Annotated in this window: 46 protein-coding genes; 27 read left to right on the forward strand and 19 right to left on the reverse strand. The window is 56.4% G+C overall.

The annotated features are described in order from the left end of the window. The 3 genes from PG888_RS15020 to PG888_RS15030 all read right to left on the reverse strand — a co-directional run. Positions 1–299: DeoR family transcriptional regulator (locus PG888_RS15020; protein ID WP_270693716.1), on the reverse strand; the 299-nt coding region annotated here is incomplete at its 3' end. Positions 300–572: 273 nt separating this feature from the next. Further along, positions 573–1,073: a methylated-DNA--[protein]-cysteine S-methyltransferase gene (locus PG888_RS15025; RefSeq protein WP_182938991.1), complete on the reverse strand. Its 501-nt coding sequence runs from the start codon at positions 1,071–1,073 to the stop codon at positions 573–575. Then, on the reverse strand, positions 1,070–2,614 hold the full coding sequence (locus tag PG888_RS15030) for a DNA-3-methyladenine glycosylase 2 (protein ID WP_182938992.1): 1,545 nt from the start codon (positions 2,612–2,614) through the stop codon (positions 1,070–1,072). The genes PG888_RS15025 and PG888_RS15030 overlap by 4 nt, the downstream gene beginning before the upstream one ends. 349 nt (positions 2,615–2,963) lie before the next feature. On the opposite strand from PG888_RS15030, the gene PG888_RS15035 reads away from it, so the two are divergent. The 6 genes from PG888_RS15035 to PG888_RS15060 all read left to right on the forward strand — a co-directional run bounded on the left by PG888_RS15035 (position 2,964) and on the right by PG888_RS15060 (position 6,829). After that, complete coding sequence (locus PG888_RS15035) at positions 2,964–3,353, forward strand: type IV pilin protein (RefSeq protein ID WP_182938993.1); 390 nt, start codon at positions 2,964–2,966, stop codon at positions 3,351–3,353. Between the two features lies 1 nt (position 3,354). After that, on the forward strand, positions 3,355–3,774 hold the full coding sequence (locus tag PG888_RS15040) for a GspH/FimT family pseudopilin (RefSeq protein ID WP_182938994.1): 420 nt from the start codon (positions 3,355–3,357) through the stop codon (positions 3,772–3,774). Next, positions 3,771–4,163 (forward strand): type IV pilus modification PilV family protein, encoded by a 393-nt coding sequence (locus PG888_RS15045; protein ID WP_182938995.1) that lies wholly within the window; start codon positions 3,771–3,773, stop codon positions 4,161–4,163. Before PG888_RS15040 ends, PG888_RS15045 begins: the two co-directional genes overlap by 4 nt. Then, positions 4,157–4,717: a PilW family protein gene (locus PG888_RS15050; protein ID WP_182938996.1), complete on the forward strand. Its 561-nt coding sequence runs from the start codon at positions 4,157–4,159 to the stop codon at positions 4,715–4,717. The genes PG888_RS15045 and PG888_RS15050 overlap by 7 nt, the downstream gene beginning before the upstream one ends. After that, positions 4,714–6,333 carry a DUF7305 domain-containing protein gene (locus tag PG888_RS15055; RefSeq protein WP_182938997.1) on the forward strand — a complete coding sequence of 540 codons (1,620 nt, stop codon included), beginning with the start codon at positions 4,714–4,716 and terminating at the stop codon, positions 6,331–6,333. The genes PG888_RS15050 and PG888_RS15055 overlap by 4 nt, the downstream gene beginning before the upstream one ends. Positions 6,334–6,427: 94 nt before the next feature. Further along, positions 6,428–6,829, forward strand: a complete 402-nt coding sequence (locus PG888_RS15060) for a VOC family protein (RefSeq protein ID WP_182938998.1) — start codon at positions 6,428–6,430, stop codon at positions 6,827–6,829. A gap of 132 nt (positions 6,830–6,961) precedes the next feature. Here the strand turns inward: PG888_RS15060 and PG888_RS15065 are convergent, their stop codons facing one another. The 4 genes from PG888_RS15065 to PG888_RS15080 all read right to left on the reverse strand — a co-directional run bounded on the left by PG888_RS15065 (position 6,962) and on the right by PG888_RS15080 (position 10,550). Further along, the gene (locus PG888_RS15065) at positions 6,962–8,440 is read right to left on the reverse strand and encodes a carboxypeptidase M32 (RefSeq protein WP_182938999.1); all 1,479 of its coding nucleotides are present in this window, start codon (positions 8,438–8,440) and stop codon (positions 6,962–6,964) included. 138 nt (positions 8,441–8,578) lie between these two features. Then, positions 8,579–9,160: a DNA endonuclease SmrA gene (gene smrA / locus PG888_RS15070; RefSeq protein WP_005338734.1), complete on the reverse strand. Its 582-nt coding sequence runs from the start codon at positions 9,158–9,160 to the stop codon at positions 8,579–8,581. 186 nt (positions 9,161–9,346) lie between these two features. Next, the gene (locus tag PG888_RS15075; protein WP_182939000.1) at positions 9,347–9,526 is read right to left on the reverse strand and encodes a DUF3149 domain-containing protein; all 180 of its coding nucleotides are present in this window, start codon (positions 9,524–9,526) and stop codon (positions 9,347–9,349) included. A 121-nt stretch (positions 9,527–9,647) separates the two neighbouring features. Continuing rightward, the gene (locus tag PG888_RS15080; protein WP_182939001.1) at positions 9,648–10,550 is read right to left on the reverse strand and encodes a TraB/GumN family protein; all 903 of its coding nucleotides are present in this window, start codon (positions 10,548–10,550) and stop codon (positions 9,648–9,650) included. A gap of 88 nt (positions 10,551–10,638) precedes the next feature. Here PG888_RS15080 and PG888_RS15085 point away from each other — a divergent pair, with 88 nt between their 5' ends. Beyond that, on the forward strand, positions 10,639–10,971 hold the full coding sequence (locus PG888_RS15085) for a DUF1904 family protein (protein WP_139407990.1): 333 nt from the start codon (positions 10,639–10,641) through the stop codon (positions 10,969–10,971). Positions 10,972–11,062: 91 nt separating this feature from the next. Here the strand turns inward: PG888_RS15085 and PG888_RS15090 are convergent, their stop codons facing one another. The 4 genes from PG888_RS15090 to PG888_RS15105 form a co-directional block, all read right to left on the reverse strand. Next, entirely contained in the window at positions 11,063–11,890 is an 828-nt protein-coding gene (locus PG888_RS15090) for an SDR family oxidoreductase (protein WP_182939002.1), read from the reverse strand. A gap of 141 nt (positions 11,891–12,031) precedes the next feature. Beyond that, complete coding sequence (locus PG888_RS15095; RefSeq protein ID WP_182939003.1) at positions 12,032–13,459, reverse strand: OprD family outer membrane porin; 1,428 nt, start codon at positions 13,457–13,459, stop codon at positions 12,032–12,034. 505 nt (positions 13,460–13,964) lie between these two features. Further along, positions 13,965–15,902 carry a methyl-accepting chemotaxis protein gene (locus tag PG888_RS15100; RefSeq protein ID WP_182939004.1) on the reverse strand — a complete coding sequence of 646 codons (1,938 nt, stop codon included), beginning with the start codon at positions 15,900–15,902 and terminating at the stop codon, positions 13,965–13,967. Positions 15,903–16,008: 106 nt separating this feature from the next. Further along, positions 16,009–16,893 (reverse strand): DMT family transporter, encoded by an 885-nt coding sequence (locus tag PG888_RS15105; RefSeq protein WP_182939005.1) that lies wholly within the window; start codon positions 16,891–16,893, stop codon positions 16,009–16,011. Positions 16,894–17,283: 390 nt separating this feature from the next. Between PG888_RS15105 and PG888_RS15110 the strand changes: the two genes are divergently transcribed. After that, positions 17,284–18,609, forward strand: a complete 1,326-nt coding sequence (locus PG888_RS15110; RefSeq protein ID WP_182939006.1) for a tyrosine-type recombinase/integrase — start codon at positions 17,284–17,286, stop codon at positions 18,607–18,609. A 9-nt stretch (positions 18,610–18,618) separates the two neighbouring features. Here the strand turns inward: PG888_RS15110 and PG888_RS15115 are convergent, their stop codons facing one another. Next, complete coding sequence (locus tag PG888_RS15115; RefSeq protein ID WP_182939007.1) at positions 18,619–19,557, reverse strand: hypothetical protein; 939 nt, start codon at positions 19,555–19,557, stop codon at positions 18,619–18,621. A gap of 446 nt (positions 19,558–20,003) precedes the next feature. Here PG888_RS15115 and PG888_RS15120 point away from each other — a divergent pair, with 446 nt between their 5' ends. The 4 genes from PG888_RS15120 to PG888_RS15135 all read left to right on the forward strand — a co-directional run bounded on the left by PG888_RS15120 (position 20,004) and on the right by PG888_RS15135 (position 23,991). Next, complete coding sequence (locus PG888_RS15120) at positions 20,004–20,180, forward strand: helix-turn-helix transcriptional regulator (protein ID WP_182939008.1); 177 nt, start codon at positions 20,004–20,006, stop codon at positions 20,178–20,180. A gap of 402 nt (positions 20,181–20,582) precedes the next feature. Continuing rightward, positions 20,583–21,224, forward strand: coding sequence for a YagK/YfjJ domain-containing protein (locus PG888_RS15125; RefSeq protein ID WP_182939009.1), 642 nt, complete (start codon positions 20,583–20,585; stop codon positions 21,222–21,224). Between the two features lie 122 nt (positions 21,225–21,346). Then, on the forward strand, positions 21,347–22,390 hold the full coding sequence (locus PG888_RS15130) for a Fic family protein (RefSeq protein WP_182939010.1): 1,044 nt from the start codon (positions 21,347–21,349) through the stop codon (positions 22,388–22,390). Between the two features lie 185 nt (positions 22,391–22,575). After that, complete coding sequence (locus tag PG888_RS15135) at positions 22,576–23,991, forward strand: DUF6880 family protein (RefSeq protein WP_024945972.1); 1,416 nt, start codon at positions 22,576–22,578, stop codon at positions 23,989–23,991. Positions 23,992–24,028: 37 nt separating this feature from the next. Here PG888_RS15135 and PG888_RS15140 read toward each other — a convergent pair whose 3' ends face one another. Then, positions 24,029–24,943, reverse strand: coding sequence for a WYL domain-containing protein (locus tag PG888_RS15140; RefSeq protein WP_024945971.1), 915 nt, complete (start codon positions 24,941–24,943; stop codon positions 24,029–24,031). 102 nt (positions 24,944–25,045) lie between these two features. On the opposite strand from PG888_RS15140, the gene PG888_RS15145 reads away from it, so the two are divergent. The 12 genes from PG888_RS15145 (at position 25,046) to PG888_RS15200 (ending at position 43,212) form a co-directional block, all read left to right on the forward strand. After that, on the forward strand, positions 25,046–25,267 hold the full coding sequence (locus PG888_RS15145; RefSeq protein WP_182939011.1) for a hypothetical protein: 222 nt from the start codon (positions 25,046–25,048) through the stop codon (positions 25,265–25,267). Between the two features lie 15 nt (positions 25,268–25,282). Continuing rightward, positions 25,283–25,720, forward strand: a complete 438-nt coding sequence (locus PG888_RS15150; protein WP_231556950.1) for an ADP-ribosylglycohydrolase — start codon at positions 25,283–25,285, stop codon at positions 25,718–25,720. 103 nt (positions 25,721–25,823) lie between these two features. Next, on the forward strand, positions 25,824–26,315 hold the full coding sequence (locus tag PG888_RS15155) for a hypothetical protein (RefSeq protein WP_270693718.1): 492 nt from the start codon (positions 25,824–25,826) through the stop codon (positions 26,313–26,315). Between the two features lie 113 nt (positions 26,316–26,428). Then, positions 26,429–27,613 (forward strand): NUDIX domain-containing protein, encoded by a 1,185-nt coding sequence (locus tag PG888_RS15160; RefSeq protein WP_024945968.1) that lies wholly within the window; start codon positions 26,429–26,431, stop codon positions 27,611–27,613. A 67-nt stretch (positions 27,614–27,680) separates the two neighbouring features. Then, on the forward strand, positions 27,681–29,627 hold the full coding sequence (locus PG888_RS15165; RefSeq protein WP_197077964.1) for a GmrSD restriction endonuclease domain-containing protein: 1,947 nt from the start codon (positions 27,681–27,683) through the stop codon (positions 29,625–29,627). Positions 29,628–29,656: 29 nt separating this feature from the next. Beyond that, on the forward strand, positions 29,657–32,947 hold the full coding sequence (locus PG888_RS15170; RefSeq protein WP_270693719.1) for an SNF2-related protein: 3,291 nt from the start codon (positions 29,657–29,659) through the stop codon (positions 32,945–32,947). Then, complete coding sequence (locus PG888_RS15175) at positions 32,947–33,681, forward strand: DUF4391 domain-containing protein (RefSeq protein WP_024945965.1); 735 nt, start codon at positions 32,947–32,949, stop codon at positions 33,679–33,681. The genes PG888_RS15170 and PG888_RS15175 overlap by 1 nt, the downstream gene beginning before the upstream one ends. Then, positions 33,678–36,380 (forward strand): ATP-binding domain-containing protein, encoded by a 2,703-nt coding sequence (locus tag PG888_RS15180; protein WP_024945964.1) that lies wholly within the window; start codon positions 33,678–33,680, stop codon positions 36,378–36,380. The genes PG888_RS15175 and PG888_RS15180 overlap by 4 nt, the downstream gene beginning before the upstream one ends. A gap of 84 nt (positions 36,381–36,464) precedes the next feature. Next, the gene (locus PG888_RS15185) at positions 36,465–38,345 is read left to right on the forward strand and encodes a site-specific DNA-methyltransferase (protein WP_232093650.1); all 1,881 of its coding nucleotides are present in this window, start codon (positions 36,465–36,467) and stop codon (positions 38,343–38,345) included. 10 nt (positions 38,346–38,355) lie between these two features. Continuing rightward, positions 38,356–39,480 (forward strand): AAA family ATPase, encoded by a 1,125-nt coding sequence (locus PG888_RS15190; RefSeq protein WP_024945962.1) that lies wholly within the window; start codon positions 38,356–38,358, stop codon positions 39,478–39,480. Further along, positions 39,473–40,150, forward strand: coding sequence for a DUF4276 family protein (locus PG888_RS15195; protein WP_024945961.1), 678 nt, complete (start codon positions 39,473–39,475; stop codon positions 40,148–40,150). Before PG888_RS15190 ends, PG888_RS15195 begins: the two co-directional genes overlap by 8 nt. 2 nt (positions 40,151–40,152) lie before the next feature. Then, a complete protein-coding gene (locus PG888_RS15200; RefSeq protein ID WP_024945960.1) occupies positions 40,153–43,212 on the forward strand; it encodes a type III restriction-modification system endonuclease in 3,060 nt (1,019 codons plus the stop codon). A 163-nt stretch (positions 43,213–43,375) separates the two neighbouring features. On the opposite strand, the gene PG888_RS15205 is transcribed toward PG888_RS15200, so the two are convergent. The 6 genes from PG888_RS15205 to PG888_RS15230 form a co-directional block, all read right to left on the reverse strand. After that, positions 43,376–43,720 (reverse strand): type IV toxin-antitoxin system YeeU family antitoxin, encoded by a 345-nt coding sequence (locus PG888_RS15205; protein ID WP_024945959.1) that lies wholly within the window; start codon positions 43,718–43,720, stop codon positions 43,376–43,378. Positions 43,721–43,818: 98 nt separating this feature from the next. Continuing rightward, positions 43,819–44,316 carry a RadC family protein gene (radC, locus tag PG888_RS15210; RefSeq protein ID WP_043851126.1) on the reverse strand — a complete coding sequence of 166 codons (498 nt, stop codon included), beginning with the start codon at positions 44,314–44,316 and terminating at the stop codon, positions 43,819–43,821. A gap of 111 nt (positions 44,317–44,427) precedes the next feature. Next, positions 44,428–44,853, reverse strand: a complete 426-nt coding sequence (locus tag PG888_RS15215; RefSeq protein WP_043851125.1) for a DUF2787 domain-containing protein — start codon at positions 44,851–44,853, stop codon at positions 44,428–44,430. Between the two features lie 50 nt (positions 44,854–44,903). Further along, a complete protein-coding gene (locus PG888_RS15220; RefSeq protein WP_052497078.1) occupies positions 44,904–45,482 on the reverse strand; it encodes a lecithin retinol acyltransferase family protein in 579 nt (192 codons plus the stop codon). Positions 45,483–45,567: 85 nt separating this feature from the next. Continuing rightward, positions 45,568–47,892: a hypothetical protein gene (locus tag PG888_RS15225; RefSeq protein ID WP_043851124.1), complete on the reverse strand. Its 2,325-nt coding sequence runs from the start codon at positions 47,890–47,892 to the stop codon at positions 45,568–45,570. 55 nt (positions 47,893–47,947) lie between these two features. Then, on the reverse strand, positions 47,948–48,496 hold the full coding sequence (locus PG888_RS15230) for a recombinase family protein (RefSeq protein ID WP_043851123.1): 549 nt from the start codon (positions 48,494–48,496) through the stop codon (positions 47,948–47,950). Positions 48,497–48,693: 197 nt separating this feature from the next. On the opposite strand from PG888_RS15230, the gene PG888_RS15240 reads away from it, so the two are divergent. Genes PG888_RS15240 through PG888_RS15250 form a run of 3 tightly spaced genes read left to right on the forward strand, consistent with a single transcriptional unit; the run spans position 48,694 to position 52,498 of the window. Beyond that, complete coding sequence (locus PG888_RS15240; RefSeq protein ID WP_043851131.1) at positions 48,694–50,373, forward strand: Mu transposase C-terminal domain-containing protein; 1,680 nt, start codon at positions 48,694–48,696, stop codon at positions 50,371–50,373. 2 nt (positions 50,374–50,375) lie between these two features. Further along, entirely contained in the window at positions 50,376–51,284 is a 909-nt protein-coding gene (locus tag PG888_RS15245; protein WP_043851122.1) for a TniB family NTP-binding protein, read from the forward strand. Then, a complete protein-coding gene (locus PG888_RS15250) occupies positions 51,281–52,498 on the forward strand; it encodes a TniQ family protein (protein WP_043851121.1) in 1,218 nt (405 codons plus the stop codon). Before PG888_RS15245 ends, PG888_RS15250 begins: the two co-directional genes overlap by 4 nt. The last annotated feature ends 101 nt before the right edge of the window (positions 52,499–52,599 follow it).

Genomic DNA, 52,599 nt, shown 5'->3' on the forward strand with positions numbered 1-52,599 from the left:
AATATCTGGAAACGGTACTCAATGCGGGTCTCAAAAAACTGGGTGAAATTTAACAAAATGTTCACGCTCTCACCCTGATTGTTGATGGATGTTGATTCAAAATAGATGTCTTCATCATGTTTGATCAATCTGGCACCGCCATAGAACATTTCGCAAAGATGCTTGTCAGCTAGCGCTTGTAAATCATTGCGGATCGTTCTTTCGGTCACAGAAAAAGTACCGGCCAACGCTTTTACACTGACTTCCTTATCAATTATCAGGCGCGTTTTGATCAGGCGTTGTCGGTCATTTTTATTCATTCAATATGGATTCGCTAACGGTCATTAAAAGTGGTTTGTGGTCAGCATAATACTAATTGAGCAGAGGGTAAAAATGAATGGCAATCACACTTGATAATCTGGAACGGAAAGGAAATTTCCATTTCAATTGTTGTTTTTTCGTTGGGTCATGGTTGTTGAATGTTGCGCCATTACCTTAATGTGAAGGCTATCATACCTGTTTTGTTATTTAACGTTACGCCATGCGCTCTCAATTATCATTTATGACGAGGTATAGCATATAACGTGTGATATTCAGGTAGCGTGGCTTGATGCGGTATTACGAGGGCTATTTTCCAGATCCAGCAGCATCTTTTTGATCTCCAATCCCCCCGCATAGCCGGTCAGGCTGCCGTTTTGGCCGATCACCCTATGGCAGGGAACGATGATCGAGAGTGGATTGCGACCGTTTGCCGCCCCCACTGCCCGTACCGCATCGGGCTTGCCGATGGCTCGGGCAATATCGCTGTAGCTGCGAGTTTCGCCGTAGGGAATATCACACAATGATTGCCACACCGCTTGCTGAAAAGCGGTGCCGCGAGCCGCAAGGGACAGGGAGAAGCGCTGCAAGCGACCGGCAAAATAGGCGTCAAATTCGGCGAGGAAGGGGGCCAGCGCCTCGCGCTCTTGTTGCCAGCCACTCATATCTGGCAGTGCTCGCAGGCCCACCACAAAGTCCACGTGTACCAGACCAGATTCATTGATGGCGACCAGCAGATCGCCACAGCGGGTCGGCAGGATATCGTAGCGGATCATGGGGTTATCTCCTGTTGTTGGTTATCTGGCTGGTTTTCGTTGCTGGTGGCATGGAGCAGCAAATTGGGTGCTTCGCTCATGGCGTGCCACAGCCAGCTGGCCGCATAGCTGCGCCACGGTTGCCACGCTGCGCTTTGCGCCAACACCTCCTTCACCGGCAGCTTGGTGCCGCCCCCGAGCGCCTTTTGCAGCACCAGATCGGAGGCGGGGAAGGCGTCGGTATCCAGCCCGCAGCGCAGCCGCCAGTAAGAAACTGTCCAGGGGCCTATGCCCGGTAGCGCCAGCAACTGCTCGTCATTGGCCGTAGTTAGGGTCAGTTCGCCGCTGGCCAGCGCCTCGGCCACTCCCCGCAGGGTGCGAATGCGGCTGCCGGGCATGCCGATGCCGTCGAGATCGAGTTCGCACAACTGGGCGGGGGTCGGCAGTTGCGCCACTCCGAATTGCGCCCCGGTGCGGGCCACCAGTCGCCCGAGCAGGGTGATGGCCCCCTTGACTGACACCTGCTGGCCGACGATGGCGCGCAGCATCACCTCGTACTCATCCCAGCCGGCGGGCAGCCGCACGCCCGGCCAGCGCGCCTGCAAACGGGCTAGCAGCGGATCCTGACCGAGCCGATCGCCGATCCGCTGCATGTCGGCATCGAGATCCCACATCCGGCGCACCCGATACAGCAGATCAGGCAGCGCCGCGAGCGGCAGATCATGGACGGTGAGCTGCAGGCTATGCCCCTTGCCCTGCGCGATGCGTACCAGCGCAACCTGATCGCCGACCCGGTAGCGCCGCTCATACACCTCACTATCCACCCGCTCCAGCCCCGGGATCGCCCGCAGCCGGTAGAACGCCAACATGGCCGCCACATCATACGGAGGGCGGTAGGGCAGTTGCAGCGTCAGGGTTGCGCCGCGCGGCTCCGAGCCAATGTGTTCTGTCGCGTCATCGTGCTGCTCTTGCTGGCGCAGGGTGCGCGGGGCCAGCCCGTAAGCGTTCAGCCAAGCGTCGTTGAAGCGGCGGATACTCGCAAAGCCTGCCGCAAACGCGATATCTGTGATGGGCAGCCCGGTTTCGGTCAGCAGCCGTTTCGCGAGCAGCAGGCGGCGCGTCTGCTCTACCTGTTTTGGCGAGGCACCGAGGTGCTGCTCGAACTGGCGGCGCAGCGTGCGTTCGCTGATCCTGGCCTCTGCAGCCAGTTCGGCGAGCGTGCCGTCCGCCAGCTCGCCGCGATCGATGCGGGCCAGTATGCGTGCCAGCTCAACAGGCAGATCGCCACGGGCTGCGGGGGCCAGCTCCGGGCGACAGCGCAGACAGGGGCGCAGGCCATACTGCTCGGCGGCAGCGGCGCTTTGGAAGTAGCGCACATTGTGCTCGTGCGGTGGCCGTGCCGGACAGACGGGCCGGCAGTAGATGCCGGTCGAGATCACGCCGGTAAAGAAGCGGCCATCGAAGCGCGCATCGCGGGCGAGCCGCGCGGCGTGGCACTGTTCGCGGCTGAGGGCGTTGATCACATCATCCGGTGATGGGTCTGGGCTTGGCTTCGCATTCATTGCATGGCGCCTTTGCTGGGATATTTTGTTGGAATAGATGGCAAGAGAGTAAGGGGGCGAGGGGGTTGTGACTAGCCAGAAGCGGACAGGGATAGCAAAAATCGGCTACCCCGTCGTTTCACCCCGAGCGACTCGGCAGGGGGATTGGCTCAACTTTATTTGCCTTGCGAGATTAGTGGTGTTGCAAGCTGATTAAAAACTGATAACAGATCACATAATTATCTTTTTGCGATTGAGGGGAACGGTTTTGTGTTGTTCAATCGAGTCAGTTAATTTTTCGTGATTATTAAGTCATGCTCTTTGCGGCCAGCGGCCGACCAATAACAACAACACTTGCCAAGGATGATAAGTGAACGACTGTACGGCATGGCCCCATTGCCGGGGGTTTAGTCTGATCGAATTGCTGATCGCCATGACGGTTGTCAGCATTCTCGCGGCCATCGTGCTGCCAGCGTATCAGGGGTATCTGCAACAGGGGCGTCGTTACGAAGCACAGCAGCAACTGCTGGAGCAGGCGCTCGCCCTCGAACGTATCTATACCCAACAGGGCCGTTATCCCGACACGTTTGTCCCTCCTCCCTGCACGGATTTCTACCAATTCAACTACAGCCAGCAAGACGCTGGCGACTACCTGCTCAAAGCCATTCCGACGACGCGACAACAGGATGAGTGCGGCACTCTGACGCTCGATCACACCGGTTATCGCGCGGCCAACCGTCATGACTGCTGGGGATCATAAGATGAACGTGCGCGGATTTACCCTGATTGAGTTGATGGTCACGGTCGGCATTGCCGCCATCTTGCTGCTGGTTGCGGTGCCCTCCATGAGTCAGCGCCTCGCGGCCGAGCGGCTCGAGCGCTCTGCTACCGAGCTCGCTTCTGCCTACCGTTTTGCCCGTAGCGAGGCGGTCAAGCTGACTCTGCCGGTGGTGCTGCAGGGCACCGAGAGCGGCGGTTGGGAGGTGATGGTCGATAGCAAGTTGCTGCGTCAGGCGGCAGCACCCGCTGGCGGCGTGGTGATCGAGCCGTTTGAGCCGATCCGGATCGCGCCAACCGGCAGCAGCCGCCACACCGAGATCACTCTGGCCAATCGACTCGGTGATCAGCGCGTGCTCTGTGTGGCGCCGAGCGGTCAGCTGCTGCAAGGGAGTTGCTCATGAGACACGCCGCGCCTGCTCGCCAGCAGGGTTTCAATCTGGTGGAGATCATGGTCTCCATGGTGTTGGCGGTGATGGTGTTTCTCGGTCTCGCCAAGGGGCAGGTGGTCTCGTTGCAGCAGGCACACTACAGCCTGCAGAGCACGCTGGCCACCATAGAGGCGAGCAACAGCGTGGAGCAGATCTGGAGCTCGCTGTGCGAAGTGCAGCGCAAGCCGGAGCGGTTCACCCAGGCCGATTTTCTCGCCCGTTTCACCCTGCATGATGGCCACCGGCTGGTGCTGCCGAACCGCTACAGCGATAACTTTGTGGTCGCTATCGAGTGGCAGGACAAGCGGGTCTCCGGTGCCAAGCGGGTGGCGCTGAACGCAGGATTTCCCCCCCTATGCTGAGCGTTCCCTCCCGACAGCGAGGCGTCAGTCTCGTCGAGCTGATGATCTCCATGGTGCTCGGTCTGATGTTGATACTGGCGATTTTTGCCGGGTACGTGCCCATCAAGAGCACGGTCGAGCAGAGCAAGGCGCTGGAGCAGGCAAACGAAGTGCTGCGCTTTGCCACGCTGACCTTTACCAACAGCATCAAGCAGGCGGATCAGCTGATTGCCGTCACCCCTGATCGCCTGACGCTCGCCTTCAAGGTGGAGGGGGGCAGTCAGGTGCTCTCCTGCCTTGGCAACCAGAAAACCGCCGATTTTACCGAGCAGTACCGCTTCACGCCGCCGGTACTCAGTTGCGATGACGGGGACGGCGCGCGCCTGTTGCTGGCGCATCTTCAGGATCTTGAATTCGGCCAGCAGGGGACGCTGGTCAATATCCGTATCTTGCCCGAAGGGCTGCCCGGCTATCTGGAGCCGGGGGTAGAGGTGCAGGTGGCCCGTCGCAAGGCGGTCTGGGCGGCAGCGCTGGCCACATCCGGTGCCAACGCCACAACTGGGGGAGCAGGATGAACAAGGGATTGAAGAGGCAGCGGGGAGCCGTATTGCTGGTAGTGCTGGTAGTGAGCCTGCTGTCGAGTCTGCTGGTGTTTACCAGCATTCAGGAGAACCAGTTGCAGACTCGCCTGAGCGGCAATTTTCACAAGAAGATCAATGCGCAGCTCAGTGCCGAGCAGGGAATGAACGAGAGTTATCGCGCCCTGCGTCAGGCGCTTGGCGCCGAGCCGCGCATCGAGTGGGATCGGCTGGTGCAGAAGGTGCCGGGCAAGGGCGAAGGGGCGATGGCGGGTAGCCGCTTCAGCATCGAGCAGCTGGATACTGAAGCCGACAGCAAGCTGGCGTTGCAGAGCCATGGCCGCTATCTGGAGGGAAATGCCAGCCTCAACGCGCTGTTTGCCCTCAAGCGTGAACCGGGCAATCTGATCTTCCAGGATTCGGTGGTGGCGTGCGAAGGGTTGAGCCTCTCCGGCAGCGGTCTTATCGATAGCTATGACTCGCGTAAGGGCAAATATGGCGGCACCAACATCAACCAGAATGCCAAGGTGGCGACCGTTAGCGACAAGGCCAATATGGTGCTCGCCGGGCACTCCCCCATCTGGGGCGATGTACGGGCGACCGGCTCGGTGACCCTGAACGGATCTTCCCCCATCTCCGGCAACGTGAATGCCGGGAGTGACGTCATTATCTCCCCCTCTTCGGACAAGATTGTCCGGGTCTCCGGTAATGTGAAAGGGGGCGGCAGTTTGACTCTGAAAGGGGGACGCATCGGTGGCCAGGTGGCGGTCAATGGTGACGTTGCTATGGGCTGGAAGACGAGTATTGACAGTGGACAGCTGAGCTATGGCGGGATTGGCAGCTTCAATGACCCTGAAAACCAGAAGTATCTGGATCCCCAGTACCGCACCCACCCCAAGCTGCCACCGGTAGCCGGGCAGGTGTGTGACCCGCTCAATGTGGCCGCGCTGGCCAAATCGTTCCCCCCTGCAACACTGCCCATCAATGGCCCGTTGACGCTCGGGGCCACCCAGCAGATGGTGCTGACCACGGATCCCTCTACCGGCTCGGTCACCAGCAGTAACCAGAACAAGCCTGCCTTGCCGCTGCCCGGCAAGGGGGAGCTGTTTGGCAAGGAGCAGACCGTGTATCAGCTCGATAGCCTCAATATGGGGTCGGATGCCAAGCTCACCATCAAGGGGGATGTGGTGCTGCTGATCGGCAAGGATTTCACCATGGGCGGCAGCAACCAGTTGACGGTCGAGCCGGGCAGCAGCCTGACCCTGATCGTCAGCGGCAAGATCGATCTCGGGGCCGGAGCCGAGGTCACGGCAGGCAAGCAGGGACTGACACCGGCAGGTAATCCGGCGATTTCCATCTATTCCGCATACAGTGGCAAGGATGGGGTCAAGTTGTCGGGCAATACCCCGCTCTATGCCGCCCTCTATGCTCCGCTCACCGAGATGAAGATTGCCGGGAGTGGCGGTCTGTACGGGGCGGTGCGTGCCAAGCATCTGACCGAGAGCGGCGCTGGCGGGGTGCATTATGACGAGGCGCTGGGCATGGCGGATATGGGCGAAGATCAGGGGCCGCCGCCGACGCTGGCGCTGCGGCAGTGGCACTTTGTGCAGTGAGTCTGACGAGCCGCTAAAAAGGATCGAACGGGGCGCGCAACTGTGAGAAGGTGGAGATCTGTCCACCCGGTCGTTCACTATTGAGGAGTGCTCCATGCCAGGCCCCGCTCGTGCCGGTGCCCTGATCTATGCCAAGGATCCGGGCCTGCTGACCCAGTTTTACCGTACATTGCTGCAGATGGTGGTCTGCAATCAGGATGAGCAGCTGGTGGTGCTGGAAAACAGCGATATCCAGCTGCTGATCCACGCCATTCCAGAGCCCTATGCCGAGCAGGTCGTTATCAACCGCCCGCCAGAACTACGGGAAGAGGGGGCCATCAAGCTGTTCTTCACCGTCTCCAGCCTTGCCTGGGCGGAAGCGAAGGCGGCGGATCTCGGCGGCGGCCTGCTGCCACAGCAGTGGACAGGGCCCGGTTTCGTGGTGCGCAATGCCTTCGACCCTGAGGGCAATATCCTGCAACTGCGCGAGTTGCTGGGTTCCCCTGATCCCCTCTGAATCCTCTCTTTTTACTACATGGTGATGGCGTGCTGTGCCATGCACTGCCATAAAAATGAACCGCCATAAAAACGGGGCCCTGTAGTGGTTAACTAAAAAGGGCCCCGTTCTGCTGTTAGCTTACTGCGCTCATTACTTCAGGTAGCGCTGTTCCAGATGCTGGCGCAGCCAGTGCGGGTTGAGCGCTTCACCGGTGGCACGGCGCACCAGCTCGTCGGTGCTGTGCAGGCTCCCTTGTGACCAGATGTGGCGACCGAGCCAGCCGAAGATCTCCGGCAGACGGCCCGCCGCGATCACCTCACCCATGCTGCCCAGCTCTTTCTCGAGCGCAAAGCGTAGCTGGGCGGCATACATGGCGCCCAGGGTGTAACTCGGGAAGTAGCCGAACGAGCCGTCGGTCCAGTGAATATCCTGCATGCAGCCATTGCGGTAGTTGCCCTTGGTGGAGAGCCCCAGCCACTGCTGCATCTTGGCGTCCCACAGCTCGGGGATGTCGGCCACCTCGATCTTCCCTTCCACCAGATCCCGCTCCAGCTCGTAGCGCAGGATGACGTGGGCCGGATAGGTCACCTCGTCCGCATCGACCCGGATAAAGCCCGGCTCGACCCGGCTGTAGAGCTTGGCCAGATTGTCCGGCGCAAACGCCGCCTGCTCGCCGAAGTGGTGACGAATGCGCGGTGCCAGCAGACTCAGAAAGGCCGGATGATGGCCCAGCTGCATCTCGCAAAACAGGCTCTGGCTCTCGTGGATTGCCATGGAGCGCGCTTCGGCCACCGGCTGACCCAGCAGATGGCGCGGCAGCCCCTGTTCGTAACGGGCATGGCCGGTCTCGTGCACTATGCCCATCAGGCTGGAGACAAACTCCTGCTCGTTATAGCGGGTGGTGATCCGCACATCGGTCGGCACGCCGCCACAGAAGGGGTGACTGCTCACATCGAGGCGGCCGTGGGCGAAATCAAAGCCGAGCAGTCCCATTACCTCCTGACCGAGCGCCTGTTGGGGCGGGATAGGGAAGGGGCCTTGCGGCAGCAGCAGGGCATCGCCCTTTTGCTGTTCGCTCACGGTCTGAATAAGGTTCGGCAGCCAGCTGGTGAGATCGCCGAAGATCTGATCGAGCCGCGCGCTGGTCATGCCCGGCTCATAGAGCGCCAGCATGGCGTCGTAGGGGCGCACGCCAAGCGCATCGGCCCGCAGTTGCGCCACTTCACGGGAGAGTTTCACCACCTCCTCGAGATTGGGAGCAAAGCCGGCCCAGTCGTTGTTCTTGCGCTGGCTGCGCCAGGCGTGCTCGCACTTGCTGCCAGCGAGCGATAGCGCTTCGACCAGCTCACCGGGCAGCAGGCTGGCATCTTGCCACTGGCGCTTGATCTCGCCGAGGTTGGCCCGTTGCACCTCATCCAGCGGCTCGCTCTCGGCCCTGGCAATCCAGTCACCCAGCTCGGGAGCGGTACGCTTCTGGTGGATTAGCAGACCGAGTTCGGCCATCGCTTCGGCGCGGGCATCGTTGCCCCCTTCCGGCATCATGGCCGCCTGATCCCAGCCGCAGATGGCGGCGAGGTGGCTAAAGCGGTGGATCTGCTGCTGATGTTGTTCAAGCTTTTGATATGACATGGGATTGTCCTTGTTATCGTCCCTGATGGTATGCCGCCCCGTACCTGGCATGCTCGGGGCCGTTCGATGCTAACACCGCCGCTGTATAGTTGACCACCTTCATGCAGGCGGGCCAAAGGCGTGGGGGCGAAACGCGGATTAGCCGAGCCGCTTCTGGTGCCGTTCGCGGTTTTCCGCTTTTTTGCGTTCGCTTTTACGCAGCAGCACGTATAGAGCACCGCTGCCGCCGTGGCGACGCTCGGCGCTGTGGATCGCCATGACGGCGGGCAGTTGCGGCAACCAGGCGCTGACATAGCTTTTCAGCAGGGCGCGCGGGGTGCTGCGCTCCCCCTTGCCGTGCAGGATCAGCAGGCAGCGGATATCCCGGACTTCACAATCCGCAATGAACTGCACCAGTGTCTGGCGCGCCTCATTGAGGGTTTTCTGGTGCAAGTCCAGGCTGGCCTGCAGCTCGTATTTGCCGAGCCGCAGCTTCTTGTAGACCCCCTCCTGCACCCCATCGCGTTTGAAGCCGACGATTTCGTGCGGATCGCGCATCTCGATGGCCTCCATGGTGAGGTGGTCGAGGGCGAGTTGCTCGGCGGTGGCAGCCTGACGGCGAGCGAGCTGCGCCTCGGTCGGGGCGGATTTGGCCGCATGGGGATGGATGTTGTCGCTGCGAATGGGCCGCACGTCGGCCACTTCATTCATGAATAGCGAGAGTTCGTCGTTATGAGACACGGCAGGCTCCCCATAAGAAAAAGTGGGGGCCATTATAACGGCCGTAACCGGCACAGAAAACGGGGAAAGGGGGAGGGGATAAGGGGCGCCAAGCATGGACATTAGTGCAGTCTGGCCCGGGAAGCACAGTCGCGAACCATAAAACAGCACAGGCGGTCAGTGTGAGCGACCGCCTGTGTCAGAGGATTATTTTCCCTCTTTGGGTTGTTGAGAATAGGGTTGCTGTGAATGAGGTGGCTGCGAGTGCATCACTTTGTAGATGAAGTAAGCCGCGTAAGAGCTGATGAGCAAGAAGGTGCCGATAATCACCAGCATCGACATCAATCCCACGCTGTTGCCAAACATCAGGTCCAGCCAAAAGTCCATTTTATTGCTCCTGTCACCCGGTTGATGACAGGCATGATAAATACCTCTTTGCCCCGTCCGGGATGATCCCGATCAACTCCCTTTCAGGTTGTTTAATAACCAGTGTGTTCTGTGATCGTTCTCACTGGACTCCTTGTTCCTGAGTCTGCACCGGGCCCGGGGTGGTGAGCGGGGTAATGTGCCACCCCTGCTGCTCAAGCAACGCCAGCAATCCCTGTTCGCCGTAAAGGTGCAGCGCGCCTACCACGATAAAGCTCTCGCTGGGCAGGGTGGACCATTTTTTCAGCCAGTTGTGGTTGCGCTCGGCCAGCAGGGTCTGCTCCATCCAGCTCTGTAGCGCGGGCGGGGCCATCTCCTCCTTGAGCAGATTGATCAGCGTCGCCTCATCCCCCTGCTGCCACGCCTTCATCACGGCGGCGAACCCGCTCTCCAGCATCGGCAGCTCATCCAGGGTGCTGGCGAGCATCAGGGTCTGGTTGTCACCCACGCTGGCCAGATAACCGAGCTGCTCCAGCAGGGTTTCAAAGCCCACTACCGGCTTGCCCTCTTTGTCGGCCCGGGTAGCAAAGTGCTGGTCTATCCCTAGTTCACTCTTGAAGTCGGAGCGGGCCATGGCGGCCTGGGTCAGGGTAATGGCGGCAAACCAGGGGCGCAGGGTGGCGAGGGTAGCCTCGTCGATGCCATAGCGGGCGCCCGCCATCAGGGTGCGTTGATAGAGCTCGGCAGGCAGATGATCCTTGAGCGGTTTGCCATCCACCAGTCGGGTAAGGGAGGCGGTCTGTTGCCACTGATCCGGCGTGATGCTGTTCATGTCCACCTCCATCACCAGTGCGCGACTCTGCAGCCAGGCGCGCTCGACCGGCTCGGGAAGAGGATAGAGGGAAGGCTTGCCCGCATGGATGGAGCCCAGCAGCCAGTGTTGCTGGTTGCCCTTGCTCACCCGATAGAAGGCGGGATCGGCAAAGGCGTGCAGCGGTAGCAGCAGGCAGAGCAGGAAGGCAAAGAGGGTGCGATGAAACCTCATGGGGATCCTTAATATGCGCCGGGTGACTTCTCTTGCTGACAATAACTCCTATGATAAGTCCTCATTTCAGATAACCAAGAGGTTTGCCATGCCCCATCTTCGTTTTCGCGCCGTGACGCTCGATACCCTGCAACAGCTGAGCGGCCCGCTGCTGGCCGAGCTTTGCGAGCTGACCGGCGGCAAGCCGGAGTTTGTCACCATGGAGCGGGTGGAGAGTTGCTGGATCCGTAACGGCGAGCCAGAGGCGGGATTTCCGTTTGTCGAGTTGCACTGGTTCGAACGGCCGCAGGAGATGCAGGATGCCGCCGCGCGCCTTATTACGCGCCATCTGAAGCAGGTACTGGGGGAGCAGACCTATGTGGTGGTGCAGGTGATCCCCCTGGTCAAGAGCGCCTACTACAGCAACGGTGAACACTATTGAAGAGAGGGATAAACAAGGTTGGCGGATTGGATTACGCCTCTATACAGCTAACCCAATCCGGGCGGCAGGATGCTTGTCGCCAATCACCGGATCAGGCCGATTTGGCCAGCAGTTTGTCGAGCCAGCGAGTGGGCAATACCCGTCGCAGGAAGGCAAACAGCCGGGTCGGAGTGGTCACCGGATAGCGCGCCTTGGGATGGGCGTGGGTCAGTGCATGGAGCAGTGGCGGGATGCAGGCTTCGCTGGAGAGGGTAAAGCCGCTGGTGGCCCCCTCTTTTTCCAGCCGCGTCAGGGTCTGGCGGTAGGCCGACTGATGGCGGCTCTGGGCCGGATCGATGTGACGCAAGAAGGCGCTGCGGGCATTGGCACGAAAACGGGTATCGATGGGGCCCGGTTCAATCAGGCTGATATGTACCCCGCTGCCCGCCAGTTCGAGGCGCAGGGTGTCGCTATAACCTTCCAGCGCAAATTTGCTGGCGTTGTAGGCGCCGCGATACTTCATGGCAACCAGCCCCAGTACCGAGCTGTTCTGCACTATCCGGCCCTCTTTGGCCTCCAGCATCGGCGGCAGCACCTGCCGGATCAGATGGTGCCAGCCAAACAGGTTGGTATTGAACTGCTCCCTGAGCGCCTCGGTGGGCAGATCTTCCAGCGCACCGGGTTGGCCATAAGCGCCGTTGTTGAACAGGCCATAGAGGCGCCCGCCCGCCAGATGGAGCGCCGCACTGGCACCCAGCTCGATGGAGGCGGGGTCTGCCAGATCCAGTTGTACTGCCAGCAATCCCTGTTGCTGCAAGCGGGCCACATCTTCCGCCTTGCGCGCCGAGGCGATCACGGTAAAACCGTGCTGCCCCAGCGCCTGTGCGGCGGTGAGGCCAATACCGCTGGAACAACCGGTGATCAGAACAAAACGGGGCATGATGGCGTCCTTGTGACTGCTGACAAAAGCGTGCGGGCTGGTGAGCGGATAAAACCCTTATCCGGCTCGCATGTTAGCCTGCCAACCGGAAAAAAGAAAACCGGGCCAAGTGGCCCGGTTTGCTGACATCGTATTGCCTGATTACATGATGGTAAACGGCATGATGATGTGGAACTTGACGTCCTGCTCGGAGGCGAACACGTTCGGATATGCCCAGCTGGTTGGCAGATCGTTGTTGTAGTCGGTGTAGTGCAGTTTGAACAGGGTGCCTTTCAGCTTGCCATCCTGCACGGTATAGCTGACATCAAAGTTGGCTGCCCATTCGGTATCTTCGCCGGAAGCATGCTTCTGGCCGTAACCGTCTTCAATATCCCAACCGTAGGCGCCGGAGACACCGACAGACCAGCCAGGTGCACCTACCAAATCATCCAGCGAGCGAGTCACGCCGAAGAACAGCGCTTTTTCGTTGTTGGCGTTCCAGTCGGAGCGGGAATCCCACCAAATTTCGTTGGCACCCTGTGAGTTGCCGTAGCCACGGGTCAGACGGGGCAGGTAGTTGCCTTCATCACCCTCAGCCTTGGTCCACAGACCTTCCAGGCGGAAACCGTACTGGGCGTAGTTCCATGCGGCGGTCAGCGCTTGCTGCCATGCCATACCATCGTAGGTTTTGCCTGCATCACCTGCGGTAGCGACAAAATCAGAGGTTTCAGAACCGTAGAACTGGTAGCTGGTGGAGAGGCCGCCAATTACGTCAAACTTGTGGGCCAGTTTGAAGTGATAGCTGTCCATGTAGTCTTTAGATTGACCAAATGAACCTGTCACAGCAGTGCCATTTTCGAAGGTGTAACGGGCTGCGATACCGTGGATGTAATCGATCTTGTATTGATCTTCCAATGGACTGTAACCAGACACCCAAGGCTTGGACTTGGAACGAGAGAACATCTGGGTTTCTTTGAACCAAGGGGCTTTGTATTCGTCAGCGATGGCGTAGGTCAGGTAGAGACCACCGAAGTTGCCTTCAATCTGGCCACCGCGATAGGTACCCGGCTGATAGGACCAGTTCACACCGATGATACCGGGAACATAGAGCTGGGTGTAACCGCCTTTGGCAGTCACGCTGTTGCCAAATTTGAACTTCAGAGCCGCATTGGTCAGGCTGGCACCGTTCTCGGACAAGCCATCGCTAGTGCCCCAAGAACTGCCCCAGAAGGAGAATTCATTTTCTTCGTTGGCACCGTTAGTCTGGTCAACGGCGAGGTCGTAGGCACCATAGCCACCGAGATCCAGGCCTACAACATCCCACGCGTAGCCAGAGTTGAAGTTAAGGGCTGCTTGAGCGGTAGAGTGGCTCAGGTTGCTTTGGTACTTACCCTCATCATTCTTACGATCACGCTCACGCTGGAAGTAGAACAGGCCACCGCTCAGCTTGGCATCATCGGCAAAGGCCTCATAGGATTTGCCGTAGTTTGGGCTCATCATGTCCTGAGCAGCCAATGCCATGCCGGGGGCGACCAGCGCGGCTACCACAGCGGCACTCAAAGCGGCGCGCTTGAAGATCACTTTTTCCATTTTTATTGCTCCTGATTTTATGGACTTAGCTTTTTTTTTCCGGCAGTTGGCATCAGGCCTACCGCTCGGTATTGGCATTGCAATCAAAACCCCGAAGGGCAAAAAATCTTGTCTTGGTTACCTGCAAATCCGGATGTCTTGGCACATCTGTAGTTCGCAGTCCTGATCATCACATGTTGTTTTTTTATGTTCCGATTCTTGGCTATCGGACAACTCCAAGAGTACGTTCGCGGTGCGAAATATCAATGAAAAGTTCCCTCAACGTTTCAAAAGTATGACCGAGTGCAAATAATCATGGGCAAGGTCGTAAACAGCCTAGCGGCAGGTATTACGGTAATGAAAGCGTTTTCTTGTGGCTGCGACCAGCGCCAGTGCGGGTTTTCATACTGCAGCGGGGAAGGGCGTAGTTAACCGGCAGGTAACAGATAATTTTGTGGCGCAAAAAAACTTTCCCGCCAAGGGAGGGAAAGTCGCTTGGCAGGGAAGTGGGCGATAAGAAGCAAGGTCAGCCTTGCTGGCCGAGGATGCGTGGGATCTGCTGCGCCTGATGATGGATATGGGACGAAACCTGCACCGAGAGCTGACTCACCTGCCGGGCATGCTGATGGATACGGGCGATCAGATCAGCAAAACTGGCCAGCTTGTGCTCCTGACTTTTGGCGTTGTCGGCCCCCTGCAGGGCGATGACTGCGGTGTTGCGGGCGATCTCCCGTACCGCCCGGGTGGTCTGGCGCAGTTGCTCCGCCTGTGCCCGCTGGCGGCTTGACTCGCTGGTGATCCGGTTCAGCACGGTGCCAAGCTGTTCACCGGATTGGGTCAGACGCCCCAGAATATCGGTGATCTGGTTGAGGGATTGCTGGGTATTGGCCGAGAGGTGGCGCACTTCATCCGCGACCACGGCAAAGCCGCGCCCCTGCTCCCCCGCGCGGGCCGCTTCAATGGCGGCGTTGAGGGCCAGCAGGTTGGTCTGCTGAGCGATATGACCGATCACATCGACAATGGCCGTCACATCGGCAACCGAGCGGGTGAGGGCTTGCAGCGCCTCATCGCTCTCATCAATTGCCAGTCCGGTCTGATGAGTGGCGTGCAGCATACTACCCACCAGATCTTCGCTCTGGCTCATCGCTTGTTCGTTATGGTGGGCATGCCGGGCGATGTCGGCGGCGACCTGATGGACCTCTCCGGCCAGCTGGTTCAGCTCATCCATCATCTGACCGCTCTCGTCGACCACCTGTTCGGTGGTGCGGGTGCTGTGGTGGATCTCGTCAACCTGGCTGACCATTCCTTGCAGGCTGAGGGATACCGCTGACAGCTGCCCCTCTTTCTGTTGCTGATCCAGTTGCAGGCGGCCGATCAGCCGGTTGTAGCTGGCAACGATATCGGCCAGCTCGTTGCGATCGTGCCCGGCAGGCAACGGCTCGGCCTGCCCTGTCTGATCGAGCTGCATAAAGGCACGGCGCAGTCGCAACAAGGGGGTGAGCAGCCAGCGTCGTTGCACCAGCGCAAACAGCAGGGCGACCACCACCAGACAGAGCGCCAGCGTGCCGAGGATGGTGGCCAACTCCTGATTGACAGCTTGCCGCTCGCGGGCAAGTTGCTCCCCCATCTGCCTGGTCGCTTGCAACATCGCCATGATGTCTTGCTGCACGGCCTGGCGGCCAGCCTGTTGCTGTTGCAGCGCCGTGCGGCTGTTGACCAGCTCCTGCGGATAGCGGCCCAGCAGCGAGCGTAATTCACTGCGCGGTTGATCCCCCAGCTCCTTGCGCACCGGCTCCCCCAGCGTGAACTCATCGGTGGGCGCCTCTTCATAAAGGCCGAGCAGCGGCAAGGCTTGCAGCGCTTGCGTCTGTTTTTGTAGTGCCTCCAGTTCGAAACGGATCCCCTCGAGCAGCTTCTCGTTGCCCTGCTCCATATAGCTTTGCCGCAAATGGGCGAGGCGCGGCAGGCTGGCCAGGATCTCGGCCGCACCGCTGCGATATTGCTGCGCTACGGCAGCTTGTTCGCTGCTGGCGCCTTGCTCCCCATAGCGGATCAGCGCCATAACCTGGCTGCCCAGCTCACTCTCCGCATTTTGCAGCAGCAGCTGGCTGTTGCCCGAGAGCTTGCCTGCGGCCTGATAGTCGTGCGCGATACGCTGCGCCATCTGTTCGAGTTGCTGCCTGAGCGGGGCCGCCACGGCATCATCCTGAGCGGCCATCGAGGAGAGCGCTTGCTGGCGGATCTTCTCTGCCGCGGTCAGTTGCTGCGGATCGCCGCTGTTGAGGTAGTCCCGCAGACTGTTTTGCAGCGTCACGGTCACCAGTTGTTGCAGCGTTTCGTGCTGATGCTGGGCCTGACTGGTTCGGGCAAGTTGTTGCCAGCCGTGGTAGAGGGACAGCGCCTGCCCTCCCGCGACAAGTAACAGAACCAGAGAGGAGAGGGTGGCGTAATGGGCGATTTTCACGGGGTGATTCCTGTCAGCACAGACCATGGGGGAGCATGGCCCGAGCCTAAACAGGGATGGTGGCGTTTTTATGACAGCGTGGGTCAGGTGGCCCCATGTTGCCGAGTTAACTGGCTGGGGATGCTTGCGCGTTGTTGCGTGGGCCCAGCATACCGAGCAGGGCGCCTCCCATGATCAGGGCGCCGGCCAGCAGATGGCGCGAGGTCAGCGTTTCTCCATTGAGCAACACCAGCAGCAAGGTACTCAGCAGCGGTGTCAGGTAGGCCAGCGCCCCAATCCGCCGTGGATCCCCATCCCGTAGCGCCAGATACCAGGTGACAAAGGCGGCCCCCATCGGGCCCAGCGCCAGCCCGATGATCAGCCACCAGTCACTGGTGGGGATCTGCGCGAGCGGCAGAGGCCCTTCGAGCAGACGAGCGAGCAGCAGCGCCAACAAACCTGCGGGCAGGCAGGCTGCTGCAGTGACCACGGCGGGTGCTGGTGGCAGACGGCGTGACAGCACCGAGTAGGCGCTCCAGACGACAGCCGCGCCCAGCGCCAGCAGGTATCCCGGCAGATAGGCCTGCTGCAGTTGCAGCTCGCCGTTGACCATCACCAGCATGGAGCCCGCCAGACCAAAGGCGCCAGCCAGCAGGTGACGGGCATGGAGTGGGTGGCCGGGCAGCAACAGCGGGGTGAACAGAATGATGCAGAGCGGCCAGAGGTAGTTGATGAGGTTTGCCTCCAGCACAGGGGCATGGCGAAAGCTCATAAAGAGCAGCAGATGGTAGAGTAGCAAGGCCGCAATCGTCACCAGCCAGGTAGTTGGGCGAGCACGCCACTGGCGCCAGAACGGCAAGGTCCCGGCCCCGCAGAAAAACAGCACCAGCCCGACCAGCACCAGTGGTGACACGCTGGTGACCCGTGACGTCAGCGCCGCCAGCGAGGCCCACAGCACAATGGTCAGCAGTGCAAAACCGGTGGATCTATCCCACCAGGAACATCCGGACATCCAACACTCCTTTGCAAGATGAAACAGGGCTTGGCCTCACAGACAAGCCGAAGAGAAGCAGTCTATCAGAGAGCGCATGCTCTGAACGCAGAAAGGAGAGGGTCATCACCGCAGGTTGGCAGGCCAGATTCATTGTCGCCAAAAACGACCAAGGGGTTGGCGTCGTGATGATGCCAACCCCTTGTTTTATATGGGGCTCCCGACTGGAGTCGAACCAGTGGCCTGTCCCTTAGGAGTCCAGAAATTATTAGTTTCATATAGAATCAGTTGGTTTTATATTAAATGTTTTTTTGATTAAAAACAGTTGTTTACATAATATGTCTGTATCAAGTTGTTTCATAAAGTCTCACTCCAATGCACTGCACTGGAGGGGTACAGAGAGGGGTACGGATGGCGATAAGTAAAGACTTGGAGATCTCGTCACTCAAGCCAGTCGAAGGGGTTAAAGTGAAACGCTATGCGATTCAATCGAAGCATGGTGGCGGACTCAAAATAGAAATCCGTGAAAGTGGCCTCAAGCGTTTTGTATATCGCTTCAAGATTGGTGGTAGTGAAGGCGAATTGTTGCTGGGGAGTTATCCTGCTCTGACTCTGGCTAAAGCCAGAGAGGAGCATGGGAAAGCGGTGCTGCTTGTGAAGCGGGGCATTGATCCTACCAAGTTTGCGGCACAAGAAAAGGCTAAAAATGAAACAGCCCTGACGATGGATGAGTTGCTTGGACGATGGCTCGAAGCACAGCATGTTGCTCAGGCCGTCAAACCCAAAACCCTCCAATGCCATCAGGAGCGTTGGAATCGTCATCTCAAGAAGACTCTGGGCAATATTCGCTTAATCGATCTGACTCGTGCCCACTTGGCACAAGCGTTAGAGATAACCAGGCGCGCAACAAAAGACGAAACCCGTAAAGGGTTGGGAACGCTGAACCAGATGTTGGATTATGCAGTGGTTCACTGTTTGATCGAGGCCAACCCTGCGAGACTGTTGCGACCAAAGGACTTTGGTGCCAGTGCCGGTTCGCCAAGAGAGCGATGGCTGACAGTTCCCGAATTGCGCAGGCTGTGGAAGGCGATAGATGAGGATCTTGGGAGTGGTGGTAGCTTGGCGGCCGGAGGGCGTGGCGTTTCTCGCCATGCCACTATTTCTCTGCCAGCGGCGAATGCGATCAAGCTATTGATACTGACCGGATGTCGTAGAGGCGAAGTCGCTAATATGCGTTTTTCACAGATAAAAGATGATATATGGACTATACCTGAAACAAAAAATGGTAGAGCTCATACTGTTTTTATTTCCCCTCAGGCGAAATCAGTCATTGAAGAGCAGGCGCAGTATGCCAATGGTGATTTCGTATTCGAATCTGATCGCCCCAAAACAGATGAAATAGAGCCAATTTTAGTTGACTCGATAACCAGAGCTTTAAGGCGATTCATTTCTCGTTCGCTATCTGATATGGAACCATTTACCGTACATGATTTACGACGTAGTGCTGCAACTAATTGGGCTGAGAGATTAGACGCAGAAGAGAGAGTAATCGAATTGTGTTTGAATCACCTTCCACTCAATAAATTGGTTAGAACCTATCATCGTTCACAACATGACGATAAGAAAAAAATGCTATGGCAACGTTGGGGCGAGTTGGTCGAACTAGAGGTGGCAAATGATCCGCAAAAAACTAATATTCATAGCAATGTTATTGAATTCGTAAGAAAATTAAAATAAAAAGGCGGACTAGTGTCCGCCTTTTTTTATTTGTTCATATTCTTCTCTAATCAATCTTGTGACGACCTCATTTTTTCTTCTATCAGTGTTTTCACAAATAAAATCTAGCTTTTTTATAATGTCCTCAGATAGAACAATACTGACAGCCTTCTTGCCATTGTTTTTATCCCGATATGCCTTTTGCGACCAAGCAGACTTCATTTTTGATATTAGGAGCTCTCTTTTGTCTGGATCGTCGTTCAGCAGATCGAACGTCGCAACAACTCCATTTAAGTAGTTATCGGGTTGGTTGTTATTGATAAACCATATAGGAGGATTGTCTTTAAATAGATAATGCCATGCCCATTGTTGATTATTTTTATTTGTCCAATTTAAAACCTCGTTTTTTTCTGTGCAACGCATCCATTTTAATTTAAGCTGCTCCAATAGTTCTTTTTTTTGTAAGGTTTTACAATCAATTAAATCAAAGAACTCAATGATATTTTCTTTTCTTGTTTTATTATCTTTCGGTAGTGATTCTATGTTAGCTATTTCGTAAAAATATTGCCCGCCTAAAGAAGATGCTTGTGTTTTAAATATGTCACTTCTACTTGGCGATGGAGTGTGATTGGCTAGTATTTGTTTTAATGATGATTCTTTTAATAACCGAATATAAGACCAAGCATAGATACACAGCCTGCTATTTTTGGTGTCAATCCAATCAAATAGAGGAAGATCTATACACTCATTCCCAACCCAAGAAATAATTTGTTCCTCGTTAATATCATTGTTGCTATAAAAACCAAATCTATTGAATGCTAGTCTATTTTCAATATGTAGCTTCTTTTCATTAATCATTCCCAAGACAATAGATTTCGTGCTTGTTGGACTAATAGATAAGCTAAGCAACTTGGATATAAATCTCATCCCTCTCTGATCTAAATTAATTAACTCTATGATCTCTGGCATATAAAACCTCTTTGGTTTTAGGTGTATGACTTAGTCATTTGGTGAGTATTTTTTGATGCACAAATGTCATTTTATGAGTGATTTGCGAGTGTTTTTCAACATCTTATTGTCAATAATTTGCTTTGTCTCACGTAATTGAGAGTAAGCGGATGCTTGGTACATGAGGCCTCCCCCATCTAAGCTGTGATAGAGGTAGTTGTGAGAAATTTTCCGGCATTTAGTGAGGATACCATTTTAAATACTATGATCTCTAGCTGGGTCAATTTAACGTAGAAGTTGGATAGAGGTGATTCTCCAGTCTTACAACTTGCTAGCTGTGGTGCAGAACGTAAGAGGAGCGCTTGTTATTTCTCTCGTGACATGCCTCAGTTTCTACGACGTTCTGAAGAGCATTACTTACTTTTTTACACGAGCGCCACGTCCTATGGACGACAAAGGAGCTCATCATGAAACTACTTAAATTGAAAGTTGTCATCGCAATGACATCACTATCTAAGGCATCAGTTTATCGTCAGATGAATGACGGGACATTTCCAGCATCAGTTAAGATCGGCCCAAGATCTGTTGCTTGGGTTAGCTCTGAAATAGAGTCGTGGATTGAAGAGAAAAGAAATCTTCGCTAAGGCTAATTTCTGACGAGCAATTGAAATAAATTGGCTCGTTGTACAGGCTACAAGTCTTGTCCTATCTGGGATTAGAGTCATTCGGTTGGTTTTATATTCAACACTTTGGTGTCGGCAATAGTAATATATAAATAAGGAGTGCAAGTAAACATCGAATAACACTGCATACGCAGTATGCAGCTCGACAGTACAAACATGTAGATTTCATAACCATCAGCATGCCGGAATTCATAACCTATTATATCGTTATGTTGATATCTCTGTTTCAAATCTTCAATGAAAGTGTGCTAGTGCACACTCGAAAACTGCTACCTAAATTCTAACACAGGCATACATTCGCAGAGTGTGGTCCTTCTTCTACCAATGGGGTTTAATATGTTTGGCACTCTTAATGAGTATCGAATGGCGGCTGAACGCCACTACCAGAAAAATGGGTGTACTTTTGATAAGGATAACCTCAGTAAAATTGTTACTGTGATGAATGATGCTTTTGCTCAATACTCTAGAGTCTTTGCTTTTAGAGTTGACCTTCGCTTCCCTGATAATATTTTTACTATGATCTTATCAGAATGCAGTTCACGTTATCATGGCGCTGTGCTGAAAGCATTCTTTGCGGAACTTGAAAAACTGTTTGTTCTGGATCAGATACGCCAAGCTACAAATGGGAAAAGAGTTCGCAAAACAGCAATCAGATATGTTTGGGCGAGGGAGCAAACAGCAGAGGCTGTCGTTCCTCACTATCACTTGATGTTTTTCTTAAATGGGGATGCCTATTGCTCTCTGGGAAGATTTAAGTCTGAGAATATGAATCTGGCAAACAAGCTTAGAGTGGCTTGGCATCGAGCCGTCTTTGAAGCGGATTTATCAATTGATTTTTGCAGGAGGCGAGGGTTGGTTCAACTGTCAGAGGAGGGACAGCACGAAGTTTTCTCAGATGATCCTGTGGCTATAAAAAAAGTGCTGCTCCATGCGGCATACCTTGCCAAAAAGGAATCCAAGCGCCGTGGGCAGGGATATCAGTGTTTTGGGGGGAGTAACCTTTGAAGGCTTATTAGTGTTGATAAAAGACTTTTACTGCAGCTTTAGATGGCATCTGATCCGGGAGTTTCTGCACCCGGATCTGTTAAGCTAACCCTCATTTGTTATCGCATCAGTTGGAGTAACCCATGGCAGCCTATTCCCCTCCCTTCACCCTGACCCACGCCATGTTGAGCCGGGTGGCGGACATCGCCGAGTTGGTGGGGCAGTGGCGGTTTGCTCAGAGCTCCCAGGTGCCGATGCTGCGTCGAGAGAACCGGATCCGCACCATCCAAGCCTCGCTAGCTATTGAGCACAATACTCTGAGTGTTGAGCAGGTGACGGCAGTGATTGAGGGGAAGACGGTACTTGGGCTTCCACGGGAAATCCAAGAGGTCCGTAATGCGTTTGCTGCCTATGAGGTAATGCCTGATTGGGATCCTGCGTCTGCGGAAGATTTGCTCAGTGCCCACGGGCGACTGATGCTCGGACTCTGTGATGATGCCGGGGCATGGCGCAGTGGTGGAGTCGGTATTTATCGTGGTGAGCAATTGGTACATATGGCACCGCCAGCCAATCAAGTGCCACGTCTGATAGGACAACTGTTGCAATGGTTGGCAGATACTGAAGCCCATCCCTTGATCGCTTCTTGTGCGTTCCACTACGAATTGGAGTTCATACATCCCTTCTCTGATGGGAACGGGCGTATGGGACGCTTATGGCAGACGGTGATCCTGAGTCGCTGGCAGCCTGTTCTGGCCTTCTTGCCGGTCGAAACAGTCATCAAGGAGCGACAGGAACACTATTACCAACAGCTAAGCCAAGCCGACAGACTGAGTGACTGCACCGACTTCATCCTGTTTCTGCTTGAGGCATTAAGGGATGCTTTAGCTCAAGCGATTGCTGTTCAACCTGCATCGCAAGCCACTCAGTTGGAAAAAACGCGGGTAGAAAATCAGGCAAAAACGAAGGTAGAAATGCGGGTAAAAACGCCGGACTTGATCTTGGGTGTTTTAGCTGTTGAGCCAACCTTGACCCTCAAACAAGTGGCTGAGCGGATAGGCAAATCAACCAGCACCGTTGAGCGGGCAACTTCTGCCTTGGTCAAGGAAGGGCGGTTGCGTTTTGTCGGGCCGCGTAAGGGGGGACATTGGGAAGTGCTGCCAGTGGGAGGAGAAACAGTTACGCAATGATGGTTCTACGAAAGGTGAGCTACACAGCCATGTAAGCCCCTGGAGGGGTGAGAAGGGGATAATGGATAACTCAATTGCGATTATTGCAGTGTGGTCGGGATGCTGAAGCAGCCGTGGATAGCCATCCGTGCTGGGCTTCGGCACAATGCCCACATCCATGGATCTGATGACAGACAACACTACTGATGGCTCGCATATTCACAAAGGCCCAATTGAGTAAACTCGAGAGCAAGAGCCAAGCCGAACTGTTGGCTATCGTGCTTGAGCTGGCACAGCACGTCCCCCTCGCCAAGAAACACCTGATTAACCAGTACCTCACCGCTGAAGAGGCGTTGCTGGAGCTGGCCAAAAAAGAGTACAAAAAACTCACCCGTCGTCTTCCTTCCTGGGATTACCAAGAAGTCGATGCCTTCTTCGCTACCTTGTGCACGGAGTTTATTCCGCTGCTGGGCAAGGGGATTACAGCGTCACCCAGGGAAGGAGAAACCTTTGCACTCGCGTTGTTGGGGCAAGCCAGTGAGCTGTATGAAAAGATGGATACCTCCAGCGGGAGCTGGGAGGATTACCATCTAGCGCTGGTCGAGCAGTGGCTAATGGCTATCGGTGCTCAACGTGAGTCCGTATCGTCTGAAATGCTGGCGCATCGGTTGCGTGAGGGATGGACCAGTATCGACCCCGCCATCAGCATCACCTACCTGCTTGATTACCGCGAGGTGCTGGGCACCCCGCTGGTGCGGGCCTTGCGGGATGACTATGCAGCTGCAGGCCAGTTGCCTGAAGCGCTGGGCTTGAGTCTTAGCTTGAGCGATATCGCGTTTTTTGATCAGGTACAGCAACAAGGGGGATTTACCCATCCCCGTCAGCAGATCGACTATGCACGTTTGTTGATTGATGAGTTGCGGGCCGAGCAGGCCATTACCGTGTTGCAGGCAATGGACCCGGAACAGCTGCAGCGCCATCGTCAATTGACGGGCTGGCATCAGGTGCTGATCCAGGCCTATCAGGAAGAGGGACGTCGTAACGATGCCCACGCCTTGGCATTGAGTGCCTTTGCCGCGACTCGGAGTAGCGAATTTTTTACAAGCTATTGTCAAAGTGGGGATGAGCCGAGAGAGGTGGCATTGGCCCGCTTTGTAGCAATTGCTGAACAGTGGGATCTCTACGGGGTCTTGCTGTTGTTGGACGAGATAGAAGCTTGGCCGCAACTGGTACAGCGGCTCGCAAATACCCCAGATACAGCCTTGTTGGAAGTGCTCGCCATCCTGACCTGCTCCACGGTGCGCACCTGGTCGAGCCGCCTCTATCAACAGGGGTTTACGGCGGTGGCTGTGCGTCTGCGTCGCCTATTGGTGACCTATGTCGTGAATCAGGGCAAGAGCACCTACTATACGGGGGCTGTGTCGGATCTGAAAAAGAGCCTGGATTATCAAGCGACCCTGATGGAGGGGGATGGGCTGAGTGCACTCTCTTCGCCACAGGATTACTTAAATCAGCTGTATCAGCAGCATAAGCGTAAAAGCAGCCTCTGGGAGTTGGTTCGCCAAAAGCTACCGGCCGTCACCATCACGGCGAGCGGTGTGCTGTATCAGGCGGGGAAATAAGTGGAGGGGCATCGGCCCCTTCATTATTTCAGCCAGTTCATGACAGCATATCGGTGCGCTTTAGCTTGAAGCGACATCCCTGTTCAATTAACTCGGTCCGGTTGGCCAACACCAGGGGGTGTTGCAGGGACAGATCACGATGTTCACCGTCATAGCTCACCTGTAATCGCTCTAGGGCATAGTGCAGTAAGGGAATGCGCTGGGTGATCAACAGCTTCCCCTCCACCATTGCGTAATCGCTGGCGATGATGGCTTGCTGAGTGGTGCTGAGCTCGGGGTTGGGCACAACTACTGCAGTGACCTGAGTATTCCATTCCCGATCTTGCTTGCGGCCATGTTCCGACGCATTGAGCAGTTCGGGAGTCCCCCGAAAACGGCTCATCACGAAGTCCAGATATTCTCCCTTCTTCTCGCAGTAGGCGCGTACATGCCAGCGAATGCCGTCATAGACCAGGGTGTGCGGCACGATATTGCGGCCACTTCTCTCTTCTGAACTCAGCGACACATAGTCCACATCCACCCGCAGCTGGCTGCGGGCGGCCTGCACCAGACCGCGCACGATGACGGGCTCGATATGGCGATGGGGCACATCCAGGATCTCGATATGGCCGTAACGCAGATCCATCAGAGGTAGGCTCAAAACCCCAGCTACATGCTGGCGTTGATGTTGTTTCTCCCGGTGCAGCAGCATCAGGTACTCATCCACCTTGCCCTCGCTAAAACGGGGGGCGAACTGAGCGGTAGGTTTGTATCCCTTCAGCCTTTTGTCATACACCAGCCCCTCTGGCGAATAGTCGTTGAGGTAGAGGTTGATATCTCGCGATGCCTGCTGACGGCCGATGTTGAATGCGGTGCAGAGGTGATTGGTGGTGAGGCGGCCTTCCCACTGCAACACGATTTCCAGCAGGCGAAAGCGCAGGGTCTGATCCCAGGTGAGCTCATTGGGGGTCATACGTGCTCCAAAATGCGACATGTTTATGTGATCAGTATCGTCATGAGTATACAGGCTACATATACTGCTCGCATCTGAAGTCTGTGCCAAAGGAGCCTGCTTATGAGCCGCTATCAGGATACTGCCTTGCTCAAAGGACTTTGTTGTCTGGCCACTGCCGAGCAGGTTCACGAGCTCATCACGGTGGTCACAAGGGAAGAGTTAGCAATTGGCTTACCCAAGATAGTGCATGCCAGAGCAGAGTCTGAAGTGTGCAGGTTGGCACGGTTGGCTATGCATATCGAGCAAAATCGGTTGGATCGCACGGACCTGCCTGTCTACTAGGGGAGGGAGCAACTGATGGCTGGCGCTGCCGCCTTGCTGGGTGAGGATGGCAGCCTCGAATGCCAGGATGCCCTGCGGCTGCTGGCGCTACTGCTCGACAAGTTGCTGCGGGGCGGGCGTGGTAGCCAGCAGGCCAAGCTCAATGGGCTCACACTCACAGCCATGGAAAGCCGCGCATTGGCAGCCAACTCTCTGAACACTGGTTCTGTAGTCCGGGGAAGTTGGCGGCGAAAAACACGCAACCAGCTTGGCCATGCAAGTTGGCTCGATGTGGTAGAAGCCGCGCTCTGGTGTTTTTGGCACAGCGATGACCTGAGAGGTGGGGAGGCTCTATTAGGCGTGTTGCTGGGGTCAGATAGCCGAGTGCGCTTGGTCTACGGTATGCTTGCCGGGGCTTTCTATCTAGCAGATACGGCAACCATCTCTGCGAATCCCTCATCTTCATCTGCCTGAAAACACGACATGTGAAAAACCACAGTATCGAGATGGTCAGGCGGGATGGATATAGTCAACCCAAAGAAATCGGCAGTCTATCAGTCAACGATCAGGGGGAGATATGACCTGTAGCACTCAAAATACTAGCTGTGATTGCGAAGGTCCCAAGCGTTATCGCATCAAGGCTGCCCGTTTCCCATCCTGTACCTTAGTGGCTGTTTTGCTGCTGGGGTTATTGTTTCAAACAGTGCAGGCTACCGACTGTACCTACTGCAAAGACAGCCTCGGTAATACCCGCTACCAGTGTGACGATGGCAAGAGCGGCACCCTGCGCAAGGACAGTCTCGGCAACGTCAGAGACTCGCAAAGCGGCACCACCTGGCGCAAAGACTCCCTTGGCAATGTTCGCAGCAGCGAAGGCACCACCTACCGCAAAGACAGTCTGGGCAATGTGCGCGTCAGCAATCCCGGCACCGGCGATACTGTCACCTGGCGCAAAGACAGCTTGGGCAACATGAGATCCTCTGGTGGCACCGTCTGTCGCACCGACTCACTGGGCACGCTGCGCTGTGATGGCAATGGCACGCCGCCTGCCGTTCTACAGACCAAATGAGCACGCTCGCTGCGCATGATACAGGCCTGTGACCCACGCCATGGTCTGACCGCTCGTGAGCTGATATAGAAAGATATTTATCCCTTTGTTCGCCATCAAGAAAGGACTCGATCATGTGGCTGTTCACCAAGTTCGGCTTTTTCTCTATCGTCCAGAAAGATCACGATCAGGACAATATTCTCACCATTCGCAGCCGCACTAGAGGGGATCTCGATCGCCTGCGTAATCACTACCTGCCTTCGCTTTCCTCTTCCAGAGCACATGAGGGAACCGACTACCCCTGGCGGGCCAACGCAAGCGCTGCGGCCCTGAAGGAGGCGATGAGCACCATAGTGCAAGAGATTGATTACTCGAATTTCAAGAGCGAGGTCGGGCTTAGCACCGGCCATGCGCGTGCCAAGCGCTATAGCAAAGTCTGGTCAGCGATGTACGACATGCCGGAAGACCTACCCGAACCCCATGCGACCGATTTTGAGGGGCTACCCTGGTCGCCCCCCAGTTCGTCCAAGAGCAAAGCGGTGGCCTATGGCGGGGTGGTGATCGATCCCCATGGTTATTTGCTGATGCGTGAAGTGAAAAATCATTTCGATGGTTACGTCTGGACGTTCGCCAAAGGTCGGCAGGACAAGGGGGAAAGCCCGAGAGAAACCGCGCTGCGGGAGGTCTGGGAAGAGATGGGGGTCGATGCCACTATCCTTATCCCCATCGCTGGTGAGTTTGCGGGTGGCACCACGCTCAATCGCTTTTTCTTGATGGTGGTGGACAGAGGGACGGTAAACCTCGGTTACGGTAACGATGAGACCGAACGCTTATGTTGGGCGACACCCGCAGAGGCAGAACGCCTGATCGCTCAAACCAGCAACCCTATTGGCCGCTCGCGTGACCTTGCGATCCTCAAGGCCGCTCAAGATAGCCTTCCGAAGATGTTGCCGTTGGCTCGCCCCGTGGCGTGTCGCTCCGACTGGCACAGTCTGCCCATGCCCGCAAGCCGGATAACCGTGCCGCTGGAGACGTGTTACTCCCCCTCGGAGATGGCCGCGATAGTCTGCGGTTCATTGTCGATAAGTCAGGATGACAAGTGGTTTATCTTCTATGAGGATGGTGTATTGCACTGCCACCGCAGTGCGACAGGCATCTGCCTATATCGGGTTTATTTCCAGCCAACTGCAACAGGGTGGCAGGCCAGCCAGGTAGAAATCAACCGACACCCAGGGCAGCACACAGAGTCAAATGACAGCATGAATTTGGCTTTATTGGAATCAATCATGGACGCGCTGCGGCTCATGAGGCCCATCTAGTCGGTTTAAGTGGAAATAAGTTTTGGGGGGATTACCCGATGACCTCCTTGGTGGGGGGGCGTTTGGAGTGGCTCGTCAAGACATTCCTTCTAAAAAAAAGCATAATGTAGAATCACTTACTGAGAATGTTTCGTCTGACATGAGCACTATCACTCCGCACTACCGCAGTGTGCAGCAGTTACTGCAAAGCCAATCTTTTGCCATCGACGAGTACCAGCGTGAGTACAAGTGGGAAAAGGAGAATATCGAAGAGCTGTTGTCTGACTTGCAGGCCAAATTTTTTAGCCACTACAAGCTAGGCGACGAAACCACAGCAGTCAGCAGCTATGGCGAATATTTCCTCGGATCCATCATCGTCAGCAAGCGCAACGGTAAAAACTATCTAATCGACGGCCAACAGCGGGTAACTTCTCTGACCCTGTTGCTCATATGCCTGTATCGTGCAGCCAAGATACAGAAACTATCGGTGGGAGGAACAGTTGCCCCGCTTATCTTTAGCGATAACTTGGGCAAACCCAAATTTAACCTCGACATACCCGAGCGACTGCCCGTCATCAAGGCGCTGTTTGAAGGCCAAGAATTTAATCCAGATGGTAAAGATGAGTCCATTCAGACCATGTACGCCCGCTACAGCGACATTGAATCGAACGATCTGATCGCAGATCTGGGTGATGCACTGCCACATTTCATCTACTGGTTGTTGACCCAGGTAGGCTTGATCGAGATAGCGACGGATAACGACAGCTATGCCTACGCTATCTTTGAAACGATGAATGACCGGGGCAAACCTCTGAGTCCGGTAGATATGTTGAAGGCCTATCTGCTTGCGCCGATTGAAGAACCGGAAGAGCGACAGCAAGCTAATCAGACATGGAAGAGAGAGGTGCTGGAGCTAATCTCTTGGGATGGCAACCACGAACCTGAGCGAGATGCCAATTGTATTAAAGCCTGGTTGCGGGCGCAGTATGCCGAGAGTATCCGCGAACGCAAGGCTGGCTCAGTAGACAAAGACTGGGAGTTGATTGGTTCTGCATTCCACCGTTGGGTGCGTGACCATAGTGACCAGATGGGGCTTGGTAAGTCCCAGGGGAACCAGAAACTGATGGTTGAGAGTTTCCCGTTTTTCGCCAAGGCCTATCGGCACATCCTGCACGCCAGCAAGAATTACACACCAGGTATGAAGGCGGTTTACTACAACGCGCACAATGATTTCACTTGGCAGAGCACGGTATTGCTCGCTCCGCTAGTTGAAACCGATGATGACGATACAGTGAAACGCAAGTTGGCAGTGACAGCGACCTATCTGGACATTTGGTTGATGCGTCGAGTAGTGAATTACGTCCGGGTTGGGTACTCCAGCGTGTCTTACGCCATGTGGTTGTTGTGTCGAGAGATCCGGCGCAAAGCACTACCGGAATTAGTAACCATTCTCAAAAAGAAACTGGCGGATGATGAAGTGACATTCTCCGGCTATGAGGCAAAAGGGCGAACTGGCATTGATGGATTGGGACTCAATCAGTTCAGTCGTCGTTATATTTACCATCTGTTGGCACGGCTAACAGAGGCGACCGAGGTCGGAGCGGGGCGTACCGAGACATTTGATAAATTGGTGGATCGCTCTCTTAAGAATCCATTCGATATCGAGCACATTTGGGCAGACGATTACGACGTACTGAAGGAGCAGTTCAGCACTGAGCAAGAGTTTCAGGATTGGCGCAACCATGTTGCTTCGCTTTTGTTATTGCCTGCAGATGTTAATCGGAGCCTACAAGACAAGCCGTTCCCTCAGAAGCGGATGCACTACGCCAAACAGAATTTTTACGCCGCTAGCCTAGATGCCAGCGCGTATGAACATCAGCCACAGTTTCAGCAGTTTGCAACCCAAAACCAGTTGCCTTTCAAAGCCGCCGAAGTATTTGACAAAACTCAGCAACAGACGCGGCGTGAACTCGTTGTGGGGCTAGTGGAATTGATCTGGTCTCCGGATCGCTTAAGTGAAGCCGCTTATGCCTGACCGATCGCAGCAGCCAAGGTAAGAGACTGATGGAGCTTATTGACAACATTAACCGCCTGCTCGGTGACGACCTTAAACAAACTCTCAAACCTGGGGCTCGACTGAAGATCGCGGCTTCTTGCTTTTCGATGTACGCCTTTGAGGCGCTGAAAGCTGAACTTGAGACAATCGACGAGCTAGAGTTCATCTTCACCTCTCCCACCTTTGTTGCCAACGAAGTTACCGACAAGATCCGCAAGGAGCGTAAGGAATTCCACATCCCCAAGCTCGACCGTGAGCGCAGTCTCTACGGTAGTGAGTTTGAAATCCAGTTGCGCAACAAACTCACCCAACGAGCGGTAGCCAAGGAGTGTGCCGACTGGATACGACGCAAGGCGGTGTTCAAGAGCAATCGCACCAAAGCACCTATGCAGCAGTTTGCCTGCGTGCAAGCCAACGACGCCGACATGGCCTATATGCCGTTGCATGGTTTTACCGCCGTCGATCTGGGTTACCAACCGGGCAATGCCATTTCCAATCTGGTGAACAAGATGGATGAGGCCCCCTTTGCCGCCACTTATCTCAGTCTGTTCAACCAGATTTGGCATGATCCTGAGAAGCTGGAGGACGTGACTGCTCAAATTTGTGAACACATAGCCTCGGTGTATCAGGAGAACTCGCCCGAGAGCATCTACTTCCTGATGCTCTACAACATCTTCAACGAGTTCCTTGACGACATCGATGAAGATGTCCTGCCCAATGATCGCACCGGCTATCAGGACACCCTGGTCTGGAACAAGCTTTTCAATTACCAGAAAGATGCCGCCACCGGGATCATCAACAAGCTTGAGACCTACAGTGGCTGCATCCTTGCCGACAGCGTTGGTTTGGGCAAGACCTTCACGGCACTGGCCGTCATCAAGTATTACGAACTGCGTAATCGCTCAGTGCTGGTACTCTGCCCGAAGAAGCTGGCCGACAACTGGCTCAACTACAACCGCAATCTCAAGACCAACCTCTTCGCCCGTGATCGCTTTAACTACGACGTCCTTTGCCACACGGATCTTTCCCGTACCAGTGGTGAGTCTTTCGGTACGCAGTTGAATCGGATTAACTGGGGCAACTACGATCTGGTTGTCATCGATGAGTCTCACAACTTCCGTAACAACAACGCCTACAAAGAAAAAGAGACCCGTTATCAGGCGTTAATGCGCAAGGTGATTCAAGAGGGGGTGAAGACAAAGGTGCTGATGCTGTCGGCCACACCAGTCAACAACCACTTTGCCGATCTCCGCAACCAGTTAGCATTGGCCTACGAGGGTGACTCTGAAAACCTGAGTAAGAAACTGCGCACGAGCAAATCGGTGGAAGAGATCTTCCGTAATGCCCAAAAAGCCTTCAATGCGTGGTCAACACTACCACCTGAAGAGCGCACCGCACGGGCCATTTTGGACTCGCTGGATTTCGACTTTTTCGAGTTGCTCGACAGTGTCACCATTGCTCGCTCACGCAAACATATCCAAACCTTCTACGACACCAAAGACATCGGTCAATTCCCTGAACGACTCAAGCCTTTGTCGTTCCGTTGCCAGTTGACTGATCGCCCAAATGTGTTGGGCTTTAACGAGATTTTCGAGCAACTTTCCCAGCTTAAGTTGGCCGTCTACACGCCAGCGGCTTACCTGTTGCCAAGCAGAGTCCAGAAATACATTGATCGCTATAACGATCAATCTGGCGGTAAGCATGGCAACCTAAGTCTGGTTGGGCGAGAACAAGGTCTACAGGCGTTGATGACAGTGAATCTGCTAAAGCGGCTGGAGGGCTCAGTAGAGTCTTTCCGGTTGACTCTCCAATCACTGCGGACCAACCACGATGCAATGCTCGCCCGAATTGCAGCATTCAACCAAACTGGCGGGGTTGCAACGGTGGGTGACCTTACCGATATCCTGGATAGACTGGATGCTGAAGAAGACGAACTGCCGACGCTGAGCGATGAAGCCGGGGAGATTGGCGGCAAGGTCAAGATCAGTCTGGCGGATATGGACCTGCTATCCTGGGAACATGAACTCAAGCGGGACGTGCAGATCATCGGTGTGTTATTGGAAGAAATGGGCAAAATCACGCCCAAAGACGATGCCAAGTTACAACACCTGAAGGCCCACTTGCTGGAGAAGATTGCCAACCCCATTAACCCCGGCAATAAGAAAATTCTGATCTTCACCGCCTTTGCTGACACTGCCGACTATCTCTACGCCAACCTTGCGCCCGAGATGCTTGCCCGTTTCTCGATTCACACCGCCAAAGTGACTGGCACAGGAGCGCCTCAATCGACCGTTAAACATCGTGGGCAAAGGCGTAGCTATGACTTCCAAGAGCTGCTAACCCTATTTTCGCCACGGTCCAAGGAGAAAGCGGTAGTGATGCCAGATGAACCCGCCGAGGTGGATCTGCTGATAGGCACCGACTGCATCTCCGAAGGGCAAAACCTGCAAGATTGCGACTACCTGATCAACTACGACATTCACTGGAACCCGGTGCGCATCATTCAGCGTTTTGGCCGGGTCGATCGTATCGGCTCGCCTAATAGCTGCATCCAGCTAGTTAACTACTGGCCCGATATCTCGCTCGATGAATACATCAACCTCAAAGAGCGCGTCGAAAGCCGCATGATGATTGCCGATGTGACGGCAACGGGGGACGATAACGTCCTCTCAGCACAGGCCAACGATGTTTCATACCGCAAAGAACAATTGCGTCGGTTGCAAGAAGAAGTGATCGAACTGGAAGAGTTGAAGACCGGTGTATCCATCACCGATCTGGGTCTCAACGATTTTCGGATGGACTTGCTCAATTACGTCAAAGTCCACGGTGACTTGCGTAATGTACCGAGTGGGATGCACGCCGTCGTGCCCGCCAATCCCGACATGGGGCTCCGACCTGGGGTGATTTTCACGCTGCGCAATCGCAACACCGATATCGGCATTAACCAGCACAATCGGTTGCATCCCTACTACCTCGTGTACATCGATAGCGAAGGAGAGGTCGTCCACGATCATACCGAGATCAAGCGCCTGCTCGACCTGGTGAGAACCTGCTGTAAGGGGCAGGCTCAACCCATGACGGCGGTATGCGATCGCTTCAATCAAAACACTGCCGATGGGCGCAAGATGCAGGCTTATTCCGATCTTCTGGGCGCATCCATTCGCTCGATGATCGAGGTAAAGGAAGAGAAGGACCTCGACAGCCTCTTTGGGGGTGGCAAGACCACGGCACTGACCAATACCATCACCGGCCTAGATGATTTCGAGCTGATTAGCTTCCTCGTTATTCAGGAGGAGTAATGAGCCAAAACGCCAGCTGTCAGCATCCCGCGCTGATTGCGTACCCTAAGCAGGCTGCTTTTGGCCGTGTGTTGCCAAAAAGCAAGATCTACGAACACAGCGGCGCGAACGCCCGGCTCAAAGAGTTGTTTGTCGAACAGGTGGAGCAAATCGTCTGGCAATATAAGCTGGCGCCGGAAACCATCAATCTGCCGTCCCGCGCAGCAGTCCCTGAAATCCAAGTATTCAGTATTCAACTGAAAACCGCTGAATTGCACCAGGATGTATTGCGCTGTATCGACGGTGCGGTGCCTTTCCCCATCATCTTCGAGCTGCACCAAGGTGAAGGAGAGCTAGCACAGACCCAAGTAGTGGCTGCGTACAAGCGCCCGGCCATATCGAGTCGGGGAACGAGTGGGAAGGCGGACACTAGCAGTTGGGTGCTATCGGATTACTTCGCAACCAACTGGTTGCCAGCGACGGCAGCACGTTCTTCTTTGCCACTGGGCATCGATATGGCGGTACTATACGAGGCCTTGCTACAGCGCTTGCTCCCACTCGGTGCCCAACCACAAGAGGCGCTGGCCGATCTGATTGTCCGAGTGGAGCAGGTTGCCGCCAAACGCCGCGTTATCGAGAAGGCCCAAGCGCGCATGGCCCGCGAGAAGCAATTCAATCGCCGGGTAGAGATTAACGCGCACTTGCGGCAGCTTAAAAACGAACTTGAAGAATTGACTGGGAGGGATAATGCATGACGCAGAGCTTGAATGAGGAACCGCGGAAGCATATCGAGCAGGTCGCTGGCGAAGCGTTAGCACAACTCGAGAGCATCGCTGATACGGCCAAGGGGAAGCTGAGCGCTGGGCGAACACTGGGTTCCGATGTACTGGCAAGCATCAACACGATGACATCCAGCTCAACCATGCAGAGGCTGGATCAGATCAACCATGCGAACCATGAAAGCTACCAGGTATTGGTGTCAGAGCCCGCAATCGCTCGCGTAGTAGTTGCCGATGAAGAGGGCAAAGAGAAAATCTACTACATCTGTCGCACAACGCCGGTATCGGGCTTTCCCTATTTGGCCAGCTACCGCGCGCCAGTTGGACGCTTGGCCTCGTTGGCAATTGGCGCAGAGTTCACACTACCCAATGGGAGCGTCGTTGAGGTTCTTGAGCGGGCCCAGCTGAGGCCAAATTTGCTTGCTGATGGGTGGGACTCTCGCGACACAGTTATTGAAGCCGAAAATTTTGGGCCGTTCACTATAGAGTCGCTGCGCGCTCTGCTGACCCAGGTTGTGGGGGAAGACGTTACCGAAGACATTCTTGGTCAATTGCTGGCCGAAGAGAACGTCAAGGCCAACATCATCGATGGCGTTCGCCGCAGCGTCATCACCAAGATGGGACTTCGGGATCAGCCCATCCTCGATCAATACCAGGATGAGATTTTCCGCCTCCCTCTCGACAAGCGCCTGTTGATCCTGGGCCCCCCCGGTACAGGCAAGACGACCACCCTGATCCGACGCCTCGGCCAAAAACTCGACACGGCCTTCCTGGAAGAAGGCGAACAACGCCTGGTTGAAACAGTCGCCTCAGTCCAAGGCATTGCGCACGCAAACAGCTGGCTCATGTTCACGCCCACGGAATTGCTCAAGCAATACCTAAAGGAGGCATTTGCGCGTGAAGGTGTTCCCGCCTCGGATCTGCGCATCAGAACGTGGCAAGACTATCGACGCGAGCTGGCCCGAAACGCATTCGGCGTCCTCAGAACGGCTTCTGGCGGCGGTACCTTTGTCCTGAAAGACGGATTGGCCAGCCTGAGCGAGACAGCACTGGAGCGTCCCATTCAATGGTTTGACGATTTCGACGCATGGCAGCGCAAGGCCTATGTGCAGGAGCTGCATGATGCCGCAACCCAGCTCCACGAAGCCAAATCTCCCGAAGTTCTGAATCTCGGTGCTCGCCTGCAAGACATTTTGTCGCGGGCGGTCGATGGCGCACTGGCGGCGATGTTTAGCTCGCTGGCGGTGGAGATTGCCAAAGTACAGGCACTCGTCAGCAGCCTGAAGGAAGGCTCCGACGGCAAGATCAAGGCCGCGCTCAACCTGCAGCTCAACCGCAACCGAGCCTTTCTGGATGAGTTGGCCCGCGTGATAGACAGCCTGCAACAGGCGCAAGCAACGGATACGGACGACCAGGACGACCCCGACGCTGATGAGGAGGAAGACGCCACCGCACCACGCACAGGCCGTGCCGCCGCGCTCAATGCCTATATGCAAGCCGTGCGTGCCCAAGCTCGCGCGGCTGCATCCAAGCGCACAGTCAGCAAGGCATCTCGCAACGGCAAGATCATCGAGTGGTTGGGGGATCGTGGTCTGACAGAAGCGGATCGCGCCGAGGTGGGTGCAAGCCTTCTGGTGCAGGCCAGTGCCCGCCGTTTCGTCAACCCGGTCAAGCGCTACCTCGACGGCATCCCCAAGCGCTACCGGGCATTCAGGCGCGAACGCCAACCGGCAAGCACCTGGTATCGCCACGAAGGCTTTGAGGCACGCGACATCCACCCGCTGGAGTTGGACATCGTCTTGCTCGCGATCTTGCGCGCCGCAGGCGACCTGATCAGTCGGCCCAACGTCCAGCGCGACATCGATAGTCCCGCGTGGTCATCACTCCAGACCATCCTTGGGCATTACCGCAACCAGATCTTGGTGGATGAAGCGACCGACTTCTCGCCCATCCAGCTTGCGAGCATGGCGGCGCTGGCGCATCCGCGTCTGCGCTCATTCTTTGCCTGTGGCGACTTCAATCAGCGCCTGACCACCTGGGGCGCACGCTCTGCTGACGACTTGAAGTGGGTCTTCGCCGATTTCGATATCAAGGAGATCACCGTCTCCTACCGGCAGAGCAAGCAGCTGAACGATCTGGCCCGCGCCATGATCCGCGCAGTCGGAGGAACCGAGCAAGACGCCAGCTTGCCTGCGCATATGGACAGTGTGGGCGTTGCGCCAGCCTTGCTGGAACACGCTACCAACGCAGAATCCATTGTCAGTTGGCTGGCGGATCGCATTCGCGAGATTGAGCGCTTTGTCGGTCAGTTGCCATCCACTGCCATTTTTGTGAACACCGAGGACGACGTTGCCCCGGTGGCCAACGCACTGAACGTCGCCCTGGCGGAGCACAACATCCAGGTCATCGCCTGTCGAGAGGGCCAGGCTGTGGGGCAGGAAAGCAACGTGCGCGTGTTCGACATCCAGCACATCAAAGGCCTGGAATTTGAGGCGGTGTTTTTTGTCGGCATTGACCAGCTCGCCACACTACACCCGGCGCTGTTCGACAAATACCTGTACGTCGGCACCACCCGCGCGGCCACCTACTTGGGCGTGACCTGCCAGGGCACCTTGCCATCTGCCATTGAGAGTCTGCGCACGCACTTTTGCCAGGACTGGCAACAAGACGACTGAATATACACAAACGAAATTGAACAAGTGAACCGCCGAGCATTTTTCTAACAAGGGCGGCGTCAAGAGGAAAAGAACTTGGAAAAAATGAAAATGCACTCGCCCAATCTCTCGCAGGACAATATCACCCGCATTCGCGATCTGTTCCCGGGGTGCGTCACTGAAGCTAAGGGTAAAGATGGCAGCGTAAAGCTGACTGTGGATTTTGATCAGCTGCGACAAGAGCTTTCCGAGTCGATTATTGAAGGCCCGCAGGAGCGTTATCACCTTAACTGGCCGGGCAAGCGCGAAGCCTTGCTCGCAGCCAACGCGCCCATTGCCAAGACACTGCGCCCCTGCCGCAACGAGAGCGTCGATTTTGATACCACCCAGAACCTGTTTATCGAGGGAGATAACCTCGATGCGCTCAAGCTGTTGCAGGAGACGTATCTTGGCAAGGTTAAGCTGATCTATATCGACCCGCCCTACAACACGGGGCGCGATTTTATCTACGACGATGATTACAGCGACGACGTGGGCAGTTACTTGATGCAATCCAATCAGGTCAATGAACAGGGCGCACGACTGGTTGCGAACACGGAAGCCAACGGCCGGTTTCACTCTGACTGGCTGAGCATGATCTATGCCCGGCTTCGGCTGGCACGTAACCTACTCAAAGATGACGGCGTTATCTTCCTTTCCATCGACGATAACGAAGTCGATAACCTGCGCAAGGTGTGCAGTGAAGTCTTTGGTGAAGATAACTTTATTGCGCAAGTAATTTGGCAGAAGGTCTTCTCACCCAAAAATAGTGCTCGTTGGTTTTCAGAAGACCATGACTATGTACTTGTATACGCAAAATCAGCTGAAAATTGGGCTCCAAATCTTTTGCCACAGACGGATGAGATGATTGCTCGGTACAAGAACCCGGATAACGATCCACGCGGCTCTTGGACTTCGGGAGATCTGCAAGCGCGTAATTATTATGGCGATGGAACCTATTCTGTTGTCTGCCCATCAGGCCGTGTTATCGAAGGGCCTGGTAAAGGAATGTATTGGCGCGTTAGCAAAGAAAACTTTGAGCGGCTTGATCAGGAAGCCCGTATCTGGTGGGGGGCTGACGGCAACAATATGCCTCGTCTCAAGCGTTTCTTGACTGAAGTTAAACAAGGTCGAACCCCACAAACCTTCTGGTCATACAAAGAAGTTGGCCACACACAGGATGCCAAGAAGGCGCTCCTTAAATACGTGCAATTTGAGCACACCGAAAACGTGCTGAATTCGGTAAAACCTGTTGAGTTGCTGCAACGGGTGCTGCAACTAGCAGGGCAGCCCAATGACGGTGACATCGTGCTCGACTTTTTCAGCGGTAGTGCATCCACCGCGCACGCAGTGCTTAAGCAGAACGCCGAAGATGGCGGTAACCGCCGCTTTATCGGGGTGCAAATTGCCGAGCCCCTGCCCACGCCCGAAAAGGGTATGGCCTCCATTTTCGAAATGGGGCTTAAACGGATTCGAAATGTCGCAGAAGAGCTTCGTGCGCAAGAAAATGGTGATAAGCGTGATTTGGGATTCCGTGTCCTCAAGATCGACTCCTCCAATATGGCCGATGTCTATTACACGCCCGATGCGCTGGATAAAGCCAACCTCGATCTGTTTGTGGAGAACATCAAGCCGGATCGCACGACGGAAGATCTGTTGTTCCAGGTGATGCTGGATTGGGGCGTTGATCTGGCGCTACCGATCATCAAGGAAGTGGTGCAGGGCAAAGAGGTGTTCTTGGTCGATGGCAATGACACCCAGATGGCGCTAGCGGCTTGCTTCGACGCTAACGGCGGTATCGATGAGACGTTTGTGAAGGCGTTGGCCCAGCGTCAGCCGCTGCGGGTGGTGTTCCGTGATGCGGGCTTTAACAGCAGTGCGGTCAAGATCAACGTGGAGCAGATCTTCAAGCTGCTGTCGCCCGCCACCGACGTGAAGTGTATTTAAGGAGGGCGACATGCCAACTAATCCGACGACGGGCACAGCATTGGATCGTCTGACCATTCGGGGATTTAAATCCATTGAGGCACTGGAGCAGCTTGAGCTCAAACGCCTTAACGTGATTGTCGGGGCCAACGGCGCAGGCAAGAGCAACCTGATCGCCTTCTTTCGGATGCTGCGTGCCCTGATGGATGGCAACCTCAACCGTTTTGTCCGCGATAGCGGCGGGGCGGGTGACCTGTTGTTTAATGGCCGCAAAGTCACATCGTCGATGTTTTTTGAGACCCATTTTGGTACTCGTGGCTACCGCTTTACCCTGGTGCCAACCCCCGGTGATGACTGTGCGCTTGAATCCGAGGCTCGTTACTACGCCGGGAGTTCTTCCGGCTGGTGGATGCTGGGGGACAGTAACGACGGCAAGTCAAAAATGGTTGCCGAAGTGCTGGAAAATAAGGCGGATGCGCCTTTCTCGCGTCCCGTGTATAACGCGATCTCCTCCTGGCAGGTTTATCACTTCCATGACACTAGCCAGAGCGCGGGGATGCGCAATTACGAAATCGTGCAGGACAACAAGGTGCTGCGCATGGACGCCGCCAATATCGGCGCCTTTTTGCTTAAATTGCGCGATCAGCATGGGGATGACTATCGGGCGATCGTCGAGGCGGTGCGCCTCGTCACCCCTTTCTTTGATGACTTTATTCTTGAGCCACGCACTAGCGGCGCACGGGAAGAGGTTAATCTGAGCTGGCTGCAACAAGGGTCTGACTACCCCATGCAGCCTTACCATCTCTCCGATGGCTCTATTCGCTTTATCTGTCTGGCGACGGCCCTGCTGCAACCCAATCCTCCCTCCACCATCATCATCGACGAGCCTGAGCTTGGGCTGCACCCAGCAGCCATCGTCATTCTGGCGGAGCTGATCCAACAGGCTGCCCAGCGTACCCAGGTGATCGTGGCGACCCAATCTCCGGCTCTGCTCGATCAATTTGCCATTGAGGATATCGTGGTCGCCAATCGTAAAGGGGGCGCTTCGACCTTCGAGCGCCTGAGCGAGCAGGACTATGCCCACTGGCTGGAAAACTACTCGGTGGGTGAGCTTTGGACCAAGAATGTGATCGCCGGAGGCCCGCGCTATGAGTGATTACATTGAGGTCTATGCGGTGGTGGAGGGGCGCAGCGAGCAGATCTTCGTTGAGAAGCTGCTAGCGCCTTATCTGGCCGATAAGCAGATTTATATTCAGGCGACCCAGGTAAGCAAACCGGGCCAGAAAGGGGGCGATGTACGTTTTAGCCGTGCCATCAATGACATTGAGGGCTTTCTGAAGCAGCGGCCCGATACCTACGTCACCACGCTGGTGGATTACTACGGTATCAAGGAGTGGCCCGGTCTTGAGAACGTACCCAAGCGGCAGTCCCCAGCCATCATCGCCGCGCATTTGAACCAAGCGACCAAGGCCGAGGTGATCGGTAAGTTTGCGGCCCAGCAAGCCGAACAGCGTTTTATCCCCTATATGGCGATGCACGAGTTTGAGGCGCTGCTGTTTAGTGACAGCGCCATTCTGGCTGACGAGTTGGGCATTGCCGAGGAGCAGGTCCGGCGTGTGCTCGCCGAGTGTGGTGAACCAGAGGCAATCAATAACGGCCCGACCACCGCCCCCTCCAAACGGCTGGATGGTTGGTCCCCAAAGGGGGCGTTTGCCAAAACCACGAAAGGGATCGCCATTGCCGAGCGGATCGGTATTCCCCAGATGCGGGCGCAGTGCCCGCTGTTTGACGGCTGGCTCGGTGAGCTTGAAGCATTGGTAGGATAAGCATGAAACTCAAATTTAAACACCAGCCCTATCAGGCCCATGCGGTGCAGGCGGTCGTCGATATCTTTAAGGGACAACTCCCGGCCTCCGCTGCCGCCATGAGTTACCGTATCGATCCTGGTAAAGCCAAGAAAGGAACAGAAGATCTCTTTGCGGTGGGCGGTGGCTTCAAAAACGCCGATCTCACGCTTAGCGATACCGCTCTGTTGGACAATATCCATCAGGTGCAGCGGGCACAGAACTTGCCGCTGTCAGATGCCTTGGTCAAGACCAAGGTAGCCAAGCTGAACCTCGACATCGAGATGGAAACCGGGACGGGCAAGACCTACTGCTACATCAAGACGATGTTTGAGCTCAACAAGCAATACGGCTGGAGCAAGTTCATCATCGTGGTGCCCAGCATCGCCATTCGCGAAGGGGTGGCCAAGTCGCTGGAGATAACGGCAGATCACTTCCTGGAGACCTATCACAAGAAGGCCCGCTTCTTTATCTACAACTCCAAAGAGCCGCATCATCTGGAGAGCTTTTCATCGGACGCCGGTATCAATGTGATGGTGATCAACGTACAGGCGTTCAATGCGACCGGCAAGGATAACCGCCGCATTTACGAAGTGCTCGATGATTTCCAGTCGCGCCGACCGATCGATGTGATCAGCGCCAACCGCCCCATCTTGATCCTGGATGAGCCGCAGAAGATGGAAGGCGGCAAGACGCTGGATTCGCTGGTGAATTTCAACCCCTTGATGGTGCTGCGTTACTCCGCCACACACAAGACCACGCACAACAAGATCCACCGGCTCGATGCGCTCGATGCCTACAACCAGAAACTGGTGAAGAAGATAGCGGTGCGCGGTATCTCGGTGAAGGGGCTGGCGGGCACCCATGCTTACCTCTATTTGCAGGCCATTGAGATTTCAAACAAAAAGCCGCCGGTGGCGGTGGTGGAGTTCGAGCAAAAGCTGGCTGGCGGTAATATCAAGCGGGTCACCCGCAAGCTCGGCAAGGGCGACAACCTGTTCGATCTGTCCAATGAGCTTGAGCAGTATCGCGATGGATTCGTGGTCTCTGACATCAATGCCAACAGCGATACCTTGAGCTTTACCAATGGTGTTGAGCTGGTGGTGGGCGATGCCATGGGTGATGTGGATGAAAGAACGCTGCGCCAGATCCAGATCCGCGAAGCCATCAAGGCCCACTTCGACAAGGAGATGGTGCTGTTTAGCCAAGGGGTGAAAGTCCTGACGCTCTTTTTCATCGACGAGGTGGCCAAGTATCGTGATTACAGTGCCAGCGATGAGAAAGGCGAGTACGCCCGGATCTTTGAAGAAGAGTACGCGCTCTATCTGAAGGATCTGCTGCGCTATGAGACGCCCTACACCCAGTATCTGAAAGGCATTCCGGCTGAGAAAACCCATAACGGCTATTTCTCTATCGACAAGAAGACCAAACGTGACGTTGATTCCAAGGTGGCGGCTCGCGGCGAGAATGCGGGCCAGTCCGATGATGTGGACGCCTACGATTTGATCCTCAAAGACAAGGAGCGGCTGTTGTCGCTGGCTGAGCCGGTGCGGTTTATCTTCTCGCACTCGGCCCTGCGCGAGGGTTGGGACAACCCCAACGTGTTTGTGATCTGCGCCCTCAAGCACAGCGACAATACGATTTCGCGCCGTCAGGAAGTGGGCCGTGGCTTGCGCCTGGCGGTCAATCAGAATGGGGACCGGATGGATCATCCGGCCACCGTTCACGACATCAACGTGCTGACGGTGGTGGCCAGTGAGAGTTACAAAGACTTCGTGGCAGCGTTGCAACGAGATATCAGTGAATCTCTGTCGGCACGACCACGCATTGCGGATAAGGCATTCTTCACTGGAAAAATGGTCACTACACCAACGGGGTCGGTTGTCGTGACGGAAGACCAGGCGAGCGATATCGAGTTCTATCTGATCCAAAACGGCTATGTGGACAAGAAGCGCAACGTGACCGAGAAGTACCACCAAGCCAAAAAAAATCACGCCTTGGCCGATTTGCCAGAGGAGCTGGCCCCGCTCGGTGAACAGGTATTCAAGCTGGTGGACGGTGTCTTTAGCGAGAGCCAGTTGCCCGATATTGGGGATGACCGCCGCCCGAAGCAGAATCCACTCAACGCCAACTTTGAGAAGCAGGAATTCAAGGCTCTCTGGGATCGCATCAACCGCAAGGCAGCCTACACCGTCGAGTTCGATTCGGACGAGTTGGTGCAGAAGACGATTGCGGTGCTTAACAGCAAGGGCTCAAACGGATTGAAGGTCACGCCGTTGCAATACACCATCCAGCAGGGTGAGCAGATTGGTTCGGTTACCTACGATGGTCTTCAGGAAGGCACCGCTTTTAAGTTGAAGAGTACAGAAACCCAGGCCAACCACACCTCTATCCATTCTGCGGTGAAATACGACCTGATCGGCAAGCTGGCAGAGGGGACGCAGCTCACCCGTCGCACTGTCGCACAGATGCTCAAGGGACTCGATGCCGATGTGTTTGCTCAGTTTAGGACCAACCCGGAGAGCTTTATCGCTGAGGCCATTCGCCTCATCAACGAGCAGAAAGCCACGGTGATCATCGAGCACTTGGCCTATGACCCGACGGAAGACAAGTTCGAGCTGGATATCTTCACGACCGGCCAGAGCAAGCAGGATTTCAGCAAGGCCGGAGAGAAGCTCAAGCGGCATATCTACGACTATGTGGTGACGGATTCCAACATCGAACGGGAGTTCGTCAAAGAACTGGATGCGAGTAATGAAGTGGTGGTCTACGCCAAGCTGCCCCGTGGCTTCTTGATCCCGACGCCAGTCGGCGACTATAACCCCGACTGGGCTATCTCGTTCAAGGAAGGGTCGGTCAAGCACATCTACTTCGTGGCCGAAACCAAGGGATCTATATCGTCAATGGATCTACGGGAGATCGAGAAAACCAAGATCAAATGCGCCCGCAAGTTCTTCGACGAGATGAACCGCCGCTTCGCTCCGGAAAATGTGAAGTACGACGTGGTCGATAGTTTCGGCAAGTTGATGGCGGTGGTGAAGTAATTGGGCTAGATCCCCCCATTTACTGAGCCGCGCATCGCGCAGGTGAAAAAAAGAAGAGCCAGACCGAGTTCAATCGGTCTGGCTCTTCTCATGTAGTTGCTACCGCTAAATGGTTGAATTTCAGCTAGTCAGTTTCAGTGCAAGGGCACCCTCTGTGTCGGCTTTACGCCTCTGTGGCTCGAGCACTGTCGTCTGCTTGCCGGTAGACATCCAGATAGAGGTAACCATAGCTGGCCCTTGGATTGGCCAGGCAGACCCATTCCCCTTGCCTCAATGTCACCAATTTGTCCTGGTCGCTCAGCAATTCCCCTTGCCGAAAGAGGCTGCCAAGGCGCTCAATAAACCCCGGTAAAACGGTGTCGATGTCGGTGAGCCACTGGTCGTCAGCATTGCCATAGACGCCGCTGCGATCCCAGAGTAGGGAGACTCCGCTTCGTTCGACAATGGCCCGTGCGCCAAAACGGGGTTGAACCTGGGTATGTAATCCCCAACTGCCTATCGTGCTCATGTTCTTTACTCCAATTGATGTTCGGTCGTCATACAGGTCACCGCTGGACCCTGGTTTATCACCCGTGTCCCAAGCGGACCTCTTGACTGGCGTAACCGTTACAAATGCCCACGCTCTGCCAGCGACACCACGCCCTCCGCCCCCACCACCAGATGATCCAGCGTGCGGATATCGACCAGCGCTAGGGCGCTTTGCAGTCGCTGAGTGGTCTCGATATCTGCACGGCTGGGTTCTGGGTAACCTGAGGGATGGTTGTGGACCAGCATCAGCGCGGCGGCATTGTGGTGCAGCGCCCGCTTGACCACGTCGCGGGGGTAGACAGTCGCAGCGGAGAGGGTGCCGAGAAACAGCTCCTCGTAGGCCAAGATCCGGTGCTGGTTATCGAGGAACAGTGCGGCGAACACTTCGCGATCCCGCGTTTGCAGCAGCCCTTGTAGCGCTTGGTGGGCCAGATGCTTGTCGGTGAGGGCTACGCCTTTGGCGAGCTTCTGGCGGGCCAACGCCTGGGCGATGGTGAGCAAGTCGTCGTCGGTGACTAAGTCGGTCACCCGATAGGTGCCGGGTTGCTCCCCGGCGGTGAGTTTCTGATGCAACATGATTGATCCTCCAAAGCGTTCGCCCCACTGGCCGATGGGGGCCGGTGGGGTGTGCTTTTTTGCGATAAAGGGGGGATTGCGGTGAGTGGGTCAGCGGATTACCGATACTTCCTAGTTCCCGCTGACGGTGACGCTGAAGCACTCCAGTCCGCAGTAGGCGATGAAGTTGCGCTGCCACAGCGCGAACAGCTCTCGCGCCTCTGCCAGCCGGAGCGGCCCCCAGCCCTGCATAACGTGCTCGCCGTCGAGGAAGTTGAAATCAAGCTCTTTACAAAGCTCCGCATCTTGCCCCAGCCCCTGATAGCTGAAATCAGTGACGTAATCGAACAGCCAATCGTCGAGACCACGTACCAAGCGGATCTCGACCGGATGAACGCCGCCTTGCTCGGCGCTGTAACCGGGGTTGCGGAAGTGGAAGGTGAGCTGGGTGCAACGCACCAGGTCGAGGTTGGTACGCTCTGCTTCTTGGTTGAGCAGGATCAGCAGCGCCTGACTCACGGGCAGGCTGATACCGTCCTGGTTGAAGATGATGGTCATGGGATTTTTCCTTGCGTGGTGATGAAGTGGTTGAGCGATGAATGAAGGGGTTAGTCATCGGTGAGCCATTTAAATAACCGGTGTGTGCCATAGGCGACCGCAACGCCCACGGCCAGCGGTGCCCATGCCGGGGCGCTGATGGCGGTGACAGACAAGATGGTGCTGCTGGTCGCCGGAACGCTGGCCAAGCTGGCGGAGGCCCCCATCAAGGCGCTGGTGATGGCCTGACTGCCTTGGCTGGATTTAAGCAACTGGCTGCCGGTGGCCGCGAGGGCGGTGGTGGCCTGGTTCACCTGGGGTGAGCTGTGCCGGTCCTCAATGCACCACTGCACAAAGTGCTCGCAGTTGTTAAAGAGCAGGTGATAGTCCTGCTCGCCCAAGCGGGAGAACGCCCGTGCCACGCACTCTTCCGGACTGAACGGACGGCTTGGGTGAGAGAGCACCTGTAGCGGCTGCTCGCTGTGAAAATCATCGAGCGAGCACAGAACGATTTGGCCTGTCCGGTCATCGTTGGCAAACGGTCCCTGGTAGTGGATCACCTGCCTGTCGCCGACATAGAGACCGTGGTGGCTGTAGCCGAGGCGCTGGACGGCGAGGTGGTCGCCGAGGTTGAGAGGGGGCATGGTCATAGCGGTTCCTTATGAACTGAAAATGAAAAAGGGCGTCACCATGTGGTGACGCCCTGTGGGATTTATGTTGTCGAACGAGTGAGGCTTACTGTTTGGTGAAGGTGAGCTGGGTACGCTCGAATGGGGCCTCCCGGTAGATGTTGGCGCCATCGGCAAAGAATTGCAGCTCTGCCTGGAAGGTTGTGCCGTTGAACGGTGTGGTCACGCGCAGCAGATATTGCTGCGCCACATCGACACCATCGCAGACCACGCTCACTACCATGTCCCCGCCAACCGGTGCGAACAGCAATTCCTGACGCACGGTGGCGGGGTCGCCGCCACAGATACCCTGGCTGATACCCGCCTCACGGCTGGCCTTGAAGCTCAGCGGCGCGGTGCCAAACAGCAGTTCGGCGAACTCTTGGCCATCTGGGCTGGTATCGCTGCTCTGCACGCTCCAGCGCAGCGGCGAGCTGAAGAGCCCTTCTGCGAAAGTGGGCGTGCTGATGGCATTACCGCCATCAACCGCCGTGGTCTGCGTGGCGCTGGGCAAGCCGTTGGATTGCACGAGCTTGACGGTTGCCTTCAGTTCCAACGCGTCACCTTGCATGACCTGGTGTGGCAGTGGCCAGACATCGGCAAGGTCGGCAACGGGGGTGTAGTGATGGGTGGCAGTCAGGGTCTGGCTGGCACTATCAAACTGCCAGTCCTGAGTCATAAACGGCGTGCTATTGCCCGCGTATTTCAAGAACAATGGCTTGGTCAGCCCATCAGGCTGCTGTACATCCAACTGGTAGAAGCGATTAGCGAGGGTGAAGCCATTCGCCTGCTTCTGGTGATCCTGCTCCAGATAGGCCCCGGCCAGCGAGCGCCAGCGGGTCGGGTTGTAGTTTTGCAGCTCGACCTTGCCAAAGCCGGGGATGCTGCTGTCGAGTTCGGTCGCCGCGCACCCGCCACAAATCGGCTGGGCCAATTTGATGGCGCTGTCACCGGTATGGCTCAGCTTGTCATCGCGGGTGAGGTTGAAGGGAGACTGACCCAACGCTGGGGCGTTGATGGTCAGAGCCTGGTTATCCAGTTGGTTCACAAACTGCGTATCCCCTTGCACAGTGACAACGCTGGTGCGGGTTTCGTAGCTGCTGGGGGGGCCATTGGGATTGATGGGGTCTTCCCCTCTGAGCCAGAAGGTCAGGGCGCGGTGCTGTGTCCATGCGCCCTGGCTGTCGAGGTTCTCCTGGTCATCGCTTTGCAGGACATTGCCTACACACTGGTCGAGCGCCGTCAGGCTTGGATTGGCTTGCCAGCGGGCGAACTCGGCCTGGATGTCGAAGCCTTCGCAATAACTATCCTCAGGCAACGGGGCCGTGTCATGGGGAACGGGCGTGCCCTCGTTGGTGAACTCCGTGGTGTGGTAGCTGTAGAGACCATTCGCATCCTGACTGAAGGTGCCGCTGCGGATACTCTCGCCTTTGACGGTGGCATTGCCGCTCTCGTCGTAGGTCCAGTCCCAAGCGGAGTGCAGGCTATATTGCTTGCTGTCCCAGTTCTTGTGCTCCTCGTCGATAAAGCGGCGCAGTGGCTGCTGGGCATCGTAGCCTCCCTGCTCATCGAGCAGCCAGCGGGTGCTCTCGGTGCGGGTCGTCTCGATGGCCTCAACCCGTTTGGTGTAGACAACCTCTTGCAGGCGGATTAGCTGCCAGATGTCCTGATTGCGGTTGTACTCGCGCAGGTTGCGAATGCTAACCGTGACCGATTGCCATCCTTGCGGGTTGCTGGTGGCAAGGGCCGCCGCCAGCTTGGCTTGCAGGGTGCTTGCCTCAACGAGTTGCTGCTCTTTGGTGGCTGCCTCTTCAGCCAGGGCCGCACTGTGTTCGTCACCCGCCGCCAGATAGTCGCCAAACAGCTTCTGTTCGCTGGCCTCTTGAGTCGTCAGTCCCAGCTCGCTGGCAATCAGTTGTTTCTCCTTGGTGGCGATGCTGGATTGATAGTGGGTCTTGCGCTGCTCAGGGTCGGTTCGGGTGACCAAATCGTGGGTATAGGGGCTGACCACAAACTCGGCACCGTCAACGTAACCGAACAGGGTTGGGGTAGCGGCGGCCCGAGCAGCAGCCTTCAGCGAGGTGGCAGGAGCAGCAAGAATAGCCCATGCCTGACGGGCGTCGGCTTGCTGCGTTTCTGGCAGGGTGAAGCTGAAACGCCCCTGACTGTCGGTGGTGGTCTGCGGTTCGCCGTTGTCACATTGCTGGTTGGCGTTGAGGTCCAGGCAGGCGGCTTGCCCAGCCAGATAGTCGCCGGAGAGGGCGCGACCGGTTAGGGTGATATCGGCAGGAGCGCCATTGCCGCCATTATCACTACTGCTGTTGTCGCTGCCACCGCCGCAAGCACTGAGGACCAACGCGGCAATTAACGAGAGATGATGATGTTTTTTCATTATTTTTCTTCCTTGTGTTGAATACGAATCCGATGCGCCAGGAGATACCCCGGCATTATTTTTCTGTTGTCCTGAGGATGCGTTGCACGCTGGAAATGCTGATCCCCGTCTGCCTCGCGATCTCGGCCCTGGGTAACCCTCGCTTGGCTAGCGCCAGCACCTCGCGCCCCTTTGCCATCGCGGTGGGCTTGCGGCCCTTGTAGGCCCCACGCCGTTTGGCGAGCTCAATCCCCTCGGCTTGGCGTTCCAGCATCAGCTCCCGCTCGAAGGTGGCGATGGCGCCGATCATGGTCAGCATCAACTTGCCGGTCGGGGTTGAGGTGTCGACGCCTAGGTTCAAGATGCGCAGGGCCACTTGTCGCTGTTGCAGGTACTCCGAAATTTCCAACAGGTGGCGAGTGTTGCGTGCCAGGCGATCCAGCTTGGTCACCATCACCACATCCCCCTCATTCACACAATCCAACAGCAGGGCGAGTTGGGGCCGGTCATCGCTGGCGCCGCTCACCTTCTCTTGGAAAATCTTGCTGCACTCGGCCAGCGCTTGAAGCTGGGTATCCAGGCTCTGGCCTACCGTGCTCACGCGTGCATAACCTACCAGTGCCATGGTCTCCTCCCGGTCAATAGGGCAAGCCCTAGTGACACTCACGAAATAGGCACCTTTGTCATTTTCAGAAGACGACTGCACCAGTTGATTGGGCGTAATGGCTGTTGTGCAGCCAGCTCCTGACAGTTCAATATCAGAAGTGATCTGCACCAATCTCGACTATGCTCAATACTCGTGTGCACCAAAGCGAGGTGAGCATGGCGACGGACACCCCACGGATTCCAGAACAAGGCGTGGCCACTCTGCCTGATGAGGCTTGGGAGCGTGCGCGCCGTCGTGCGGAGATCATCGGCCCGTTGGCGCAGTCGGAGACGGTCGGGCACGAAGCGGCCGATATGGCGGCTCAGGCGCTGGGCTTGTCTCGGCGGCAGGTGTACGTTCTGATCCGGCGTGCCCGGCAAGGCAGCGGCCTCGTGACGGATCTGGTGCCCGGCCAGTCCGGTGGAGGTAAAGGTAAGGGGCGCTTGCCGGAACCGGTCGAGCGCGTCATCCACGAGCTACTGCAAAAGCGGTTCCTGACCAAGCAGAAGCGCAGCCTAGCGGCCTTTCACCGCGAAGTCACTCAGGTGTGCAAGGCTCAAAAACTGCGAGTGCCGGCGCGCAATACCGTGGCCTTACGGATCGCTAGCCTTGACCCGCGCAAGGTCATTCGCCGACGGGAAGGCCAGGATGCCGCTCGTGACCTACAAGGTGTTGGCGGCGAGCCTCCTGCCGTGACCGCGCCGCTGGAGCAGGTGCAGATAGACCATACGGTCATCGACCTGATCGTAGTCGATGAGCGCGACCGGCAACCGATTGGCCGCCCGTACCTGACCCTAGCCATCGACGTGTTCACCCGCTGCGTGCTCGGTATGGTCGTCACGCTGGAAGCGCCGTCTGCCGTCTCGGTCGGTCTGTGCCTGGCGCATATCGCCTGCGACAAGCGTCCCTGGCTGGAAGGGCTGAACGTGGAAATGGACTGGCCGATGAGCGGCAAGCCCATACTGCTTTACTTGGACAACGCGGCCGAGTTCAAGAGCGAAGCGCTGCGCCGTGGCTGCGAGCAGCATGGCATCCGGCTGGACTATCGCCCGCTGGGACAGCCCCACTATGGGGGCATCGTGGAACGGATCATCGGCACGGCGATGCAGATGATTCACGACGAACTGCCGGGAACGACCTTCTCCAACCCTGACCAGCGCGGCGACTACGATTCCGAAAACAAGGCCGCCCTGACGCTGCGCGAGCTAGAGCGCTGGCTCACATTGGCGGTCGGCACCTACCACGGTTCGGTGCACAACGGCCTGCTCCAACCGCCGGCCGCGCGCTGGGCCGAGGCCGTGGCGCGTGCCGGCGTACCGGCCGTCGTCACTCGCGCCACAGCTTTTCTGGTCGATTTTCTGCCCATCCTCCGCCGCACCCTGACCCGCACTGGCTTCGTCATCGACCACATCCACTACTACGCTGACGCGCTCAAACCGTGGATCGCTCGGCGCGACCGTTTACCCGCCTTCCTGATCCGGCGCGACCAGCGCGACATCAGCCGCATCTGGGTGCTGGAACCGGAGGGGCAGCACTACCTGGAAATTCCCTACCGTACCTTGTCACATCCGGCTGTCACCTTGTGGGAACAACGGCAGGCGCTGGCGAAACTGCGGCAGCAAGGGCGCGAACAGGTGGATGAGTCGGCGCTGTTCCGCATGATCGGCCAGATGCGTGAGATTGTGACCAGCGCGCAGAAGGCCACACGCAAGGCGCGGCGTGACGCGGATCGCCGCCAGCATCTCAAGACATCAGCTCGGCCGGACAAGCCCGTTCCGCCGGATACGGATATTGCCGACCCGCAGGCAGACAACTTGCCGCCCGCCAAACCGTTCGACCAGATTGAGGAGTGGTAGCCGTGGACCAATATCCCATCATCGACCTGTCCCACCTGCTGCCGGCGGCGCAGGGGCTGGCTCGGCTGCCGGCGGACGAGCGCATCCAGCGCCTTCGCGCCGACCGCTGGATCGGCTATCCGCGCGCGGTCGAGGCGCTGAACCGGCTGGAAGCCCTTTATGCGTGGCCAAACAAGCAACGCATGCCCAACCTGCTGCTGGTCGGCCCGACCAACAATGGCAAGTCGATGATCGTCGAGAAGTTCCGCCGCACCCACCCGGCCAGCTCCGACGCCGACCAGGAGTACATCCCAGTGTTGGTCGTGCAGATGCCGTCCGAGCCGTCCGTGATCCGCTTCTACGTCGCGCTGCTCGCCGCGATGGGCGCGCCGCTGCGCCCACGCCCACGGTTGCCGGAAATGGAGCAACTGGCTCTGGCACTGCTGCGCAAGGTCGGTGTGCGTATGCTGGTGATCGACGAACTGCACAACGTCCTGGCCGGCAATAGCGTCAACCGCCGGGAATTTCTCAACCTGCTGCGCTTTCTCGGCAACGAGCTGCGCATTCCGCTGGCCGGGGTCGGCACACGCGACGCCTATCTGGTCATCCGTTCGGACGATCAGTTGGAGAACCGGTTCGAGCCGATGCTGCTGCCGGTATGGGAGGCCAACGACGATTGCTGCTCACTGCTGGCCAGCTTCGCGGCTTCGCTCCCGCTACGGCGACCTTCGTCGATTGCCACGCTGGATATGGCCCGCTACCTGCTCACGCGTAGCGAGGGCACCATTGGCGAGTTGGCACACCTGTTGATGGCAGCGGCCGTCGCCGCCGTGGAGAGCGGAGAGGAAGCGATCAACCACCGCACGCTCGGCATGGCCGATTACACCGGACCCAGCGAGCGGCGTCGGCAATTCGAGCGGGAACTGATGTGAAGCCAGCGCTGCGCTGGCCATTGCATCCGGCTCCCAGGGAAGGCGAAGCCCTGTCTTCGTGGCTCAACCGCGTGGCCCTTTGCTATCACATGGAACTGTCCGAGCTGCTGGAGCACGATCTTGGCTACGGTCAGGTCGATGACTTGGACACTGCGCCACCACTGTCGCTGCTGACGATGCTCTCCCAGCGGAGCGGCATCGAGCTGGACCGGCTGCGCTGTATGAGTTTCGCCGGATGGGTGCCTTGGCTACTGGACAGCCTTGATGACAAGATTCCAGACGCCTTGGAAACCTATGCATTTCAGCTCTCGGTGCTGCTGCCAAGACTCCGCCGAAAGACACGATCCATCACGAGCTGGCGTGCCTGGCTGCCCGGCCAGCCGATACACCGCGCCTGTCCGCTCTGCCTAAACGATCCAGAGAACCAAGCCGTACTGCTCGCTTGGAAGCTGCCCCTGATGCTGAGCTGCCCGCTGCATGGCTGCTGGCTGGAATCCTATTGGGGAGTGCCTGGGCGGTTTCTCGGCTGGGAGAACGCCGACGCCGAACCGCGCACCGCCAGCGACGCGATTGCGGCGATGGATCAGCGTACCTGGCAGGCACTGACGACCGGTCACGTGGAGCTGCCGCGCCGACGCATCCACGCCGGATTGTGGTTTCGACTTCTTCGCACGCTGCTCGATGAGCTGAACACCCCGCTTTCCGCGTGCGGAACCTGCGCGGGGTATCTCCGCCAAGTCTGGGAAGGCTGCGGGCATCCGCTGCGTGCTGGGCAAAGTTTGTGGCGACCGTATGAAACCTTGAACCCGGTAATACGGTTACAGATGCTGGAGGCGGCGGCAACGGCAATCAGCTTGATTGAGGTGAGGGACATCAGCCCGCCAGGCGAGCAGGCAAAGCTGTTCTGGTCAGAACCCCAAACAGGTTTCACCAGTGGCCTGCCGACGAAAACGCCGAAGCCCGAACCCATCAATCACTGGCAGCGTGCAGTCCAGGCCATCGACGAGGCCATCATTGAAGCGCGGCACAACCCCGAGACGGCACGCTCACTGTTCGCGTTGGCTTCCTATGGTAGGCGCGACCCCGCTTCCCTGGAACAGTTGCGCGCCACCTTCGCGAAGGAAGGTATCCCCGCGGAATTTCTGTCACATTATGAGCCTGACGGACCCTTTGCGTGTCTTAGACAGAATGACGGGTTAAGTGACGAATTTTGACGGCCTGAGCTTTCCGGCACACAATGTCACATAATCGAACGTATACGTGACGGGTGAAAAGGTGCTGATCGGCTACATGCGGGTATCGAAGGCGGACGGAT

Source organism: Aeromonas sp. QDB23 (genome assembly GCF_027707745.1).
GTDB lineage: Bacteria > Pseudomonadota > Gammaproteobacteria > Enterobacterales > Aeromonadaceae > Aeromonas > Aeromonas allosaccharophila.

Bases quoted from the DNA above. Each gene is read 5' to 3' on its own strand.
- PG888_RS15025 (WP_182938991.1), bottom strand. From the start codon at position 1,073: ATGATCCGCTACGATATCCTGCCGACCCGCTGTGGCGATCTGCTGGTC.
- PG888_RS15030 (WP_182938992.1), bottom strand. From the start codon at position 2,614: ATGAATGCGAAGCCAAGCCCAGACCCATCACCGGATGATGTGATCAAC.
- PG888_RS15040 (WP_182938994.1), top strand. From the start codon at position 3,355: ATGAACGTGCGCGGATTTACCCTGATTGAGTTGATGGTCACGGTCGGC.
- PG888_RS15045 (WP_182938995.1), top strand. From the start codon at position 3,771: ATGAGACACGCCGCGCCTGCTCGCCAGCAGGGTTTCAATCTGGTGGAG.
- PG888_RS15050 (WP_182938996.1), top strand. From the start codon at position 4,157: ATGCTGAGCGTTCCCTCCCGACAGCGAGGCGTCAGTCTCGTCGAGCTG.
- PG888_RS15055 (WP_182938997.1), top strand. From the start codon at position 4,714: ATGAACAAGGGATTGAAGAGGCAGCGGGGAGCCGTATTGCTGGTAGTG.
- PG888_RS15060 (WP_182938998.1), top strand. From the start codon at position 6,428: ATGCCAGGCCCCGCTCGTGCCGGTGCCCTGATCTATGCCAAGGATCCG.
- PG888_RS15065 (WP_182938999.1), bottom strand. From the start codon at position 8,440: ATGTCATATCAAAAGCTTGAACAACATCAGCAGCAGATCCACCGCTTT.
- PG888_RS15075 (WP_182939000.1), bottom strand. From the start codon at position 9,526: ATGGACTTTTGGCTGGACCTGATGTTTGGCAACAGCGTGGGATTGATG.
- PG888_RS15080 (WP_182939001.1), bottom strand. From the start codon at position 10,550: ATGAGGTTTCATCGCACCCTCTTTGCCTTCCTGCTCTGCCTGCTGCTA.
- PG888_RS15085 (WP_139407990.1), top strand. From the start codon at position 10,639: ATGCCCCATCTTCGTTTTCGCGCCGTGACGCTCGATACCCTGCAACAG.
- PG888_RS15090 (WP_182939002.1), bottom strand. From the start codon at position 11,890: ATGCCCCGTTTTGTTCTGATCACCGGTTGTTCCAGCGGTATTGGCCTC.
- PG888_RS15095 (WP_182939003.1), bottom strand. From the start codon at position 13,459: ATGGAAAAAGTGATCTTCAAGCGCGCCGCTTTGAGTGCCGCTGTGGTA.
- PG888_RS15105 (WP_182939005.1), bottom strand. From the start codon at position 16,893: ATGTCCGGATGTTCCTGGTGGGATAGATCCACCGGTTTTGCACTGCTG.
- PG888_RS15110 (WP_182939006.1), top strand. From the start codon at position 17,284: ATGGCGATAAGTAAAGACTTGGAGATCTCGTCACTCAAGCCAGTCGAA.
- PG888_RS15115 (WP_182939007.1), bottom strand. From the start codon at position 19,557: ATGCCAGAGATCATAGAGTTAATTAATTTAGATCAGAGAGGGATGAGA.
- PG888_RS15120 (WP_182939008.1), top strand. From the start codon at position 20,004: ATGAAACTACTTAAATTGAAAGTTGTCATCGCAATGACATCACTATCT.
- PG888_RS15125 (WP_182939009.1), top strand. From the start codon at position 20,583: ATGGCGGCTGAACGCCACTACCAGAAAAATGGGTGTACTTTTGATAAG.
- PG888_RS15130 (WP_182939010.1), top strand. From the start codon at position 21,347: ATGGCAGCCTATTCCCCTCCCTTCACCCTGACCCACGCCATGTTGAGC.
- PG888_RS15135 (WP_024945972.1), top strand. From the start codon at position 22,576: ATGGCTCGCATATTCACAAAGGCCCAATTGAGTAAACTCGAGAGCAAG.
- PG888_RS15140 (WP_024945971.1), bottom strand. From the start codon at position 24,943: ATGACCCCCAATGAGCTCACCTGGGATCAGACCCTGCGCTTTCGCCTG.
- PG888_RS15145 (WP_182939011.1), top strand. From the start codon at position 25,046: ATGAGCCGCTATCAGGATACTGCCTTGCTCAAAGGACTTTGTTGTCTG.
- PG888_RS15150 (WP_231556950.1), top strand. From the start codon at position 25,283: ATGGCTGGCGCTGCCGCCTTGCTGGGTGAGGATGGCAGCCTCGAATGC.
- PG888_RS15155 (WP_270693718.1), top strand. From the start codon at position 25,824: ATGACCTGTAGCACTCAAAATACTAGCTGTGATTGCGAAGGTCCCAAG.
- PG888_RS15160 (WP_024945968.1), top strand. From the start codon at position 26,429: ATGTGGCTGTTCACCAAGTTCGGCTTTTTCTCTATCGTCCAGAAAGAT.
- PG888_RS15170 (WP_270693719.1), top strand. From the start codon at position 29,657: ATGGAGCTTATTGACAACATTAACCGCCTGCTCGGTGACGACCTTAAA.
- PG888_RS15175 (WP_024945965.1), top strand. From the start codon at position 32,947: ATGAGCCAAAACGCCAGCTGTCAGCATCCCGCGCTGATTGCGTACCCT.
- PG888_RS15180 (WP_024945964.1), top strand. From the start codon at position 33,678: ATGACGCAGAGCTTGAATGAGGAACCGCGGAAGCATATCGAGCAGGTC.
- PG888_RS15185 (WP_232093650.1), top strand. From the start codon at position 36,465: ATGAAAATGCACTCGCCCAATCTCTCGCAGGACAATATCACCCGCATT.
- PG888_RS15190 (WP_024945962.1), top strand. From the start codon at position 38,356: ATGCCAACTAATCCGACGACGGGCACAGCATTGGATCGTCTGACCATT.
- PG888_RS15195 (WP_024945961.1), top strand. From the start codon at position 39,473: ATGAGTGATTACATTGAGGTCTATGCGGTGGTGGAGGGGCGCAGCGAG.
- PG888_RS15200 (WP_024945960.1), top strand. From the start codon at position 40,153: ATGAAACTCAAATTTAAACACCAGCCCTATCAGGCCCATGCGGTGCAG.
- PG888_RS15205 (WP_024945959.1), bottom strand. From the start codon at position 43,720: ATGAGCACGATAGGCAGTTGGGGATTACATACCCAGGTTCAACCCCGT.
- radC (WP_043851126.1), bottom strand. From the start codon at position 44,316: ATGTTGCATCAGAAACTCACCGCCGGGGAGCAACCCGGCACCTATCGG.
- PG888_RS15215 (WP_043851125.1), bottom strand. From the start codon at position 44,853: ATGACCATCATCTTCAACCAGGACGGTATCAGCCTGCCCGTGAGTCAG.
- PG888_RS15220 (WP_052497078.1), bottom strand. From the start codon at position 45,482: ATGACCATGCCCCCTCTCAACCTCGGCGACCACCTCGCCGTCCAGCGC.
- PG888_RS15225 (WP_043851124.1), bottom strand. From the start codon at position 47,892: ATGAAAAAACATCATCATCTCTCGTTAATTGCCGCGTTGGTCCTCAGT.
- PG888_RS15230 (WP_043851123.1), bottom strand. From the start codon at position 48,496: ATGGCACTGGTAGGTTATGCACGCGTGAGCACGGTAGGCCAGAGCCTG.
- PG888_RS15240 (WP_043851131.1), top strand. From the start codon at position 48,694: ATGGCGACGGACACCCCACGGATTCCAGAACAAGGCGTGGCCACTCTG.